Origin of the sequence: Paenarthrobacter sp. DKR-5, assembly GCF_018531425.1 — a bacterium.
GTDB lineage: Bacteria > Actinomycetota > Actinomycetes > Actinomycetales > Micrococcaceae > DKR-5.
The window spans coordinates 563,880-621,550 of record NZ_JAHBOI010000002.1 but is presented as its reverse complement, the minus strand read 5'-3'; the positions used below and the strand labels follow the sequence as shown (position 1 = coordinate 621,550).

At 69.0% G+C, this 57,671-nt stretch carries 51 protein-coding genes and 1 tRNA gene (2 of these 52 cut by a window edge); 38 read left to right on the top strand and 14 right to left on the bottom strand.

The window, feature by feature from the left end; genetic code table 11:
* A protein-coding gene (locus KIH31_RS06255) for an MmgE/PrpD family protein (protein WP_214426197.1) crosses the window boundary here: on the bottom strand, positions 1–929 show its 5' portion. Its footprint begins 589 nt before the window's first position; only the first 929 of its 1,518 coding nucleotides appear in the window; the start codon lies at positions 927–929; the stop codon falls past the left edge of the window.
* Complete coding sequence (locus tag KIH31_RS06250) at positions 926–1,576, bottom strand: GntR family transcriptional regulator (protein ID WP_214426196.1); 651 nt, start codon at positions 1,574–1,576, stop codon at positions 926–928. The genes KIH31_RS06255 and KIH31_RS06250 overlap by 4 nt, the downstream gene beginning before the upstream one ends.
* A 186-nt stretch (positions 1,577–1,762) precedes the next feature.
* Here KIH31_RS06250 and KIH31_RS06245 point away from each other — a divergent pair, with 186 nt between their 5' ends.
* Complete coding sequence (locus KIH31_RS06245; protein ID WP_374224851.1) at positions 1,763–3,700, top strand: propionyl-CoA synthetase; 1,938 nt, start codon at positions 1,763–1,765, stop codon at positions 3,698–3,700.
* Positions 3,701–3,918: 218 nt separating this feature from the next.
* Entirely contained in the window at positions 3,919–4,260 is a 342-nt protein-coding gene (locus KIH31_RS06240; RefSeq protein ID WP_214426194.1) for a hypothetical protein, read from the top strand.
* A gap of 13 nt (positions 4,261–4,273) precedes the next feature.
* Here the strand turns inward: KIH31_RS06240 and KIH31_RS06235 are convergent, their stop codons facing one another.
* Both KIH31_RS06235 and KIH31_RS06230 read right to left on the bottom strand, forming a co-directional pair.
* Entirely contained in the window at positions 4,274–4,987 is a 714-nt protein-coding gene (locus KIH31_RS06235; RefSeq protein ID WP_307857559.1) for a response regulator, read from the bottom strand.
* Complete coding sequence (locus KIH31_RS06230) at positions 4,984–6,606, bottom strand: sensor histidine kinase (protein ID WP_214426193.1); 1,623 nt, start codon at positions 6,604–6,606, stop codon at positions 4,984–4,986. The genes KIH31_RS06235 and KIH31_RS06230 overlap by 4 nt, the downstream gene beginning before the upstream one ends.
* A 162-nt stretch (positions 6,607–6,768) precedes the next feature.
* On the opposite strand from KIH31_RS06230, the gene KIH31_RS06225 reads away from it, so the two are divergent.
* The 16 genes from KIH31_RS06225 (at position 6,769) to KIH31_RS06150 (ending at position 20,537) form a co-directional block, all read left to right on the top strand.
* Complete coding sequence (locus KIH31_RS06225; protein ID WP_214426192.1) at positions 6,769–8,130, top strand: cation:dicarboxylate symporter family transporter; 1,362 nt, start codon at positions 6,769–6,771, stop codon at positions 8,128–8,130.
* 234 nt (positions 8,131–8,364) lie between these two features.
* Positions 8,365–9,264, top strand: coding sequence for a ParA family protein (locus KIH31_RS06220; protein ID WP_214426191.1), 900 nt, complete (start codon positions 8,365–8,367; stop codon positions 9,262–9,264).
* Positions 9,251–10,174 (top strand): ScpA family protein, encoded by a 924-nt coding sequence (locus KIH31_RS06215; protein WP_214426190.1) that lies wholly within the window; start codon positions 9,251–9,253, stop codon positions 10,172–10,174. The genes KIH31_RS06220 and KIH31_RS06215 overlap by 14 nt, the downstream gene beginning before the upstream one ends.
* Positions 10,158–10,796, top strand: a complete 639-nt coding sequence (scpB, locus tag KIH31_RS06210; protein WP_214426189.1) for an SMC-Scp complex subunit ScpB — start codon at positions 10,158–10,160, stop codon at positions 10,794–10,796. Before KIH31_RS06215 ends, scpB begins: the two co-directional genes overlap by 17 nt.
* A 36-nt stretch (positions 10,797–10,832) precedes the next feature.
* The gene (locus KIH31_RS06205; protein ID WP_214426188.1) at positions 10,833–11,888 is read left to right on the top strand and encodes a pseudouridine synthase; all 1,056 of its coding nucleotides are present in this window, start codon (positions 10,833–10,835) and stop codon (positions 11,886–11,888) included.
* Positions 11,889–11,891: 3 nt separating this feature from the next.
* The gene (locus KIH31_RS06200) at positions 11,892–12,983 is read left to right on the top strand and encodes a prephenate dehydrogenase (RefSeq protein ID WP_214426187.1); all 1,092 of its coding nucleotides are present in this window, start codon (positions 11,892–11,894) and stop codon (positions 12,981–12,983) included.
* Positions 12,983–13,714 carry a (d)CMP kinase gene (gene cmk / locus KIH31_RS06195; protein ID WP_214426186.1) on the top strand — a complete coding sequence of 244 codons (732 nt, stop codon included), beginning with the start codon at positions 12,983–12,985 and terminating at the stop codon, positions 13,712–13,714. Before KIH31_RS06200 ends, cmk begins: the two co-directional genes overlap by 1 nt.
* On the top strand, positions 13,707–14,417 hold the full coding sequence (locus KIH31_RS06190) for a 1-acyl-sn-glycerol-3-phosphate acyltransferase (RefSeq protein ID WP_214426185.1): 711 nt from the start codon (positions 13,707–13,709) through the stop codon (positions 14,415–14,417). Before cmk ends, KIH31_RS06190 begins: the two co-directional genes overlap by 8 nt.
* A complete protein-coding gene (der, locus tag KIH31_RS06185; RefSeq protein ID WP_214426184.1) occupies positions 14,414–15,958 on the top strand; it encodes a ribosome biogenesis GTPase Der in 1,545 nt (514 codons plus the stop codon). The genes KIH31_RS06190 and der overlap by 4 nt, the downstream gene beginning before the upstream one ends.
* 110 nt (positions 15,959–16,068) lie before the next feature.
* A tRNA-Pro gene (locus KIH31_RS06180) sits at positions 16,069–16,145 on the top strand.
* A 125-nt stretch (positions 16,146–16,270) separates the two neighbouring features.
* On the top strand, positions 16,271–17,368 hold the full coding sequence (locus KIH31_RS06175) for a sorbosone dehydrogenase family protein (RefSeq protein ID WP_250545503.1): 1,098 nt from the start codon (positions 16,271–16,273) through the stop codon (positions 17,366–17,368).
* Between the two features lie 106 nt (positions 17,369–17,474).
* A complete protein-coding gene (gene gcvH / locus KIH31_RS06170) occupies positions 17,475–17,861 on the top strand; it encodes a glycine cleavage system protein GcvH (protein WP_214426183.1) in 387 nt (128 codons plus the stop codon).
* Between the two features lie 60 nt (positions 17,862–17,921).
* A complete protein-coding gene (locus tag KIH31_RS06165) occupies positions 17,922–18,407 on the top strand; it encodes an FHA domain-containing protein (protein ID WP_214426182.1) in 486 nt (161 codons plus the stop codon).
* A gap of 137 nt (positions 18,408–18,544) precedes the next feature.
* Positions 18,545–19,180: a MerR family transcriptional regulator gene (locus KIH31_RS06160; protein WP_374224852.1), complete on the top strand. Its 636-nt coding sequence runs from the start codon at positions 18,545–18,547 to the stop codon at positions 19,178–19,180.
* 33 nt (positions 19,181–19,213) lie between these two features.
* Positions 19,214–19,714 (top strand): bifunctional nuclease family protein, encoded by a 501-nt coding sequence (locus tag KIH31_RS06155; protein ID WP_214426180.1) that lies wholly within the window; start codon positions 19,214–19,216, stop codon positions 19,712–19,714.
* Between the two features lie 241 nt (positions 19,715–19,955).
* Positions 19,956–20,537: a MerR family transcriptional regulator gene (locus KIH31_RS06150; protein ID WP_214426179.1), complete on the top strand. Its 582-nt coding sequence runs from the start codon at positions 19,956–19,958 to the stop codon at positions 20,535–20,537.
* A gap of 111 nt (positions 20,538–20,648) precedes the next feature.
* Here the strand turns inward: KIH31_RS06150 and KIH31_RS06145 are convergent, their stop codons facing one another.
* Complete coding sequence (locus KIH31_RS06145; protein WP_214426178.1) at positions 20,649–21,464, bottom strand: ParA family protein; 816 nt, start codon at positions 21,462–21,464, stop codon at positions 20,649–20,651.
* Positions 21,465–21,790: 326 nt separating this feature from the next.
* Here KIH31_RS06145 and KIH31_RS06140 point away from each other — a divergent pair, with 326 nt between their 5' ends.
* Entirely contained in the window at positions 21,791–25,189 is a 3,399-nt protein-coding gene (locus KIH31_RS06140; RefSeq protein WP_214426177.1) for a pyruvate carboxylase, read from the top strand.
* Between the two features lie 143 nt (positions 25,190–25,332).
* On the top strand, positions 25,333–26,811 hold the full coding sequence (locus KIH31_RS06135) for a hypothetical protein (protein ID WP_250545501.1): 1,479 nt from the start codon (positions 25,333–25,335) through the stop codon (positions 26,809–26,811).
* Here KIH31_RS06135 and KIH31_RS06130 read toward each other — a convergent pair.
* Entirely contained in the window at positions 26,808–28,619 is a 1,812-nt protein-coding gene (locus KIH31_RS06130) for a long-chain fatty acid--CoA ligase (protein ID WP_214426176.1), read from the bottom strand. The genes KIH31_RS06135 and KIH31_RS06130 overlap by 4 nt on opposite strands.
* A 280-nt stretch (positions 28,620–28,899) precedes the next feature.
* On the opposite strand from KIH31_RS06130, the gene KIH31_RS06125 reads away from it, so the two are divergent.
* Positions 28,900–29,880: an ROK family glucokinase gene (locus tag KIH31_RS06125; protein WP_250545625.1), complete on the top strand. Its 981-nt coding sequence runs from the start codon at positions 28,900–28,902 to the stop codon at positions 29,878–29,880.
* Between the two features lie 18 nt (positions 29,881–29,898).
* Here KIH31_RS06125 and KIH31_RS06120 read toward each other — a convergent pair whose 3' ends face one another.
* The 4 genes from KIH31_RS06120 to KIH31_RS06105 form a co-directional block, all read right to left on the bottom strand.
* On the bottom strand, positions 29,899–30,369 hold the full coding sequence (locus KIH31_RS06120) for a MarR family transcriptional regulator (RefSeq protein ID WP_214426175.1): 471 nt from the start codon (positions 30,367–30,369) through the stop codon (positions 29,899–29,901).
* Positions 30,370–30,465: 96 nt separating this feature from the next.
* Positions 30,466–31,689, bottom strand: a complete 1,224-nt coding sequence (locus tag KIH31_RS06115) for an MFS transporter (RefSeq protein WP_214426174.1) — start codon at positions 31,687–31,689, stop codon at positions 30,466–30,468.
* A gap of 182 nt (positions 31,690–31,871) precedes the next feature.
* Complete coding sequence (locus KIH31_RS06110) at positions 31,872–32,423, bottom strand: DMT family transporter (RefSeq protein ID WP_214426173.1); 552 nt, start codon at positions 32,421–32,423, stop codon at positions 31,872–31,874.
* A complete protein-coding gene (locus KIH31_RS06105) occupies positions 32,420–33,205 on the bottom strand; it encodes a carboxylesterase (protein WP_214426172.1) in 786 nt (261 codons plus the stop codon). The genes KIH31_RS06110 and KIH31_RS06105 overlap by 4 nt, the downstream gene beginning before the upstream one ends.
* Positions 33,206–33,287: 82 nt before the next feature.
* Here KIH31_RS06105 and KIH31_RS06100 point away from each other — a divergent pair, with 82 nt between their 5' ends.
* Both KIH31_RS06100 and KIH31_RS06095 read left to right on the top strand, forming a co-directional pair.
* Positions 33,288–34,235, top strand: coding sequence for a 1-acyl-sn-glycerol-3-phosphate acyltransferase (locus tag KIH31_RS06100; RefSeq protein ID WP_214426171.1), 948 nt, complete (start codon positions 33,288–33,290; stop codon positions 34,233–34,235).
* Between the two features lie 110 nt (positions 34,236–34,345).
* Positions 34,346–35,749: a class II 3-deoxy-7-phosphoheptulonate synthase gene (locus KIH31_RS06095; RefSeq protein ID WP_374224850.1), complete on the top strand. Its 1,404-nt coding sequence runs from the start codon at positions 34,346–34,348 to the stop codon at positions 35,747–35,749.
* Between the two features lie 25 nt (positions 35,750–35,774).
* Here KIH31_RS06095 and pknB read toward each other — a convergent pair whose 3' ends face one another.
* Both pknB and KIH31_RS06085 read right to left on the bottom strand, forming a co-directional pair.
* Positions 35,775–37,799: a Stk1 family PASTA domain-containing Ser/Thr kinase gene (gene pknB / locus KIH31_RS06090; RefSeq protein ID WP_214426170.1), complete on the bottom strand. Its 2,025-nt coding sequence runs from the start codon at positions 37,797–37,799 to the stop codon at positions 35,775–35,777.
* Between the two features lie 87 nt (positions 37,800–37,886).
* Positions 37,887–39,251: a lytic transglycosylase domain-containing protein gene (locus tag KIH31_RS06085; RefSeq protein WP_214426169.1), complete on the bottom strand. Its 1,365-nt coding sequence runs from the start codon at positions 39,249–39,251 to the stop codon at positions 37,887–37,889.
* 237 nt (positions 39,252–39,488) lie between these two features.
* Here KIH31_RS06085 and KIH31_RS06080 point away from each other — a divergent pair, with 237 nt between their 5' ends.
* Positions 39,489–39,842, top strand: coding sequence for an Rv2175c family DNA-binding protein (locus KIH31_RS06080; RefSeq protein ID WP_214426168.1), 354 nt, complete (start codon positions 39,489–39,491; stop codon positions 39,840–39,842).
* Positions 39,843–39,895: 53 nt separating this feature from the next.
* On the opposite strand, the gene KIH31_RS06075 is transcribed toward KIH31_RS06080, so the two are convergent.
* The gene (locus KIH31_RS06075; protein WP_214426167.1) at positions 39,896–40,984 is read right to left on the bottom strand and encodes a polyprenyl synthetase family protein; all 1,089 of its coding nucleotides are present in this window, start codon (positions 40,982–40,984) and stop codon (positions 39,896–39,898) included.
* Entirely contained in the window at positions 40,981–41,547 is a 567-nt protein-coding gene (locus KIH31_RS06070; protein ID WP_250545499.1) for a hypothetical protein, read from the bottom strand. Before KIH31_RS06070 ends, KIH31_RS06075 begins: the two co-directional genes overlap by 4 nt.
* Positions 41,548–41,650: 103 nt before the next feature.
* Here KIH31_RS06070 and dinB point away from each other — a divergent pair, with 103 nt between their 5' ends.
* From dinB to KIH31_RS06000, 14 genes are all read left to right on the top strand, one after another.
* On the top strand, positions 41,651–42,889 hold the full coding sequence (dinB, locus tag KIH31_RS06065) for a DNA polymerase IV (RefSeq protein ID WP_214426166.1): 1,239 nt from the start codon (positions 41,651–41,653) through the stop codon (positions 42,887–42,889).
* Positions 42,890–43,032: 143 nt separating this feature from the next.
* A complete protein-coding gene (locus KIH31_RS06060; RefSeq protein WP_214426165.1) occupies positions 43,033–43,398 on the top strand; it encodes a DUF3040 domain-containing protein in 366 nt (121 codons plus the stop codon).
* Positions 43,399–43,774: 376 nt separating this feature from the next.
* On the top strand, positions 43,775–44,206 hold the full coding sequence (mraZ, locus tag KIH31_RS06055) for a division/cell wall cluster transcriptional repressor MraZ (protein WP_214426164.1): 432 nt from the start codon (positions 43,775–43,777) through the stop codon (positions 44,204–44,206).
* A 179-nt stretch (positions 44,207–44,385) separates the two neighbouring features.
* Positions 44,386–45,363, top strand: a complete 978-nt coding sequence (rsmH, locus tag KIH31_RS06050) for a 16S rRNA (cytosine(1402)-N(4))-methyltransferase RsmH (RefSeq protein WP_214426163.1) — start codon at positions 44,386–44,388, stop codon at positions 45,361–45,363.
* A complete protein-coding gene (locus KIH31_RS06045; RefSeq protein WP_214426162.1) occupies positions 45,360–46,052 on the top strand; it encodes a hypothetical protein in 693 nt (230 codons plus the stop codon). The genes rsmH and KIH31_RS06045 overlap by 4 nt, the downstream gene beginning before the upstream one ends.
* Before the next feature lie 29 nt (positions 46,053–46,081).
* On the top strand, positions 46,082–47,878 hold the full coding sequence (locus KIH31_RS06040; RefSeq protein WP_214426161.1) for a penicillin-binding protein 2: 1,797 nt from the start codon (positions 46,082–46,084) through the stop codon (positions 47,876–47,878).
* A 19-nt stretch (positions 47,879–47,897) separates the two neighbouring features.
* Positions 47,898–49,529, top strand: coding sequence for a UDP-N-acetylmuramoyl-L-alanyl-D-glutamate--2,6-diaminopimelate ligase (locus tag KIH31_RS06035; RefSeq protein WP_307857557.1), 1,632 nt, complete (start codon positions 47,898–47,900; stop codon positions 49,527–49,529).
* 6 nt (positions 49,530–49,535) lie between these two features.
* Entirely contained in the window at positions 49,536–51,011 is a 1,476-nt protein-coding gene (gene murF, locus KIH31_RS06030; RefSeq protein ID WP_214426160.1) for a UDP-N-acetylmuramoyl-tripeptide--D-alanyl-D-alanine ligase, read from the top strand.
* Positions 51,008–52,114, top strand: a complete 1,107-nt coding sequence (mraY, locus tag KIH31_RS06025) for a phospho-N-acetylmuramoyl-pentapeptide-transferase (RefSeq protein WP_214426159.1) — start codon at positions 51,008–51,010, stop codon at positions 52,112–52,114. Before murF ends, mraY begins: the two co-directional genes overlap by 4 nt.
* Positions 52,096–53,661 (top strand): UDP-N-acetylmuramoyl-L-alanine--D-glutamate ligase, encoded by a 1,566-nt coding sequence (gene murD / locus KIH31_RS06020; RefSeq protein WP_214426158.1) that lies wholly within the window; start codon positions 52,096–52,098, stop codon positions 53,659–53,661. Before mraY ends, murD begins: the two co-directional genes overlap by 19 nt.
* A gap of 2 nt (positions 53,662–53,663) precedes the next feature.
* Complete coding sequence (gene ftsW / locus KIH31_RS06015) at positions 53,664–54,905, top strand: putative lipid II flippase FtsW (protein ID WP_214426157.1); 1,242 nt, start codon at positions 53,664–53,666, stop codon at positions 54,903–54,905.
* A complete protein-coding gene (gene murG, locus KIH31_RS06010) occupies positions 54,902–56,002 on the top strand; it encodes an undecaprenyldiphospho-muramoylpentapeptide beta-N-acetylglucosaminyltransferase (RefSeq protein WP_214426156.1) in 1,101 nt (366 codons plus the stop codon). Before ftsW ends, murG begins: the two co-directional genes overlap by 4 nt.
* Positions 55,999–57,390, top strand: coding sequence for a UDP-N-acetylmuramate--L-alanine ligase (gene murC / locus KIH31_RS06005; protein WP_214426155.1), 1,392 nt, complete (start codon positions 55,999–56,001; stop codon positions 57,388–57,390). Before murG ends, murC begins: the two co-directional genes overlap by 4 nt.
* Positions 57,332–57,671: the 5' end (the start) of a cell division protein FtsQ/DivIB gene (locus KIH31_RS06000; protein ID WP_214426154.1), read on the top strand. The gene runs 803 nt beyond the window's last position; only the first 340 of its 1,143 coding nucleotides appear in the window; its start codon is at positions 57,332–57,334; the stop codon falls past the right edge of the window. Before murC ends, KIH31_RS06000 begins: the two co-directional genes overlap by 59 nt.

Below are 57,671 nucleotides of genomic sequence, written 5' to 3'. Positions count from 1 at the left end.
AGTTCGGGGTGCTCCCCGTGCAGCTTGCGGGCCAGGTCGATCCACGCCTGGGCCTGGTATTCGGCCGAGTGCTCCTTGGTGTAGGTGTCCAGGATCGCGCGCTTGGCCTCGCCGTCCTCAGGCAGCGGAACCTCGTAGGAGGCCTCCGGGCCGTCCAGCAGCCAGGCGATCACGCCGTCTTCGCCCTCGTAGATCGGCGTGGGGGAGGTCTGGCCGCGCATCGCCCGGTCCACGGCCTCGACGGCCATCTTGCCGGCGAACGCCGGGGCGTGCGCCTTCCAGGTGGAGATCTCGCCCTTGCGGGACTGCCGGGTCGCGGTGGTGGTGTGCAGGGCCTGGCCCACGGCCTGGAAGATCGTTTCCACGTCCAGCCCGAGGAGCGTGCCGATGCCGGCGGCGGCCGACGGGCCGAGGTGGGCCACGTGGTCGATCTTGTGCTTGTGCAGGCAGATGGCCTTGGCCAGGTCCACCTGGATCTCGTAGCCGGTGGCGATGCCGCGCACGAGGTCCGCCCCGGTGGCGCCGGCATGCTGGGCGACCGCGAGGATCGGCGGGATGTTGTCACCCGGGTGGGAGTACTCGGCGGCCAGGAAGGTGTCGTGGTAATCCAGCTCGCGCACGGCCACGCCGTTGGCCCAGGCGGCCCACTCCGGGGAGGTCTTGTCCTCGACGCCGAAGACCGTTGCCCCGCGGCCGCCGGTGGAGACCGGGTGGCTGAGCGCCTGGGCCCGGGCGGCGACGATCGGAGCGCGGTTGAGCGAGGCGACCGCAACCGAGGCGTTGTCGATGATGCGGTTGATCACCATCGCGGTGACTTCCTCGGTGACCGGGACGGCGTCTGCGGCGACGCGGGCGATCTTGTACGCAAGCTGCTCCTCGCGGGGCAGGTTTTCCTCGCTCTTGTAGACACGGACGTGGTTCAGCTTCACAGGGCTTTTTCCTCTCGCTGGGTGGCCTGCAGGTGGCGCAGGCTTTGATGCAGATGGACAGTGGTGGCGGCCACGGCCAGCGCCGGGTTGCGTTCGGCAATGGCGGCGGCGATGGTCGCGTGTTCGGTAGCCGCGGCGAGCAGCCGGGCCGGGTCATCGAGGGAGAGCCTGCGGACGCGGACCAGATGCACTCTCAGGTTCTTCAGCGCCTGGACCAGGTAGGCGTTGGCGGCGGCGTCGTCGACGGCCGCATCCAGACGGGACACCAGGTCGTAGTAGGCGTGGCGGCCCGGATCCGTGTCGGTGAGCAGCCGGGAGGCGTCCTCGAACTCGGCCCGCAGTGCAGCGAAGACGGCGCTCTCGCCCCGCTCCGCCGCGAGGGCCGCGGCCTTGCCTTCAAGGGCTTCGCGCAGCTCGAACAGCTCGGCCAGATGGTCCAAGGAGATGTCGGTGACGACGACGCCGCGCCCGGCGTGGGCCGCCGTCAGGCCGTCCGCGCCCAGACGGGCGAGTGCCTCGCGCAGCGGGGTCCGGGAGACGCCGAGGCGTTCGGATTGCTCAACCTCGGCCAGAACTGTTCCGGGAGGCAACTTCCACTCGATGATTTCGTCCCGAAGGGCGGCGTAGGCGCGGTCGCTGGCTCGCATCGGCCCTCCCTTGGTGCAGTGAAATGTGCGGCTGCCGGCACTGCGGTCGGATCCGAGGTGAGAGCCGGCAGCACCAATGTATACAAAACCCCGATACAAATGCAATCACCGGCGGTCGGGAGGTGGAATGTGGAGGTTTCTGTATACAAAGCCCTTGCCTGCGCGTGCCCCCGGTCGGTACGATCAGTGGCATCACGACGAGGTGAACGGAGAGCCGACATGGCCGCAGGGCAGTACCGATCCGCTTACGAACAGAGCCTGCAGGACCCGGAGGGGTTCTGGCTGGAAGCAGCGCGCGCAGTGCACTGGACGAAGCCGCCCGGCAGTGCCCTCGACGACGGGGACGCCCCGCTCTTCCGCTGGTTCCCGGACGGTGAACTGAACACCTGCTTCAACGCGCTGGACCGGCACGTGGAGGCCGGCAGGGGGGAGCAGGCAGCACTGGAGTACGACTCGGCCATGCTGGGCGTCCGGAAGACCTACACCTATTCCCGGCTGCTTGACGAAGTGGCCCGTTTTGCCGGTGTCCTGCGCTCGCAGGGCGTGGGCAAGGGGGACCGGGTCGTGATCTATATGCCGATGATTCCCGAGGCGGTCATTGCCATGCTCGCCACCGCCCGGCTGGGCGCCGTGCATTCGGTGGTGTTCGGTGGGTTCGCGCCCGCGGAGCTGGCCGCCAGGATCGAGGACGCGACCCCGGCCGTCGTCGTGGCGGCGTCCGGCGGGATCGAACCTTCCCGCCGGGTCGAATACCTGCCGGCGGTGGCCGAGGCGCTGGGGCTCAGCGACCACGAAGTGACCAGCGTGATCGTCAAGTCAAGGGACGGTTTCGCAGCCGCCGCCGCTGACTACGGCGGCCAGTGGCTGGACTGGGACGAGCAGATGGCCGGCGCGGAACCTGCAGCACCGGTGCCGGTCGCCGCGACGGACCCGCTCTACATCCTTTACACCTCCGGGACCACCGGCTCGCCCAAGGGCGTCGTGCGGGACAACGGCGGCTACGCCGTCGCGCTGACGTGGTCCATGAAGAACATTTACGACGTCGGTCCCGGCGAGGTGATGTGGACGGCCTCGGACGTCGGCTGGGTCGTCGGGCACTCCTACATCGTGTACGCGCCCCTGCTGGCCGGGGCCACCACCGTGCTCTACGAGGGCAAGCCGGTGGGTACGCCCGACGCCGGAGCATTCTGGCGGGTCATCCAGGACCACAGGGTAAAAGCCCTGTTCACGGCCCCTACCGCGCTGCGGGCCATCCGGAAGACCGACCCCGAAGCAGCGGAGCTGGCCAAGTACGACATCTCCTCCCTGCGCACCCTCTTCTCGGCCGGCGAGCGGCTGGATGTGGACACCTACGAATGGGCCGGCCGGATCCTTGGCGTACCTGTCGTGGACAACTGGTGGCAGACCGAAACGGGCTGGCCGATCTGCGCCAACCCGCGCGGCCTGGAGCCGCTGCCGCCCAAGGCAGGCTCGCCCACCTTCCCGGTCCCCGGGTATGACCTGCAGATCCTCGACGGGCTGGGCGAGCCGGTGCCGGCGGGCACCGAGGGCAACATCGTGCTCAAGCTGCCACTGCCGCCGGGAACCCTTCAGACCCTCTGGAACAACGACGCCCGCTACATCAGTTCCTACCTCAGCGCCTTTGACGGCTACTACGCCACAGGGGACTCCGGCTACCGGGACGAGGATGGCTACATCTTCGTCATGGGCCGGACCGACGACATCATCAATGTCGCCGGCCACCGGCTTTCCACCGGGGCCATCGAGCAGGTGCTGGCCCAGCATCCCGCCGTCGCCGAGTGCGCCGTCATCGGCCTGGCCGACGCCCTGAAGGGGCAGCGCGCGGCCGGGTTCGTCGTGCTCAAGGCCGGCGCCCAGGTGCAGGAGAACGAACTGGTGAAGGAACTCGTCGCCCTGGTGCGGCGCCGGATCGGGCCCGTGGCCGACTTCAAGCAGGCCACCGTGGTGGAGGCGCTGCCCAAGACGCGGTCCGGGAAGATCCTGCGCAAGACGATGCGCCAGATCGCCGACGGCGAGGAGTACGTGGTGCCGTCGACGATCGAGGACGCCTCCGTGGTGGACGAGCTGGTGCCGGTGCTGCGCCAGGCCGGACAGCGGGGCTAGGTCTTCCTGCCGGGATACCTGGTGACCTCCGGCCCTACGCCGGACCACGACGTTGCGGGGACGCTGAGTGGATGGACGAAAACACTGCGGATTCAGGTCCGACAACCCCGAGCCCGGCGCCGGAACCACCTGCACCGCGGCCTGGAGCCGGCCCGGATGAGGGGACGCCGGCGCGGCGCCGCTGGCCCGCGCCGGAGCTGCCGCCGAAGCAGGCGGCCATGGCCTTTGCCGCCGGAGCGCTCGGTGCCATGGCGGTAGGGGCGTTGGCGATGGGGGCCGTCGCCATCGGCAGGCTTGTCATTGGCAGGGCAGTGTTCGGGAAACTGCGGATCGGCCGGCTGGAAATCGACCAGCTCGTGCTTCACCGCCACCCGGCCGCCTATGCGGGCATGCACCCCCGTCATCACCCCGGCCATCACCCGGGCAAGCACCACCGGGGCCACCCCGCAGCCATGCATCACGGACCGTGCCCGGGAGGCGCGCACCACGGGGGCCGGCGCGGCATGCCCGGCCAGTGCCGCCGCGGCCCGGTGGCGGGAACGAAGCAGGGTACCCCTTAGCGGGGCGGCCGCCTTAGCGCAGCCAGCTGTATTCGTTCTCCGGCCTGCCGGGCGTGCCGTAGCGCGGGGCCCTGCGTGCCCGGCCCGCGTCGGCGAGGTACTCCAGGTACCGCCGGGCGGTCACACGCGACATCCCCAGGTCCAGGACCACTTCACTGGCTGAGACCGGGCCTCCGCGTGCCTTCAGCAGCTCGATCACGGACTGCAGGGTGTCCTCGGCCAGCCCCTTCGGCAGCACCGGCTCACCAGGGGTGCGCAGCTGCGCGAGGGCCAGATCCACATCGCTCTGCGAGGTCACGTTCGGCTGGCTCTCCAGCGCCCGCCGGAACTCCAGATAGTTCCCCAGCTTCTCCGCGAACGTGGCGAACGTGAACGGCTTGATCAGGTACTGCACGATCCCGGTGGAAATGGCGCTGCGCACCACCTGCAGTTCGCGCACGGCCGTGATGGCAATGATGTCGGTGCCAAGCCCGGCGGAACGGATCCTGCGGCTGACGTCCAGGCCATGCAGGTCCGGCAGGTTCATGTCCAGCAGCACCAGGTCCACGGGCGAGCCGGCCGCGGACGCATCCCCGAGCTGTCGCAGCGCGTCCTGCCCGGTGCGCGCCACCCCTGCCAGGTCGAAGCCGTCGACGCGGCGCACATATTCGGAATGGGCGGCCGCAGCGATCTCCTCGTCCTCGACGACGAGGACACGGATCCCCGGCGTCTGTGCCTGTGGATTCACTGCCTCCCGCTTTCCTTGGTCTCCGGCCCCAACGGTACCGTCACGGTGAACACGGCGCCCTTGCGCTTTCCGATCTGCAGCGTACCGCCGAGCCTGTCCACGGCCTGGCGCACCAGGGCCAGGCCGATGCCGCGGCCGAATTCGCCCGGCTCCTTGGTGGAATAGCCGCGCTCGATCACGCGCCGGGCCTCCTCCTCGTCGATGCCGGGCCCGCTGTCCGCGACCTCGATGACAGCGTGGCTGGCGCTGACGCGGAGGGTGACGTCGACCTGCCGCGGTGCGTCCGCGCCCGCTGCGGCGTCGAGGGCGTTGTCCACGAGGTTGCCCACAATGGTCACCAGGTCATGCGGGTCCAGCTGCGGGCCCTCCAGCTCGCCCTCAGTGCTGATGGCCAGGGCGATCCCGCGCTCGTTGGCCTGCGCCGCCTTGCCCATCAGCAGGGCGGCGAGCACCGGTTCGTGGACCGAGCCGACCACCTCGTCGGCAAGCTGCTGGCTGTGGTGCAGGTCCTCGGCGGCGAAATCGAGGGCCTCGGCGCTGCGGCCCAGTTCGAGCAGCGACACGATGGTATGCATCCTGTTGGAGTGCTCGTGGGTCTGCGAGCGCAGCGCGTCCGAAAGCGTGCGCATGGACTGCAGTTCGCCGCTGAGCGCCTCCAGTTCGGTGTGGTCGCGCAGGGTGGTCACCGTGCCCAACGGCTGCGCGCGCCGGCCTTGCGGTTCCCCGGGCGGACGGGCGGGTTCCTGGTTCACGACGAGCACGCGGGAGTCCGTCAGATGGATTTCGTCCCGGGCTGAACGGCCGCTCGCGAGCAGGTCTGCCAGGGACGCCGGCAGCTGCAGGTCCTTCAGACTGGGGGTACCGGTGGTCCGCGGCGGGATGGCCAGCAGCGCCGCGGCCTGGTCGTTGTAGAGGACCACCTCGCCCTTGCGGTCCACCAGCAGCAGCCCCTCGCGCACCGAATGCAGCACCGAATCGTAGAACGCGAACAGCTGGCCGAGCTGCTCCGGACCCCAGCCCAGCGTGACCCGTCGCAGGTACCGGCCCAGCAGCCAGGACACCAGGGAGCCGCCGGCCAGCAGGGCCAGTGCGACGCCGAAGATGGCCGGCAGCCGGGCGTTCAGGGCTACCGACACGTTGGTGACGGTGACCCCGGCGGCCACCATTGCCCGCACCTTGCCGGTGCCGTCCGCGACGGGGACGATTGCGCGCACGGACGGGCCAAGGGTGCCCGCGTAGATTTCGGTGAACGGCCGGCCCTGCAGCGCCTGGTCGACCGAGCCGATGTAGGGCTTGCCGATCTCGTCCGGATTCGGGTGCGTCCAACGGGTGCGGTCCGGTGCCATGATCGTGATGAAGTCGATCCCGGCGTCCTGCATGACCTTCCGCGCATAGGGCTGCAGCCTGCTGCTTGGGTCCGGCCCGGTCGCCGCCGTGAGCACCAGCGGATTGTCCGCGATGGATGTCGCGACGGCGAGCATTCTGTCCTGGGCCTGATGGTAGGTCTTGTCCCGCACATCCAGGTAGACCGCCGTCGCCACCAGTCCGGTCATCACGAACAGGAAGAGCAGCTGGCCGACGAACAGCCGGCGGGCGAGGCTCCAGTGACGTCCTGGCATGCGCAGCCTTTCGGCGGTCGGGCCCGCGGAGAGCGGACGGGGGACTGTGAACAATATGAACGCAAGGGTGACCACAGTCACATTGGGGGGAAGTGTAGTGGGCAGAGGAGCAGGCGCTGACGCCGGCATCCCCGCACCCAAGCCTAGTCAAAGGAGAACGCCGTGGCATCGACGCCAACGGAGACCGCCGTCGCACCCCGCCGGAAACGGGACACCACCCATCTGCTGTACATAGCCGTGATCGTCGCCGTCGTGGCCGGCGCCCTCGTGGGCCTGCTGGCCCCGGATTTCGCCAAGGGGCTCAAGCCGCTCGGTGACGGGTTCGTGGCCCTGATCAAAATGATGATCGCCCCGGTGATCTTCTGCACCATCGTCCTCGGCATCGGCTCCATCGCGAAGGCGGCGACCGTTGGCCGCGTGGGCGGCCTGGCGCTGGGCTACTTCATCGTGATGTCCACCTTCGCGCTCGCCATCGGCCTCGTGGTCGGCAACATCGTCCACCCCGGTGAAGGCCTGAACCTCAAGAACGCCACCTACGCCGCGCCCGCCGAATCGGCCAGCACCCAGGAGTTCCTGCTCGGCATCATCCCCACCACGCTGGTGTCCTCGCTGACCTCCGGCAACATCCTGCAGACCCTGCTGGTGGCCCTGGTCGCCGGCTTCGCGCTGCAGAAGATGGGCAAGGCGGGCGTGCCGATCCTGCGCGGCATCGGCCACATCCAGGCGCTGGTCTTCCGCATCCTGATCATGGTCATGTGGCTCGCCCCGATCGGCGCCTTCGGTGCCATCGCCGCCGTCGTCGGCGCCACCGGCTTCAAAGCGATCGTGAGCATGTTCACGCTGATGGCTGCGTTCTACATCGCCTGCATCATTTTCATCGTGGTGATCCTCGGAGGCCTGCTGAAGGCCGTGACCGGCGTGAACATCTTCAAGCTGATGAAGTACCTGGCCCGCGAATACCTGCTCATCTTCTCCACCTCGTCCTCCGAAGCAGCGCTGCCCCGCCTGATCGCGAAGATGGAGCACCTCGGTGTGTCCAAGCCCGTCGTCGGCGTCACCGTGCCCACCGGCTACTCCTTCAACCTGGACGGCACCGCCATCTACCTGACGATGGCCGCCCTGTTCGTGGCCAGCGCCATGGGCAAGCCGCTGGACTTCGGCGAGCAGATCTCCCTGTTGGTGTTCATGGTCATCGCCTCCAAGGGCGCTGCCGGGGTCAGCGGCGCCGGGCTGGCCACCTTGGCCGGCGGCCTGCAGGCGCACCGGCCGGACCTGGTCGGCGGCGTGGCGTTCATCGTCGGCATCGACCGTTTCATGTCCGAGGCGCGCGCCCTGACCAACTTCACCGGCAACGCCGTCGCCACGGTCCTGGTCGGCACCTGGGTCAAGGAGATCGACCGCGCCCAGGTGGACCGGGTGCTTGACGGGCACGCCCCGTTCGACGAAGCGACGATGACCACGCATGCGGAGCTGTCCGAGGCGGCGGAAGCCCGCGTGGAGGCGCCGGTGGCGGCCCGGGTCTGACCTTCTCCGGACACGCCCCGGGACACGCCCCGGGACAGGATCCGGGACGGAGGCCGCGGTGGACCAGTACGGTTCGCCGCGGCCTCCGCCGTCTTCCGGAACAAGCCCAACCTTCCACTTCAACTAGAAGCTCAAGGCTCAGTTCGAGGATTTGTCAAGGTCCGGCAAATCACGAGTTGGCCACTGTAGCCTTGGAAACAAGAACGTCGGCGGACCGAAAGTGTGGATAGATACGTGACTAGCGATCAGAGTTCAGCAACTCTGGAAGGTACGTCCCTGGATGTGGACGACGCCGTCCTGGGCCCCACGGGCCGTCCCGTGACCGAATTTCCGGAACCTGCACCGCTGGCGTCGCACGGTCCTGCCCGCGTCATCGCCATGGTCAACCAGAAGGGCGGCGTCGGAAAGACGACGTCGACCATCAACCTTGGCGCCGCGCTCGCCGAAGCGGGCCGCCGGGTGCTGCTGGTGGACTTCGACCCGCAGGGCGCGCTCTCCGCGGGACTGGGCACGAACCCGCACGAGCTGGACGTGACCGTCTACAACGTGCTGATGGACCGCCGGGTGGACGTGCGCGACGCCATCCGTTCCACCGAGATCGAAAACATCGACATCCTGCCCGCCAACATCGACCTCTCCGCCGCCGAGGTCCAGCTGGTCAACGAGGTCGCCCGCGAACAGGTCCTGGACCGGGCGCTGCGGAAGGTCGAGGACGACTACGACGTCATCCTCATTGACTGCCAGCCCTCGCTTGGCCTGCTCACCGTGAATGCCCTGACCGCGGCGCACGGCGTCATCATTCCGCTCATCTGCGAATTTTTCGCCCTCCGCGCGGTTGCCCTGCTGGTCGAGACCATCGAGAAGGTCCAGGACCGGCTCAACCCGCGCCTCCAGGTCGACGGCGTGCTCGCCACCATGTACGACGCGCGGACCCTGCACAGCCGCGAGGTCATCGGCCGGCTGGTGGAAGCCTTCGGCGACAAGGTCTTCGAGACCGTGATCAAGCGAACCATCAAGTTCGCTGACGCCACCGTCGCCGCGGAGCCCATCACCACGTACGCCGGCAACCATGCAGGCGCCGAGGCCTACCGCCGGCTGGCCAAAGAGCTGATCGCCCGCGGTGGCGCTCCCTGACGCCCTTCCCGCTGCGGTCACTGCGGACTCCGACGCGGCAGCGGCGCCGGAAGCGGCTCCGGCGCGGGCCGGCTTCGAAGTGCGGCTGGAGAATTTCACCGGCCCGTTCGATTTGCTGCTGGGACTGATCTCCAAGCACGAACTCGACATCACCGAAGTTTCACTTGCGCAGGTGAGCGGGGAGTTCATCTCCTACATCCGCGGCCTGCAGCAGCTGGGCCAGGAATGGGCCCTCGACGAGGCGAGCGAATTCCTCGTCATCGCCGCCACCTTGCTGGACCTGAAGGCCGCGCGCCTGCTCCCGAGCGGCGAGGTTGAGAACGATGAGGACATCGCGCTGCTGGAGGCGCGGGACCTGCTCTTCGCCCGGCTGCTGCAGTACCGGGCGTTCAAAGAGGTGTCGGGCATCATGGCCCGGCGGCTGGAGCAGGAAGCCACGCGGTTCCCGCGCCTGGTCAGCCTCGAGGGCCATTTCGCGGCGCTGCTGCCCGAACTCGTGTGGCGGCACACACCGGAGCAGTTTGCCGAACTGGCCGCCAAGGCGCTGCAGCCGCGGGAACCTGCGCCTACGGAGGTCGGGCTGGCCCATCTGCACGCCCCGCCGGTCAGCGTGAAGGAACAGGCCGAAATCATCGGCAACCGGCTCCAGCAGGGCAGGCCGCTCTCCTTCCGGGCGCTGATCAGCGACGCCGACGGCACGCTTGTGGTGGTGGCGCGCTTCCTGGCCCTGCTGGAGATGTTCCGCGACGGCGTCATCGCCTTCGACCAACTGGCCCCGCTGGCCGAACTGACCGTGCACTGGACCGGCCCGGACGCGGACTGGAGCAGCGAGAGCCTCAGCGAAGAGTATGACGACGGACCGGCCGCGGCGCCGGCAGGGGAGGACACACAGCATGAGCGCGCAGACTGAGCCGGAGGGCCCTCCGGAGGAACCTTCGGCGGATACCGGAGTGGAAGGGCTGCCGGGCGGGGCCGCCGCGGCCTTGGAAGCGGTGCTGATGGTGGTGGACGAACCTGTCACCGCAATCCAGCTCGCCACGACGCTGATGCTCCCGGTGGGTCGGGTGGAGGAACTGCTGCTGGAGCTCGCCCGGGAGTACGACGGGTATACTAATTGGGGCCCGGTGCGGCCCCGGGGCTTTGAGCTGCGCAGTGTCGCCGGGGGCTGGCGGTTCTATTCGCGCACCGACTTCGCCCCCGTCGTCTCCAGTTTCGTGCTGGAAGGCCAGACGGCGAGGCTGACCCAGGCGGCCATGGAGACGCTGGCCGTGATCGCCTACCGGCAGCCGGTGTCGCGGGCGAGGGTCTCGGCGATCCGGGGAGTCAATGTCGACTCGGTGGTCCGTACGCTCACGCAGCGGGCCCTGATCGAGGAGGCCGGCCACGATCCGGAGTCGGGAGCCATCCTGTACCGGACGACGTCGTATTTCCTCGAGCGGCTGGGCATCGGCACCGTCGAGGAACTGCCGAAACTTGCCCCGCACCTGCCGGGGCTGGAAAACCTCGGAGATTTTGAAGAGGCTAGTTACTAGGCGCAGACAGATGCGCAACAACCGAAGGACGGGGCAATGACACAGGCGGGACGCCAGGGTTCACCACGCAACAACGGAGGCAGGAAGCCGGCGGGCGCCGGCAAGGGCGGCTTCGGCAAGGCGTCCGGGGGCAAGCCCGGCTCGGCCAAGCCGGCCGCAGCGAACGCCGGCAAGGGCGGCTTCGGCAAGTCGGGCACCGGAAAACCGGCCGGCAAGTCCGGTGCCGGCAAGGGCGCCAAGGCGGCCAGGGCCAAGGGTCCTGCTCCCTTCGGCCGCGAACGTTTCGGCCAGAACCTCGGGCCGGTCAAGAAGGCGGCTCCGCCGCGCCGCGGCCAGCGCCCGGCCGCCCAGTCGCCGCTGCACGACGCAGAAGGGGTGCGGCTCCAGAAGGTGCTGGCCTCGGCCGGCGTCGCCTCCCGCCGTGTCTGCGAGGACATGATCAGGGAAGGCCGCGTCGAGGTGGACGGCCAGGTCGTCACCGAGCTTGGCCTGCGGGTGGATCCGAAGAGCGCCGTGATCCACGTGGACGGCATCCGGATCCAGCTCGACGAGACCCTCGTCTACTACGTCTTCAACAAGCCCAAGGGCGTGGTCTCCACCATGGAGGACCCCGAAGGCCGCCCGTGCATCCGGGATTACCTCAAGAACAAGGGCGAGCGGCTCTTCCACGTGGGCCGGCTGGACGTCGCAACCGAAGGGCTGCTGCTGCTGACCAACGACGGCGAACTCGCAAACCGCCTGACCCACCCCTCGTACGAGGTTCCCAAGACGTATCTTGTCCAGGTCCGAGGCCCGATGGCGTACGGTGTCGGAGCCCAGATGAAGGCGGGCATCGAACTCGAGGACGGCATCGCCGCGGTGGATTCCTTCCGGCTGGTCGATTCGACGCCGGGCCACGTGCTCGCCGAGGTCGTGCTGCATTCGGGCAAGAACCGGATCGTGCGCCGCCTCTTCGACGCCGTCGGCCACCCTGTGGAGCGGCTGGTCCGGGTGAAGGTCGGCCCCATCGCCCTCGGCGACCAGCGCCAGGGGAGCGTGCGCGCGCTCGGCCGGCAGGAGATCGGCCATCTGCTCGCCTCGGTCGGGATGTAACCGATGAACCCGTCCCACCTCGCCGGGCCCGTGCTGGTCCTGGGCACCGGACTGCTCGGCGCCAGCATCGGCCTCGGCCTGCGCTCCCGCGGGCTTGATGTCGTCCTCTCGGATCCGTCACCCTCCGCGCAGGCGGTCGCGGCGGACATCGGCGCAGGGCGACTGCTCGACGAGGCCGAAGCACTGCAGCCGGAGCTCGTGGTCGTCGCCGCGCCGCCGGATGTCGCCGCCCGTGTCGTGGCCGGCGCCCTGCGGGATTACCCGTCCGCCGTCGTCGTCGACGTTGCCAGCGTGAAAGTGGCGGTGCTCGAGGAGCTGCGCGGCGCCGGCGCCGACCTGAGCCGCTACGTCGGCACCCATCCGATGGCGGGCCGTGAACGCTCCGGCCCGGTGGCCGCCCGCGGCGAGCTCTTCCTCTCCATGCCCTGGGTCATCTGCCCGTCGGAGGAGAGCGGGCCGGCCGCGGTCAAGGCCGCCCAGGCGCTGGCGATCGATCTGGGGGCGGTCGTGACGCGCTTCAGCCCCGAGGAGCATGACACCGCCGTGGCCCTGGTGTCCCACCTGCCGCAGGTGATGTCCTCACTGCTGGCCAGCCGCCTGCAGGACACCCCGCTGCACGCCCTCTCGCTCGCCGGGAACGGCCTGCGCGACGTCACCCGGATCGCGGCCAGCGACCCGGGGTTGTGGGTGCAGATCCTCAGCGCGAACGCCTCGCGGCTGGTGGAGCTGCTGTACGGCGTGCGCGAGGACCTGAACCGCCTGATCCGCACCCTGGAGCATCCGGACGCAAAGGGCGCCCGGCTGGACATGGCCCAGCTGATCAGCGAAGGCAATGCCGGGCAGGCCCGCATCCCGGGCAAGCACGGCGGTCCGCCGCAGGCCTACGCGTGGCTGACCGTTTTGGTCGAGGACAAGCCTGGCCAGATCGCCAGGCTGCTGACGGAGATCGGAGAAATCGGAGTGAACCTTGAGGACCTGCGGCTGGACCATTCCGCCGGCCGGGAAGTCGGCATGGTGGAACTGTCCGTGGTGCCGAGCAAGAAAGCCGGTCTGATCGAGGCCCTGGCCGACCGCGGCTGGCAGGTGCTGCTCTGATGACCATCGTTTTCCGACAGGGCAGAAGCCTCGTGCTGGCCATCGACGGACCGTCCGGCTCAGGCAAGTCCAGCGTGAGCCGCGAGGTGGCCCGCCGGACGGGCCTGGCCTACCTCGACACCGGCGCCATGTACCGGGCCTTGACCTGGTACTGCCTTGACCGCGGAATCGACCTGGCCGATGCGTCCGCGGTCGAATTGGCGGCCGAGACGCTGCCGCTGGAGATTTCCACCAGCCCTGACTCCGAGCGCGTCGCGGTCGACGGCACCGACGTCACCGCGCAGATCCGCGAGCCGGGGATCTCCGCCGCCGTCAGCGCCATCGCCACCACCCTCGGGGCGCGGGCCGAGCTGGTGCGCCGGCAGAAGCAGCTGATCAACGACCTGCACCGCCGGATCGTCGTCGAGGGCCGCGACATCACCACCGTCGTTGCCCCCGACGCCGAGGTTCGCCTGCTGCTCACCGCCAGCGAAGAGGCCCGGATGCGCCGCCGCGGCGACCAGCTGGGCGGGACCCAGACCCGTGAACAGCTCGCCGAGCAGGTGCTGGCCCGCGACGCCAAGGACGCTACCGTGGTGGACTTCCACCGGGCCGCCGACGGCGTCATCACGATCGATTCGTCCGAGCTCGACTTCGAGCAGACCGTCGGGGGAGTGCTGGACGCCGTCGAATCCGTCGTCGGCGCCGGCGTGCGCGACCCCGAACCCGCCGGCGGGGCCACCCATGGCTGAGCTCCCCTCGGTTCTGGGACCGCTGTGGGGGCGGCCGGTCGGCCGGGTGCTGGACCACGTCCTCTACAACACCCGTGTCTCGGGTGCAGCCAATGTGCCCGCCACCGGACCGGTGATCTTCGCGGCGAACCACCTGAGCTACCTCGACGGCCCGGTGATGGTCGGCGCTGCGCCGCGGCACATGCACGTGCTTGTGAAGCAGGAGATGTTCAAGGGTGTCCTCGGCGCCGTCCTGCGCGCCTCAGGGCAGCTGCCCGTGGACCGGTCCGGTGACCGCCGTGCCCTGCAGCAGGCCAAGGGCCTGCTCGACGCCGGCCGCTGCATCGGCATCCTCCCGGAAGGAACCCGGGGCAGCGGCGCCGCATCCTCGGTGAACGGCGGGGTGGCGTGGCTGGCGCTGCAGTCCGGGGCCCCCGTGGTCCCGGTCGCCGTGCTCGGCACCCGGATCACCGGGGAGCACCTGGACAGCATCCCGCCGCTGCGCCGCCGGCTGCAGGTGGTCTTCGGCACACCGCTGACGATCCAGCGGGAGGCCGCCGAATCCGGCCGTGCTTCAATGGACCGGGCCGTCGAGCTGATCCGGACCACCCTCGCGGACCACGTCCGCACCGCCGTCGACACCACCGGGCAGGCGCTGCCCGGCGACGGCCCCCACGAACCTGCCGCCGCCGCGGCACCCCACAACGAAGGAAACCAACGATGAGCGAGACCCACGACGCCGGCAGCGCCGGGCACGAGGACGAGTACACGCCCGCCGAACCCGACAATGTGGACGAGGTGCTCTCCGGCATCGACGACGAGGAGGCCGAGCGCCGCGCCGCGTCGCTGCGCGCCGGCCTGGCCGAGTACGACCTCGACGAGGACGACGCCGCGCTGCTCGCCGGCATGGGCGAGGGCTTCGAGGCTGAAGGTGAAGCAAAGCTCGACCCGGTGCTGGCCATCATCGGCCGCCCGAATGTCGGCAAGTCCACCCTCGTCAACCGCATCCTCGGCCGCCGCGAAGCCGTCGTGGAGGACACGCCGGGGGTGACCCGGGACCGCGTCTCCTACGCAGCGCACTGGAACGGGCGCAACTTCACCCTGGTGGACACCGGCGGCTGGGAGCACGACGCCAAGGGCATCCACGCCCGGGTCGCGGACCAGGCCGAGATCGCCGTCGAAATGGCCGACGCCGTGCTGCTGGTCGTCGATGCGACCGTCGGAGCCACCGCCACCGACGAGGCCGTGGTGAAGATGCTCCGGCGCGCCAGGATCCCCGTGATCCTGGTCGCCAACAAGGTGGACGACATCCAGCAGGAAGCCGATGCCGCCGTGCTGTGGGGCCTGGGCTTCGGCGAGCCGTACCCGGTCTCGGCACTGCACGGCCGCGGCGTCGCGGACCTGCTCGACAAGATCATGAGCGTGCTGCCCGAGCACTCCGCCGTCGCCGGCGTGGAGCGGACCGGCGGCCCCCGCCGCGTGGCGCTGATCGGCCGGCCGAACGTGGGCAAGTCCTCGCTGCTGAACAAGCTCGCAGGCTCCGAGCGCGTCGTCGTTGACCCGCTGGCCGGCACCACCCGCGACCCGGTCGACGAATACATCGAACTCGGCGGCCGCACCTGGCGCTTCGTGGACACCGCCGGCATCCGCCGCCGCGTCCACATGCAGCAGGGCGCTGACTTCTACGCCTCGCTTCGCACGCAGGCGGCGCTGGAAAAGGCCGAGGTCGCCGTCGTGCTGCTCGCCGTGGACGAGGTGCTGAGCGAGCAGGACGTGCGCATCCTGCAGATGGCCATCGAATCCGGCCGGGCGCTGGTACTCGCCTTCAACAAGTGGGACCTGCTCGACGACGAACGCCGCCGCTACCTCGAGCGCGAGATCGAGCAGGACCTGGCGCACGTGGACTGGGCCCCGCGCGTGAACATTTCCGCCAAGACCGGCTGGCACAAGGACCGCCTCGTGCCCGCGCTGGACAAGGCCCTCGAGTCCTGGGACAAGCGCATCCCCACCGGCCGCCTCAACGCCTTCCTCGGCGAGCTGGTGGCGGCGCACCCGCACCCGGTGCGCGGCGGCAAGCAGCCCCGCATCCTGTTCGGCACCCAGGCCTCGAGCCGGCCGCCGAAGTTCGTGCTGTTCACCACCGGGTTCCTGGACCCGGGCTACCGCCGGTTCATCACCCGCCGGCTCCGGGAGACCTTCGGCTTCGAAGGCACACCGATCGAGGTCAGCATGCGTGTGCGCGAGAAGCGTTCGCGGAAGCGGTAATCCTCGGCGGCCTGGTCCGGCGAGCCGGTCCGGCGGCATGGTCCGGTGCCTGCCGATTATGCTGTAAACTCGTTGAGGTGGTTCGGCCGGGAGGAATTCCGGCTGAACATCGGGCTGTAGCGCAGCTTGGTAGCGCACTTGACTGGGGGTCAAGGGGTCGCAGGTTCAAATCCTGTCAGCCCGACCAGCAAACACCCTCGCCTTCGGGCGGGGGTGTTTTGTTTTGCCCGGGCAGGAGACCCGTTGCCGCGAGCGGCCAGCCGGGGCTAGGTTGGGGCCGTGGACCGCAGGAGGGGTCGCAGCGGTGGCCGTTTGGCGCAGGCAGCTGCCGTCGTCATGCTTGCCAGCGCCTGTACCGCCCCCGCCGTGCCCGCGCCGAGTGCGGCCTCCGCGCACGCAGGCACCGCCCCGGCCGCAACCACCGCCCCGGCGAGGGACGTCGCCACGAATCTGCAGTCCCCGTGGTCCATGGCGACCACGCCGGACGGTGCGGTGCTCGTCAGCGAACGGGACACCGGCCTGGTCAAGGAACTCACCCCCGCCGGCGGTAGCCGCGACGTCGGCCGGATCGACGGCGTCGTGCACGAGGGGGAGGGCGGCCTGCTTGGGATCGCCGTCCGGCCGCCGGAGAGCGGCACGCCGGCGCTGCTGTACGCGTTCTACACCGCCGCGGCGGACAACCGCCTGGTGAGAATGCGGCTGCGCGGATCCCCTGGCTCCTACGCCCTGGGGCCGCCGGAAACACTGCTGACCGGCATCGCGAAGGGCAGCGTCCACAACGGCGGCAGGATCGCCTTCGGCCCCGACGGCAAGCTGTACGTGACGACAGGGGAGGCAGGGCTGCGGTCTCCGGCCCAGGACCTGGCCTCGCTCAACGGCAAAATCCTCCGGCTCGACCCGGACGGGACGGTGCCAAGGGACAATCCGTTTCCGGGCAGCCCGGTGTACTCGCTGGGCCACCGCAATCCGCAGGGCATCGGCTGGGACACCCAGGGCCGGATGTGGGCCTCCGAGTTCGGGCAGAACCGGTGGGACGAGTTGAACCTGATCCGGCCCGGCGGCAACTACGGCTGGCCGGAGGTGGAAGGTATCGACACAGGCCAGTCCCGGTTCATCAACCCGGTGGCGCAGTGGCCGACGTCGGAGGCGAGCCCGAGCGGCCTCGCCATCAGCGGCACCACCGTGTTCATGGCCGCCCTGCGGGGCCAGCGGCTGTGGGTGATCCAACCCTCGGCGGACGGGAGGACCGCCAGCGTCACCGCCCGGTACACCGGCACTTTCGGCCGGCTCCGCGATGTGCGGGTGGCGCGCGGCGGCAGGCTGTGGCTGCTGACGAACAACACGGACGGCCGGGGAACACCGCGGCCGGGGGATGACAGGATCGTCGAGGTGCCGGCGGCCGGCGGCTGAGCGGGTATGCCTATACTTTCTTCCGTTGGCTGATTTGCCTGTCCGGATCCTCCGGAGGGTCTGACGCCGGCCATCACCGCTGTTCCAGATCCCGAAAGGCATCCCGATGAGCAACATTCCGGCAGAACTCTCCTACACCGCGGAGCACGAGTGGGTCAGCGCGCCGAACAGCGACGGCGTGGTCCGCGTCGGCATCACTGATTTCGCCCAGGATGCGCTCGGCGACGTCGTCTATGCCCAGCTTCCCGAAGCAGGCACCAAGGTGTCCGGCGCAGACGTGCTCGGCGAAGTCGAATCCACCAAGAGCGTGAGCGACATCTACGCCCCGCTCAGCGGCGAGGTCGTCAGCCGCAACGAGGCCCTCGACGCAGACCCGTCGCTGATCAACTCGGACCCCTACGGTGAGGGCTGGCTGCTCGAGCTGCGGCTCGAGGACGCTGCCGCCGTCAGCTCCCTGCTCAGTGCTGCCGAATACGAGCAGCAGGTAGGCTAGAGTTAGCAATTCCGCATCAGGCCCGAACGCCTGAACCGCGCTAATCGAGGAGGGGTATCCATGTCCGGGGAAGAGAACGGCGTCGTACAGCCGAATACGGCGTCTGAGCACCGGCAGGAAGCCTCGGAAACCACCTCGATCCATCTGGTGGCGATCCCGGAGATGCCCGCGTCCGCTCCGAAGCTCGGCGCCGAAGAGCGCTCCGCGGTCGAGGCCCTGCCTGCCGGTTCCGCGCTGCTGATCGCGCACTCCGGACCGAACGCGGGCGCGCGCTTCCTGCTCGACGCCGACGTGACGACGGCGGGCCGACACCCGGATGCTGACATTTTCCTCGACGACGTCACCGTCTCCCGGCGCCATGTCGAGTTCCGCCGCGCAACCGGCGGCTTCGAGGTCGTGGACACCGGCAGTCTGAACGGCACCTACGTGAACCAGGACCGGGTGGACCACCTGCTGCTGAAGTCCGGCAATGAAGTGCAGATCGGCAAGTTCCGCCTGACGTACTACCTGAGCCCGGCCCGCTCCGCGACAGCTCCGGCTTCCTAGGGGCGAAGGCTGTGTCCCTGCAGAACAACGCGCGACGCACCCTCCACGACGCTTCGACTGCCGCGGCGCGGCCGGCTGCTTCGGCCGTGCTCAATATCGGTGAAGTGCTGGCTCGGCTGACCGACGACTTCCCCTCGATGAAGGCGTCGAAAATCCGCTTCCTGGAGGAGAAGGGGCTCATCACGCCCCGGCGCACGGCGGCCGGCTACCGGCAGTATGCCGAGAGCGACGTGGAACGCCTGCGCTTCGTCCTCGCCCTCCAGCGGGACCACTACATGCCGCTGAAGGTGATCAAGGACTACCTCGACACGATCGACCGCGGAGAGCGCCCGGAAAACCTGCCCCCCGGCGTGGTGCCGGGTCCGCGCATGGTGTCGGAGGAAGTCGCGGCGAAGCTGCAGCGCCGGGGCCGGATGCTCACCGCCGAGCAGCTGCGCGCGGAGTCGGGTGCCAGCGCCGAGCTGCTGGAGTCGCTGCTGAGCTTCGGGTTGGTATCCGCCGACGAGGGACGGTTCGACGAGCATGCCCTCCGCGTGGCCAGGGCGTGCGTGCAGCTGGAAGGGCACGGCCTCGAGCCCCGGCACCTGCGGCCTTTCCAGGCGGCAGCCGAGCGCGAATTCGGCTTGGTGGAGCGGGCGGTTGCCCCCCTGGCCTCCCGCCGGGACGGTTCGTCGCAGGCACGTGCCGCGGAAGCAGCCCGTGAGATCAGTGAGCTTTGCCTGGGTCTGCACAGTGCTCTGGTGCAGGGCCGGATCGCGCGGATGGAAAGCTGAGGCTTCCGTCCTGAACTCCGAAGGGAGGCAACTGTGATTGAGCTCCAGATTGTCGGCGTGCGCATAGAGCTGCCGTCCAACCAGCCGCTGGTGCTGCTGAAGGAGGTCCACGGGGAACGGCACCTGCCCATCTGGATCGGCACCCCCGAGGCCAGCGCGATCGCGCTCGCCCAGCAAGGGATCGTTCCGCCGCGGCCGCTGACGCACGACCTGCTCTGTGATGTGGTCACCAGCCTGGGCCGCGAAATCGTGGGCGTGAACATCGTCGCGGTGACGGACAACGTCTTCTACGCCGAGCTTGTGTTCGACAACGGCGTGCGGGTCAGCTCCCGCGCGTCGGACGCCCTCGCGGTGGCACTGCGGGCCAAGTGCCCGATCCGCTGTGCGGACGAGGTGATGGACGAGGCCGGGGTGAAGATCGCCGAGCACGACGAAGGCGGGGAAGCCGCCGAACCGGCGGTCGACGAGGAGAAGGAGATGCGCCGCTTCCGCGAGTTCCTCGACGACGTCGAGCCGGAGGATTTCGAGCGCTGAACGGCCCGGTTGATAACGTTCAGGTTAAAGTTGAGGTTCAAACTTCCGACACGCCGCCCCTAAGAGGGCCGCATCTTTGACCGGGGGCCCGGGCGGCTCTACCGTTTTTGATAGAGAGTCCCATTGCATGGGTAGCCTGTTGCGGGCAGACTGAGAGTGACTTACATTGGTGGGTTTCACGTCATGTCGGTCAAAGCCGCCTCAGGGACTTCTCTGAGGAGCTACGACAAGGAGGGTTCACGTGAGTCCGAAAGGCGACGCCGGCGAGCTTAAGCACGCTGCCGCACCCCTACCGGCCAGCGCCCAGGGACTGCTGTTCACCGAGGACCTGCCGGTCCTCGATGAGGACGCAGGGTACCGGGGCCCGACGGCATGCAAGGCGGCAGGAATCACGTACCGCCAGCTGGACTACTGGGCCCGCACCGGCCTGGTCGAGCCCGCAGTGCGCGGAGCCTCCGGTTCCGGCTCCCAGCGCCTCTACAGTTTCCGTGACATCCTCGTCCTCAAGGTGGTCAAGCGCCTGCTGGACACCGGCGTCTCGCTGCAGCAGATCCGCACCGCCGTGGACCACCTGCGCGAGCGGGGGGTCGAGGACCTGGCCCAGATTACGCTCATGAGCGACGGCGCCAGCGTCTACGAGTGCACCTCGGCCGACGAGGTCATCGACCTGGTCCAGGGCGGCCAGGGCGTCTTCGGCATCGCTGTCGGACGGGTGTGGCGCGAAGTCGAAGGCAGCCTTGCCGCGTTGCCCAGCGAGCATGTGGAGGAGCAGTCCTTCCCGGACGACGAACTCAGCAAGCGCCGGGCACGAAAGATCTCCTGACGAAAGCCGGTTCCACGCCGGACCCGCGAAAAAGGCGCCGCACCCGTTGGGTGGCGGCGCCTTCGTGGTTAAGCGGCCCGGGTCAGGCGAAGGGGCCCGCGGTCCCGGGACTCACCGCTTGACGCGGTTGCGTGTCCGGCCCTTCTGCACCAGGTTGGCGAGCAGGTCGTCGAACAGTTCCGAAGCGTTCTTCGCCGCGTCGCCGGGCCACTGGTGCACCGCGTGCGCTGCGCCCTGGATCTGCTGCCAGTTGGCCTGCTCCGGAATGTGCGGCGAGAGCAGCAGGGGCCCGAACATGGACCGCATTTCAGCCAAACGGTAGGTGTGCTCGTTTGAGCCCGGCCGCACCCGGTTGGCCACAATGCCCGCCGGCACCAGGTTCGGCGCGAATTCCTGCTTGAACAGTTCGATGGCGCGCAGGGTGCGTTCCGTGCCGGCCACGGAGAACAGGCCCGGCTCGGCGACAAGCAGCACCCGGTTGCTGGCCGTCCAGGCCATCCGGGTGAGGCCGTTCAGGGAGGGAGGGCAGTCGATGAGGACAAGATCGTAGCCAGTCGCCCCGGCCAGGACCGTGCTGAGCCGCCGCAAGTCCCTGCGGCCGAGATCGGGGCGGTCGTAGATGCCCGCATAGGCCGAGCCCGCGGCGACGTCGAGGGTCTTCGTGCCGTCGCTGTCGGGGGCAGCCGCCACCCATCCGGACGGCACCACGTTTTCGGAGAGCCGGGCGCGGCGGGCGACCTTGAGCATGCGGCCAATGTCCAGCTGGCTGCCCGCGCGGACGCCGAGACCGGTGGTGGCGTCCGCATGCGGATCGAGGTCCACCACGAGTGTTCGGATACCCGCCGCGAGAGCAGCGGAGGCGAGTCCCAGAGTGACCGACGTCTTGCCGACGCCGCCTTTGAGGCTGCTGATGCTCACTACTTGCACTTGATGAACCAATACCTAACGTTGCTCGTCTTCACCACGGTGAAGCTCCCGGGACCGGGCCCCCGGTACGGACGGCCGTGGCCCGCACCTCCCCGGTGGCGCTTCGCCGGCCCGCTTCAGCGACCGACATAGCGGGCTCATCGCTGAGCACCACCTTCATCATAGGTGGAAGCAGCCGCCGGAGTTGATTCCGAAGCCTCCTCAGCGAGCCCTGGCGGCCGCACGCATCCTGCTAGTGTGAGCTGGGGCACGATGTGTTGCCGGGGCACACGGGGATCGCCCAGAATGGCACCACGTCCCCCGACCCGCAACGACGCAGGAGAGTCATGTTCTCGAAGATTTTGGTGGCCAACCGAGGAGAAATCGCCATCCGCGCCTTCCGTGCCGGATACGAGCTCGGGGCCCGGACAGTCGCGGTGTTCCCCTACGAGGACAGGAACTCGATCCACCGGCAAAAAGCCGACGAGGCGTACCCGATCGGGGAGGAAGGCCATCCCGTCCGGGCCTACCTCAACGTCGCAGAAATCATCCGCGTAGCCAAGGAAGCAGGGGCCGACGCGATCTACCCCGGCTACGGCTTCCTCTCGGAGAACCCCGACCTGGCCCGCGCGGCGAAGGAAGCGGGCATCACCTTCGTCGGCCCGGACGCGGACGTACTCGAACTGGCCGGACACAAGGTGCGCGCGCTCGAAGCCGCGCGGAAGGCCGGCATCCCTGTGCTGAAGTCCAGCCCGCCCAGCTCGGACCCCGAGGTGCTGCTGGCCGAGGCGGACGGGATCGGCTTCCCGATCTTCGTCAAGGCAGTGGCCGGCGGCGGCGGCCGCGGCATGCGCCGGGTCGACACCCGGGAGGCGCTGCCCGAGGCCCTCAGCGCCGCGATGCGCGAAGCGGACACCGCGTTCGGCGACCCGACGGTCTTCCTGGAGCAGGCAGTCCTGCGCCCGCGGCACATCGAAGTCCAGATCCTCGCCGACAGCCAGGGCAACGTCATGCATCTGTTCGAACGGGATTGTTCGCTGCAGCGCCGGCACCAGAAGGTCATCGAGATCGCCCCCGCGCCGAACCTGGACGAGAACATCCGCCAGGCGCTCTACCGTGACGCGGTGGCGTTCGCGAAGGCACTGAACTACGTCAACGCGGGAACAGTCGAATTCCTTGTCGACACGGTAGGCGAGCGTGCCGGGCAGCATGTGTTCATCGAGATGAACCCCCGCATCCAGGTCGAACACACCGTCACCGAGGAAGTGACCGACGTCGACCTCGTGCAGGCACAGATGCGCATCGCGGCGGGGGAGACGCTGGCGGACCTGGGCCTGAGCCAGGAAACCGTCGCGCTGCGCGGTGCCGCCCTGCAGTGCCGGATCACCACCGAGGACCCGGCCAACGGCTTCCGGCCGGACGTCGGGCGCATCACGGGCTACCGCTCGGCCGGCGGCGCCGGCGTGCGCCTGGACGGCGGCACGGTGTACTCCGGTGCGGAGATCAGCCCGCACTTCGATTCGATGCTGGTCAAGCTCACCTGCCGAGGCCGGGACTACCCGACCGCGGTGGCCCGTGCCCGGCGCGCCCTGGCCGAGTTCCGGATCCGTGGCGTGTCCACCAACATCTCCTTCCTGCAGGCAGTCCTGGACGACCCCGACTTCGTGGCCGGAAATGTCGCCACGTCCTTCATTGACGAGCGGCCGGAGCTGGTCAAGGCCCGCGTCTCCGCCGACCGCGGAACCAAGCTGCTGAGCTGGCTCGCTGACGTGACTGTCAACAAGCCGAACGGGGAGCTGCAGGTCCATAGCGACCCGGCAGCGAAGCTGCCTGCCGTGGAGGGCGAGGCGCCGGCCGGCTCGCGTCAGCGGCTGCTGGAGCTCGGGCCCGAGGGCTTCGCCAAGGCGCTGCGCGAGCAGACGCCCGTGGCTGTCACCGACACCACCTTCCGCGACGCGCACCAGTCGTTGCTCGCCACCCGGGTGCGCACCCGGGACCTGCTCGCTGCGGCCCCGGCCGTTGCGCGGCTCACCCCGCAGCTGCTCTCGGTGGAGGCGTGGGGCGGCGCCACCTACGACGTCGCGCTGCGGTTCCTCGGGGAGGACCCCTGGGAGCGGCTGGCCGCGCTGCGCGAGGCGCTGCCGAACATCTGCATCCAGATGTTGCTGCGCGGGCGGAACACTGTCGGCTACACGCCCTACCCGGTGCAGGTCACCGAGGCCTTCGTCAAGGAGGCCGCGGCGTCGGGCGTGGACATCTTCCGCATCTTCGATGCCCTGAACGACGTGGATCAGATGGAGCCGGCCATCATGGCAGTCCGGGCAACCGGCACGGCTGTCGCCGAGGTCGCACTCTGCTACACCTCCGACATGCTGGACCCGGAGGAGAAGCTCTACACCCTCGATTACTACCTGGAGCTCGCGCAGCGGATGGTCGACGCGGGCGCCCATATTCTGGCGATCAAGGATATGGCCGGCCTGCTCCGGCCCGCCGCCGCGGCCCGCCTGGTGCGGGCCCTCCGCGAACGGTTCAGCCTGCCGGTGCACCTGCACACCCATGACACCGCCGGCGGCCAGCTTGCCACGCTGATGGCGGCCATCGACGCGGGCGTGGACGCGGTCGACGTCGCCTCCGCGTCCCTGGCCGGGACGACGAGCCAGGTGTCCGCATCCGCTTTGGTCGCTGCCCTGGCGCACACGGAACGTGACGCCGGCATCAGCCTCGACGCGGTCAGTTCGCTCGAGCCGTACTGGGAAGCTGTGCGACGCGTGTACGCGCCGTTCGAATCCGGGCTGCCCGGGCCCACCGGGCGCGTCTACCGGCACGAAATTCCCGGCGGCCAGCTCTCCAATCTGCGCCAGCAGGCGATCGCGCTTGGCCTGGGCGAGCGCTTCGAAGCCATCGAGGACATGTACACGCACGCCGACCGGATCCTGGGGCATTTGGTGAAGGTCACGCCGTCCTCGAAGGTGGTCGGCGACCTGGCGCTGCACTTGGTGGGCTTGAACGCGGACCCGGCGGACTTCGAAGCGAACCCGCAGAATTACGACATCCCGGACTCCGTCATCGGGTTCCTCTCCGGCGAGCTGGGGGACCCGCCCGGCGGCTGGCCCGAGCCCTTCCGCAGCAAGGCGCTGCAGGGCCGCCAGGTGAAGGTGCGCGACGCCGCGCTGTCTGCGGAGGACGCCGCGGCGCTGGGCGCAGACTCCAAGTCCCGCCGCGCCACGCTCAACCGGCTGCTGTTCGCCGGCCCCACCAAGGACTTCGAGCGCAGCCGGGAGACGTACGGCGACGTGTCGGTGCTGGACACCCGCGACTACCTCTACGGGCTGCAGCGGGACCGCGAGCACGAGATCGTGCTCGAGAAGGGTGTGCGCCTGATCGCCTCGCTGGAGGCCATCTCCGAGGTCGACAACAAGGGCATGCGCACGGTGATGTGCAAACTCAACGGCCAGTCCCGGCCCGTCCTTGTGCGTGACCGCAGCGTGGCCAGCGAGGTCAAGGCGGCGGAACGGGCCGACCCGAAGGTCCCTGGCCAGGTTGCCGCTCCCTTCGCCGGAGCCGTCACCCCGGCCGTCGCCGTCGGCGACACGGTCAAGGCAGGGGACACGGTGGCCACCATCGAGGCAATGAAGATGGAGGCCTCCATCACGACGCCGGTGGCCGGCACGGTGTCCCGGCTGGCCGTGACCGGCGTCGGCCAGGTGCAGGGCGGTGACCTCCTGCTCGTCGTCGACGAGGCCTGACCTCCACCTTCCGGGGCCCGCCCCGGTCCTGCCGCTGCGGCCGCAGGACCGGGGCGCGCCTGTTTCCGTGCGTTATGGTGAGTGCTGAGCACAAGCACCCGGCTGCCGCGGCGGCCGGGTTCCCCGCGCCCGAGGTTGGAGCTATGACCGAAGACAAGAACCCGTCCGCGCCGCAGCAAGACAAGGCCCGGGCAGCACGAGAGGCACGGAGCGCCGGCACGGCCCAAGCTGCTCCCAAGCAGCCCGCTCCCAAGCAGCCCGCTCCCAAGCAGCCCGCGAAGCCGGCCGCGGGGCGGACAGCCCCGGCGTCCCGGCCGCAGCCGGAGCCTGCGCCGCAGGTTCCGCCGCTGCCGGACTCCGAACCGGCGGCGACAACTGCGTCAGCCCCGGCGGCGCCGAAGCCCGAAGCCGCCGCAACAGTGTCCGCACCCGAGGTGCCGGACTCCGCGGATCCGGCCAGCCTGGCTGGCGTGCCGGTGGCCGTCTCCGCGGCGGCTGCTGTTCCGGCCCCGGCGGAGGATGAATACCCGGTGGCTGCCGGGCTGGTGACGGTCCCCGCGGTTCCGGCCGCCCAGCAGGGCTCGGCGCTCCCCGAAGCTCCGGCGTGGGAACCCGGCATCGGCGCGGTGACGCGGGAATTGCCGGCGGAGGCGAAGGAACCGCACCGCAGCGCCCGGCGTGACCGCGAAGAGGGCCCTGAACCGGCCTCCTCGCTCACCGCCGACCGCCTCCTGAGCATCAGCTCCGCCCCGCCGGTGGGCGGCTGGCGTCTTTGGCTGTACAAGGCAACCTTCGGCTACGTGAACCTCGGCGACTCCGACAAGGTGCGGATCCGGCGCGCCTTGGAGCATCGCATCGCTGCCAGACTGGGGCAGCGCACACGCTACGTCCCGGTGCTCTCGCGCAAGGGCGGCGTCGGCAAGACGACCGTGACCAGCCTGCTGGGCCTCACGCTGGCAGAGTTGCGCGAGGACCGGGTCATCGCTGTCGACGCGAATCCTGACCGCGGAACGCTCTCCGACCGCTCGCCTGGCCGGGCCGACGCCACCGCCCGGCAGCTGGTCCGCGACCGGTTCCGCGTGCAGTCCTTCTCCGAGCTCGCCAACTATGTCTCCCGGGACGGGTCCCGGCTGGACATCCTGGCCTCCGATACCGACCCGGCGGTTGCGCACGCGTTCGACGACTCGGACTACCGGGCTGTCACCGAGATCCTGGACCGGTACTACTCGATCGTGCTCACGGACTCGGGCACCGGCATGGTGCACTCGGTCATGAAGGGAACGCTCGAAAAGGCCGACGGCGTGGTCCTGGTCTCCGGCGGCAGCGTGGACGAGGCGCGGCTGGCCTCGGAGACGCTGTCGTGGCTGGAGGCCCACGGGCGCCACGACCTGGTGGCCAAGGCCGTCGTGGTGATCAACATGTCGGCGGGCGAGGGAACCCTCGTGAACGTCGACGAGATCGAGGAGCATTTCAAGTCGCGGGTGCGCACGGTTGTGCGGATTCCCTACGACCGCCATCTCGCCGAGGGGTCGCGGATCGAGCTCGCCAAGCTGCGCCCCGCCACCCGCGCCGCCGCCGTCGAACTCGCGGCGCTGGTGGTGGATGAACTGCAGGGGAACTAGGCGGGTTTCTTCGCCGAGTACATCTCCTCGACGTAGTCCCCGAAGTCCTTCAGGACCTGGTCCCGCTTGACCTTCATGCTCGGGGTCAGGTGCCCGGAGGCTTCGGTGAAGTCGCCCGGCACGATGCGGAAGGCCTTGATCGCTTCGGCCTGCGACACTGACGTGTTCGCCGCGTCGATCACCGCCTGCACGGTCTCCCGGACCTTGGCGTTGTCCCGGGCCTGCTCCGCCGTGGTGGAGGCCGGCAGCCCGTGCCGTTCCAGCCAGCCCGGCAGCACCTCCTCGTCGAGGGTGACCAGCGCGGCGATGAACGGGCGGTTGTCGCCGATCACCAGGCACTGCGAGACCAGGGCGTCGGAGCGGATCTGGTCCTCCAGCAGCGCGGGCACCACGTTCTTGCCCCCGGCGGTGACGATGATCTCCTTCTTCCGGCCGGTGATCCGCAGGTAGCCCTGGGCGTCGAGCTCGCCCATGTCGCCGGTGTGGAACCAGCCGTCCGTGAACGCCTCCCGGGTCAGGTCCTCGCGCTCGTAGTAGCCGCGCATCACGCAGACGCCCTTGGCGAGGATCTCGCCGTCGTCGGCGATGCGCACCGCGTTGCCCGGAAGCGGGGCACCCACGGTTCCGATGCGGATCAGCGACGGGGTGTTCACCGTGACCGGTGCGGTGGTCTCGGTGAGGCCGTACCCCTCGAGGATCTGCAGGCCGATGCCCTGGAAGAAGTGGCCGAGCCGTTCGCCCAGCGGGCCGCCGCCGGAGACAGCGTGGGTGATGCGTCCGCCCATCGCAACGCGCAGCTTGCCGTAGACGAGCTTGTCGAAAAGCGTGTGCCGGGCCCTCAGCAGGAGCGGGACGGACCCGGACTGCCGGGCCTTCGAGTAGGCGATGGCGGTTTCGGCAGCGCGGTGGAAGATCTTGCCCTTGCCCCCGTCCTCGGCCTTCATTGCGGAGGCGTTGTACACCTTTTCGAACACGCGCGGAACCGCGAGGATGAACGTCGGTTTGAAGCCCTGCAGGTCAGGCAGCAGGTTCTTGATGTCAGGGGTGTGCGCCACGGTGACGCCCGCCGCCACGGCCAGGACGGAGATGAAGCGGGCGAAGACGTGCGCCAGCGGCAGGAACATGATCGTCTGGGCACCCTCATACGCGACCTCCGGAAGCGAGGCGAGGGCGTTCTCGGCGAGGTCGACGAAATTGCCGTGCGTGAGCTCGCACCCCTTGGGCCTGCCGGTAGTGCCCGAGGTGTAGATAATGGTGGCGAGGTCGTCCAGGCCTGCGGTGGCGCGGCGCTGCTCGGCAGCCTCGTCACTGACGCCGCTCCCGGCCTCGCGCAGCACGTCGAGCGCGCTGCCCTCAAGCTGCCAGACGTGGCGCAAACCGGTGAGGCCGCCCGAGTCAACCGCCGACCGCACGGCGTTCTCATGCCGCGCGTGCTCCACGAACACGGCGGCGGCCCCGGAATCGGAGAGGTTCCAAGCTACCTGCGACGGCGAGGACGTCTCGTACACGGGGACCGATACGGCCCCGGCGAACCAGATCGCGAAATCGACCAGCGCCCATTCATAGCGGGTGCGGGCCATGATGCCGACCCGGTCCCCGGCTTGGATGCCGGAGGCCATCATGCCCTTGGCCAGTGCCACGGCGTCGTCACGGAAGCTCCGGGCGGAGACGGTGTTCCAGGTTCCCTCGCCGTCGCGGCGGGAGAACAGCGCAGGGTTCGAGGCCTTGGCTGCCTGCCGCAGCACCAGATCAGTGATGTTGGTGTCGCGGGGGACCTCCACCAGGGGTGGAACGGTGAACTCTCGCACGATAGCTCCTTCGATATCCGTTCTGCGCAGGTGTGCTAACTCTATCGGGACCGCGGGGACAGCGGACCGAATTACCTACTGGTGAGTAACATTGGCCGTCGCGCGCCGTTTCCGCCCGTTCTGCGGACCGGATTGCCCGTGCCGGGGCGCCCGCTCCCTAGAATGGGCAGTGATGCCTGAGAACATGTATGACGCCCATTCCCGCCCGGCCGCGACGGCGGTTCCGTCCCCGTGGCGCCACCGGAACGCTGCCGGCTTCGGTTTCCGTCCCCGAGGACGCATGCCGTCCAGGCTCGGCCGGCGCGGCCTCGCCATCGGCATCGACATCGGCGGCACCAAGGTCGCCGCGGGTGTGGTGGACGCTGACGGCCGCGTTCTGCACGAACAGCGGCGCCAGACGCCGGGCCGCGACCCGCGCGCGGTTGAGCAGACCATCGTGGAGCTGGTGAAGGAACTCAGCGCCGACTTCCGCATCTGGTCCGTCGGGATCGGGGCCGCCGGCTGGATGGACCTCAGCGGCAGCACCGTGCTGTTCAGTCCGCATCTGGCGTGGCGGAACGAGCCGCTGCGCGCCAACCTGGAGCGGCTGTTGCGCCGCCGGGTCCTGCTGGCCAACGACGCGGACGCCGCAGCCTGGGCGGAGTGGCGCTTCGGCGCCGGCCGCGGCCAGAGCCGGCTGGTGTGCGTGACGCTGGGGACGGGTATCGGCGGGGCGATGGTGATGGACGGCCGGCTGGAGCGCGGCCAGTACGGCGTTGCCGGGGAGTTCGGGCACATGATCATCATGCCCAACGGCCAGCGCTGCGAGTGCGGCAACCGGGGCTGCTGGGAACAGTACGCGTCAGGCAACGCGCTGGGCCGTGAGGCCCGCGAGCTGGCCCGGGCCGATTCGCCCGTCGCCCAGGAGATTCTCAAGGCCGTCGGGGCCGACGTCGATGCGATCACCGGCGCCATCGTCACCGATCTTGGCCTCAACGGGGACCCAACGTCGCGGGAACTGATCGGCGACGTCGGGGAGTGGCTCGGCCTGGGCCTGGCGAACCTGGCGGCAGCCCTGGACCCGGGGCAATTTGTGGTGGGGGGAGGGCTGTGCGAGGCAGGGGACCTGCTGCTGGAGCCTGCGCGCCGTGCCTTCGCCCGCAACCTCACCGGCCGGGGCTTCCGCCCGGCCGCACCGATCGTCCGGGCGGCACTGGGGCCGCGGGCGGGCATGATCGGCGCCGCCGACCTCTCCCGGGTCTCGGCCCGGGTGCGCGACTGAACGAAACCTGAGCGGGCCCTACGCGGACAGCCGGCCGCCCGCCGAACCCCGTGAGACGTCATCGAGCGCGCGCACGAGGGGCTCGAGTTCCGCAACCTCCGCCGCGCCCGCCAACGCTTTCTGCAGGGCGGCATCGTGGGTGGGTCGGGCCTGCTCGAGCACGGCAACCCCCTGCCGGGTGAGCTCGGTGTAGATCCCCCGGCGGTCGTCGTCGCACATGATGCGGGTGAGCAGGCCGCGGTCTTCGAGCCGGGTGACCAGCCGGGTGGTGGCGCTGCTGCTGAGCGCCGCTGCGCGGGCGAGCTGCTGCATCCGCATGTGCCAGCCGTCCTGGCGGGAAAGCGCGTCGAGCACGGTGAACTCGACCACTGAGAGCTGGTGCTCCGACTGCAGCGCCTTTTCCAGGGCCGCGTCGATCGTGCCGTGCAGCGCGGCCAGCGTGCGCCAGCCCTGCGCCCGGATCTGCACCGCGTCGTCTGAAATTGCCACTGTTGTCCTTCCCTGGGCCTGTACCGATCGTAGCAATCAGCGGAACCCGCGCGCCGCTCAGCCTGCCCGCTCAGCCTGCCCGCTCAGCCTGCCCGCTCAGCCTGCCCGTGCAGCCTCGCGGTCCGCTGCCTCCGCCGGGAGGGCTTCGGGTTCCGGCAGCGCGGCGGAGCGCAGGCTCCGGCGCTCGGCTGCCGTCGCGCCCAGCAGCACCAGCAGCCCTGCAACCGTCACGGCGGCGCCGGCCCAGAGCGGGGAGGTGAAGCCGAGCCCGGCGGCGATGCCCAGGCCGCCGACCCACGCCCCGAGGGCGTTCCCCACGTTGAAGGCCGCGATGTTGGCGCCCGAGGCCAGGGTGGGGGCTTCCGAGGCGTAGTGCAGAATCCTCATCTGCAGTCCCGGCACGGTGGCGAAGCCGAAGGAACCCATCAGGAACAGGCAGGCAATGACGGCGGCCTGGTTGCCGGCTGTGATGGCGAACACCACGAGGACGGCGGCGAGCCCGACGAGCAGGACCGTCAGCGTCAGCGGCAGATTGCGGTCGGCCGCCCGGCCGCCGGCGAAATTGCCGACGAAGAGCCCCGCGCCGAACACCACCAGCAGCCATGGGACGGTCGAGGCGGCGAATCCGCTGACTTCGGTGAGCGTGAAGGCGATGTAGGTGAAGCCGCCGAACATGCCGCCGTAGCCGAGCACGGTCACGGCGATCGAGAGCCAGACCTGCGGCCGGCGGAACGCACGCACTTCCGAGCGCAGGCTCCCGGCGGCCGAGGAACCCGGCGTTGAGGGCACGAGCAGTGCGATGCCGGCGAAGGCGACCACCCCGATGGCAGTGATGGCCCAGAAGGTCGAGCGCCAGCCCAGGTTCTGGCCCAGCAGCGTGCCGATCGGGACGCCGAGCACGTTGGCGCTGGTGAGGCCTGCGAACATCAAGGCGATCGCCCCTGCGCGCCGGGTCGGCGCGACGAGGTCCGCGGCCACCACCGCGCCAATGCCGAAGAACGCGCCATGGCACAGTGCGGCGATGATTCGTCCGGCCAGCATGAGGGGGTAGGTGGCGGCGACGGCGGAGACAAGGTTGCCCGCGATGAAGAGCACCATCAGTCCCAGCAGGACCTTCTTCCGGTTCAACCGCGTGACGGCAGCGGTGATCAGGACAGCGCCGACGGCGACACTGAGGGCATAACCGGAGATGAGGTATCCGGCGGTGGCCTCGCTGACGCCGAAATCGCGGGCGACTTCGGGCAGAAGGCCCATGATGACGAATTCGGTCAGTCCGATGCCGAATCCGCCGAGGGCAAGGGCGAACAGTGCGATGGGCATGCCCATGGCTCCTTTTGGATTGGGGATGTTGGTGCGGCGCGTCCCCGGTGCAGGGGCGGGGGTGCGCCCCTGCGCCGGGAAAGGTGCCCGGCGTGCGAAATAGTTGCACGCGCTCCATAAATAGTTGCACGCGCGTGCTACTTGTGCAAGCGCAGAAGGGGAGCAGGTGCTGTGAAGAGCGGCTAGAGGACCGCGCCGTCGTCGTCGCTGTCGCGGTCCGTCGGAAGCCTGAAGACGAGGAAGACGACGGAAGCGATGAAGGCGGCGATGATCCCGAGAATGGCGAGCAGGGGAGCCGAACGCCAGAAAATGGCTGCCAGCAGCAGCGATACCGGTCCGCCGACGGCCCCGGTCCAGGCGAGTACTGTCAGCGGGTCCGCGTCCGCCAGCGACGGTGGTTCCTCGGGAACGAAACCCTCGTCGCCGTCGTCGCCTTCGTCGCCGGTTTCCGCGTGGTCGCTGACGGCGTCTCCGTCCGGCGAGCCGGACGTGAACTGCCGGGCCGGTCCATCCGGCGTCCCGCCGGCCTCCGGCCGGGCCGGTCCTGCTCCGGCGAGGCCGAGGGGGTCGAATTCGTCAAAGACGACCGCCTCCCCGTCAAGGTCCCACGGCCTGTTGCCCGGTTCGAGGTCGTCGCTGGAGGTCTGCTCCAGCCGGGCAACGAGGTCCAGCCAGACCGCCTCGTCGTCGTTGTTCGCGCCCTGGTCGTGGGGGCCATGCTCCGGGCGGTTCATGAGGCACGGGTCCTGCCGGTTCCGGTGGACCGCTCGGCGGTCTCGAGGAAGAAGCGGGCGGAGCGTTCGAAAATGAGTTCGGCGTCATTGTCCAAGGTGGCCACATGACGGCTGTTCGGCAGCGGCACCACCTCGAACTCGCGGCTGCCGATGCGCTCGCGGATCAGGTCCACGCTGCTCTCCGGCACGACATTGTCCACCGTGGAGCGGAACAGCATGGTGGGCGCCGCGATCCGGGAAAGGTTGCGCCCGGTGTCCAGGAACAGCCGGCGCAGCTGGTGCACTCCGGCCACGGGGGTGAAGGGGTACGCCCCTTCGGTGACGCCCTCCTTGAGGATGTCATCCCCGATGGCCGGGGTGGACTTCAGGAAGTACTTCAGCAGCCCGGCCAGCGGAGCCCGGCGGTCGCTGAAGGTCAGTGCCGGGTTGACCAGGGCAAGGCCGGCGGTGGGGTGGTGTTCGGCGAGCCGCAGTGCCAGCGTGCCGCCCATGGAAAGTCCGGCAGCGAACACCACCTCGGTCCGGCCGGCGAGCTCGAGATATTCGGTTTCGAAAGCGTCGTACCACTGCTCCCAGCGGGTCTTGGCCAAGTCCTCCCAGCGGGTGCCGTGGCCGGGCAGCAGGGGCAGCCGCACCGCGAATCCGCGTTCGGCCAGATAGTGGGCCCAGGGAAGCATGCTCACCGTGGAGCCGGTGAATCCGTGGCTGAGGGCCACACCGATCCGGGCGTTGCTGCCGTGTCCGTCACTGGAAAAAGGCACCGGCCCCGCCGACTCTGTCATGTCCCTATCGTGTCACTATTCCCCTGAATTCTCACTAGAGTAGGGTTGCAGTGAAGCGCCGGACGGGGACGAGGTAGAGAGCGTGTTCTATTGGGTGATGAAGCGGATCTTCCTGGGTCCGCTTATCAAACTGCTGTTCCGTCCCTGGGTGAAGGGGCTGGACAACGTGCCTGTCGACGGGCCCGCGGTGCTTGCCAGCAATCATTTGTCCTTTTCCGATTCCATCTTCATGCCGCTGATGGTTTCGCGCCCCGTGGTGTTTCTTGCCAAGTCTGAATACTTCACCGGCAAGGGCCTCAAGGGCCGGCTGACGGCCGCATTCTTCCGCCTCACCAACCAGCTGCCGATGGACCGCTCCGGGGGAGCCGCATCCGCCACGTCGCTCGGTCTGGGACTGGAAGTGCTCAAGAACGGCGGCTTGCTGGGGATTTACCCGGAGGGGACCCGCAGTCCTGACGGACGCCTTTACCGCGGCAAGACCGGCGTCGCCAAACTCGTGCTCAGCAGCGGTGTGCCGGTGATTCCGGTTGCCATGATCGGCACGGACAAGGTGCAGCCAATCGGAAAGCGGATGCCCAACATCCGGCGGATCGGCATCATTTTCGGCGAGCCGATCGACTTCTCCCGGTACAAGGGCCTGGAGGAGGACCGCTTCGTCCAGCGCTCGGTCACTGACGAGATCATGTACGAACTCATGCGCCTGTCCGGGCAGGAATACGTGGACCTCTACGCCAGCACCATCAAGGAACGGCTGGCGGCCCGCAAGAGTGCGAAGGCAGCCGAAGACGGCCGCAAGTCAGCGGTCCGGCTGGGCGACGGCGCGGGGGACCGCGCTGCGCAGGACAAGAGGCCCGGAAGCGCGGACAAGAGGCCCGGGTCCGTGGACAAGAAGCCCGGGACCGTGACCGTGATCAACGCCCGGAAGCACGAGCCTGGCCACACGCGCAGCCAACCCCCGGCGTCCGCGGCTGCCGGCGACGGCGAACAGGCCGCCGGCAGCGACAGCGGCAGCGGCAGCGCCGCCGTCTAGCCAGGCCAGGGGCGGCGCGTCCGGTGCGGCAACGCCCTGTGTGACAAAGAGCCTGCGCCTGATGACGGGCGCAGGAAACGGGAAGCTGCCGGACCATTTAGGCTTATTAGGTGACTGAGCCCTACATCGCCCATGCGTCCACGTCCGGCACCGGCTTCGCCGGCTCGATCCAGCACGGCGCCGCCGACTATCCCGGCCTGGATGCCTGGCGCGAGCTGCCGATTTCGCAGCAGCCCACCTGGCAGGACGCCGGCGCGCACCGCGCCGCCGTCAAGGAGCTTTCCTCGCTTCCCCCGCTCGTCTTCGCCGGCGAGGTCGACGTGCTGCGCGAACGCCTCGCCGCCGCCGCCGAAGGCAGGGCCTTCCTGCTGCAGGGCGGTGACTGCGCCGAAACGTTCGACGGCGCCACCGCGGACAAGATCAGTGCCCGCGTCCGCACCATCCTGCAGATGGCCGTGGTCCTGACCTACGGAGCGTCGCTGCCGGTGATCAAGATGGGCCGCATGGCGGGCCAGTTCGCCAAGCCGCGCTCTTCCAACGACGAAACCCGCAACGGCGTGACCCTTCCCGCCTACCGCGGCGACATGGTCAACGGCTACGACTTCACCCCCGAATCCCGGGCGCACGACGCGTCGCGGCTGGTCCGGGCCTACCATACGTCGGCGTCGACGCTGAACCTGATCCGCGCCTTCACGCAGGGCGGTTTCGCCGACCTGCGGCTGGTGCACATGTGGAACAAGGGGTTCACCGAGAACCCGGCGCACGCGCGCTACGAGTCCCTGGCCCGGGAGATCGACCGGGCCATCAAGTTCATGGACGCGTGCGGTTCCGATTTCGAAGCGCTCAAGCGGGTGGAGTTCTTCGCCAGCCATGAGGCGTTGCTGCTCGACTACGAGCGTGCCCTGACCCGCATCGACTCGCGCACCGGGCTGCCCTACGACACGTCGGCGCATTTCCTCTGGATCGGCGAGCGGACGCGCGACCTCGACGGCGCACACGTGGACTATCTCTCCCGGGTGCGCAATCCGATCGGTGTGAAGCTGGGTCCGACGACCACCGGCGATGATGCGCTGCGGCTGATCGAGAAGCTGGACCCCAACCGGGAGCCCGGCCGCCTGACGTTCATCACCCGCATGGGTGCGGGAAACATCAGGGAGAAGCTGCCGGCGCTCGTGGAGAAGGTGACGGAATCCGGCGCCCGCGTGCTGTGGGTCACCGACCCGATGCACGGAAACACCGTGACCTCGCCCAACGGCTACAAGACGCGCAATTTCGACGACGTCATGGACGAGGTCCGCGGCTTCTTCGAGGTGCACCATGCGCTCGGGACGGTACCCGGCGGCATGCACGTGGAAATGACCGGGGACGACGTCGCTGAATGCCTGGGCGGCGCGGACCCGATCGACCAGGATGCCTTCCTCACCGGCTATGAGTCGGTGTGTGACCCGCGGCTGAACCACATGCAGTCCCTCGAAATGGCCTTCCTGGTGGCCGGAGCGCTGTCCAAGCGCTGACGCCGCCCGACGCGAGGAGGGTCCGCTACGTCACCGTGATGGTGACAGTGGATCCTTCCGGCGCGTTGCCGGTCTTGTCCTGGCCGGCAACGATGCCGAGCACCGAGGTGCCGAAGGCGTAGCTGACCTTGACGTCGAAGCCGGCGTCCCGCAGGATGGCCGTCGCCTCCTTTTCGGACCTGCGGAACACGTCCGGCACGTGGACCATCCGCGGACCCTTGGAGATCGTCAGCATAACCGTCCCGCCGCGCGTCAGGTTCCCGCCGTCGGGGCTTTGCGCGGCCACCGACCCTTCCGGAACCTTCCGGTCGAAGACCCTCTCCGGGGCGACCGAAACCTTCAGCCCCAGACCGGTCAGTGCGTTGGCGGCGGAGTCCTGGTCCTGGCCGACGACGGACGGCACCGGGATGGGCCTGGGCCCCTTCGAAACGGTCATCGACACCGGTGTCCCGGCGCGCACCTGGGTCTGCGGTGCCGGTGACTGCGCCGTCACCGTGCCGGCGGCGACGTCCTCGTTGAACTGCTCGGTCACCTTGCCCAGGGCCATTGCGCCCTTGTTCAAGGCCGTCTTCGCCTGGTCGAGGGTGCCACCGGTGAGCGAGGGGACGCCGAACAGCTGGGGTCCTTTGGACACGAGCAGTGTCACGGGCTCGAACTTGCGGATGCGGGTCCGGGCAGCCGGGTCACTGCCGACAACCCTTCCCTGGCCGATGGAGTCGTCGAACACGTCCCTGGTCACTGCGGTGAACCCGAGCCCTGAGAGCGTCGCCTGGGCCTCCGCCACGGTCTTGTTCTGCAGGTTCGGGACGGCGGCGACAGCCCCGGGACCGAGCCCGAAGAACCATCCCGCCACCGCCGCGAGAAGGGCCAGCACGAGCACCGCGACAGCCCAAATGACGAACCGGCGGCGCGGCTTACCCTCCCGCAGATTGTGCACGGGAGTTGCTGCGGCCCGCGCTGCCGCCTTCTCCGTCTCACGGAGGGCTCGCTTGCGGTCCCGGTTCGAGGCCGCGGCCGGAGCCGGCTGCGGTTCTGCCGGCAGCTCAAGCCCGGGCCGGGCCGGGATCACCGAGGTGGGATGTGCCGGCCGCCGGATGAACTCCGTGCTGCGCGGAACCGCCTCGGTGGGCGCGGCAGAAACGACCTCGGTCGCGGAGTGCGCGGTCCGGCCGGCGGTGGCAGGAGCCGCGTTGAAATCGAGGTCCTCGTCGCTGAGCGAGGTCCGGATGTGGCGCAGCTCGCCCAGCAGGGCAGCGGCGTCGACCGGCCGCGCCTCCGGGTCCGCCGCCGTGCACCACTGCACGAGCTCGTCAAGGTCTGCCGCCAGGCCCGGCACGCGCACCGAGGGCGCGGGTACTACGGAGTGCACATGCTGGTAGGCCACCTGGACGGGAACGTCGCCTTCAAACGGCTGGTGGCCCGTGAGCAGCTCGTAGAGCACGATTCCCGCGGAATAGATGTCGCTGCGCGCGTCGGCAGTCTTTCCGAGCACCAGCTCCGGGGCGATATAGGCGACGGTGCCGATCAAGGTGCCGGTACTGGTGCTGGTGGTCACGGCGCGGGCAAGACCGAAGTCGCTGATCTTGATGCGGCCGTCGTCGGCCATCAGAACGTTCTCCGGTTTGATGTCCCGGTGGACCAGCCCGGCGGCGTGGGCGGCTGCGAGCCCCTCGATGACCGGGTCGATCAGGGCCAGTGCGAGGCGGGGGGTGAGCGGTGCCCGGTTGCGGATGACGTCCCGCAAGGTGTGGCCGGGAATGTACTCCATCACCAGGTAGGCAAGGGAGCCGTCGTTGCCCTGATCCAGCACGCCGACGACGTGCGGATGCGACAGCCGGGCCGCAGTCTTTGCCTCGCGGCCCAGGCGGCCGACGAAGGTTTCGTCGGAGGCGAGGTGCGGGTGCAGCACTTTCAGCGCCACCTCGCGGTCCAGCCGCTGGTCCATCGCGAGGTACACGGTGGACATGCCGCCGGCGGCCAGCCGCGACAGAACACGGTACCGGTGGTCCACGACGGTACCAACGAGCTGGTCTAAGGGCTGTTCCTGCACCCTACGATCCTAAATGTTGCAAACGAAAGGGCCCGAATCAACATGCGGCAGGCATGCGACCCGGGCCCTTCCGAAGGTCCTGAAGTGTCAGCTGAAGAGCTTCTTGTTCGCCAGGATGGCGGCTACGTACGCCTTGGTGTCCGCGTACATGCCGTGCTTGCTCACCGAGTACTGGCCCTGGTAGTACCCGGCGATGGCGTTCTTCTCGCTGCTGCTGGTGTCCAGCAGGGCGCGGATGATGGCGATGCCGGCGGTGACGTTGTCCTGCGGGTTGAGCAGATTCAGGTGCCGGCCGACGAGCTGCGATGCCCATTCCCCGGAGGAGGGAATGACCTGCATGGTTCCGATGGCATTGGCAGGGGAGACGGCCCGCTGGTTGAAGCCGGATTCCTGCAGGGCGAAGGCCTGCGCCAGGGCGGGGCTCACGCCCATGCGCCGGGCGGTGTCGGCGACGATCTGGCGCATCTGGGCCTGCGTCGGCACCGGTGCGGCCATCAGGGCGGCCTTGTTGGCGTTCGCCTTGGCAACGACCGCCTCCGGGTAGGTGTAGTTCAGGAAGGTGCTGGGCACCCTGTCCTTGCCCGACAGCGGAGTGATGCTCGTGGCCTGGGCGGACGTCGTCGCCTTGCCGGGGATGACCAGCTTGTGGCCGGGATAGATCACGGTGGTGAGGCTGAGCCGGTTGGCGCTGAGCAACGAGGAGAGCGAAACGCCGTGGCGTGCGGCAATACCGGAGAGCGTGTCGCCGGAAACGATGGTGTAGCTGCCCGAGGCCCGCACGGCGGGCGCAGCCGCCCTGGCCGGTGCCGCTTTCACAGCCGGTGCTGCAGCGGCAGCACCAAGCTTGATGCTCTGGCCGGGGTAGATCACCGACCGCATGGAGAGCCCGTTCAGCGAGAGCAGGGTGCTCAGGCCGACGCCGTGTTTCGCCGCAATGGCGCTCAGCGTGTCGCCGGACTTGACCACGTAGCGGGCAACCGCGGCTGCGCCGGCCGTCCGCCGGACCGCCGGCGCAGCCTTCGGGGCCGCAGCGGCGCCGGCGTGCAGCTTGATCTTCTGGCCGGGGTAGATCGGAGTCATCGGGCCGAGCTTGTTCAGCGACAGCACGGAGGAAGTGCTCAGGCCGTACCGGGCCGCGATCGCACTGATCGTGTCGCCGCGCACCACCGTGTACGTGGCAGGAGCCGTCTTCATCGCTGCATGCAGGCCGGCCGGAACAGCGGCGGCCACTTCGGAGGCCGGAATCAGGCCGGCCAGCTTCGTGGAGGCCACGGCCGAGGTGACGGCCGTCGGCAGGGATCCGTTGAGCTTCTTCACGGGTGCGGGCGCAGCGGCCGCCGGCTGGGCGAGTGCGAGGGACGAAACGATTACCGCAGGCAAAGCGGCCGACGTGACCGCCAGCAGCGACATGCTGGGCTTCGGTGCTGGCTTTGACCGGCGAAGGGAAGTCATGAACGGGATCCTCGTCTAACGTCAGCGGGTGATGAAGCCTGCAGCTCGTGCAGGCCGATGGCGGGGCGGGTGATGCAAATGTGGTTGTTGATACAAATGTGACTTCTGTGAATCTACACGAATTCTGAGCTAGCACAAGTGGCACGGAAACGCCGCTTAGCGCGGGCGGGCGGTGTGTCGCGTGTGCGGGTGCCAGCAGGCTGGCTGAGAGGGCATCCGGCGTGCGAATCTAAGGGGGTGAGTAACGTAGAAACCCTTGTCGGGGACTGGCTGGCGCTGCCGGACGTCGCCGAACTCCTCGGAGTCCCGATCACCCGCGTCCATTCCCTGCTTGCGGACCGCAGCCTGGTGGGACTGCGCATCGGCGAACGCAAGATCAGGTCCGTCCCGGCGGACTTCTTCGTCGACGGCAAAATCCTCGACAGCCTCAAGGGCACCCTATCCGTGCTGGCCGACTCCGGCTTCACTGACGAGGAGACTCTCAACTGGCTCTTCACCCCGGACGAGTCCCTGCCCGGGCGGCCGGTGGATGCGCTGCGTGAAGGACGCAAAACCGAGATCCGCCGTCGCGCGGCTGCCCTCGCCTGGTAGCCCCGCGCGGCCTCAGCGCCGCAGCCGGTGCTGCGAAGTGGCGCTGGGTGTGGTTATGCGGAGCGTTTGACGGCCGAGGTCGCCAACGCTTCAAGCGCTGCGCGCGTGACCGCATCGACCTGGAGCTGCCCCAGGCCGTCGAAAGCGGCGGTGGAAAGCTCGTCGATCAGCTCCTCGGTGGCCTTCAGCGCTCCGGTGCCCACAATCAGCCGCCGGAGTTCATCGATGTCGGCCGGACCAAGCTCCGGGTCGCCCAGGGAGTTGCCGATGAAGGCCGCCTCCCCGGGAGCCGCTCGTTCCAGCGCAAAGCCGATCAGCACCGTCCGCTTGCCCTCGCGCAGATCGTCACCGGCAGGCTTGCCCGTCGCCGCCGGGTCTCCGAAAACCCCCAGGACATCGTCGCGCAGCTGGAACGCTTCCCCCAGCGGGAGGGCGAAGGCTGAGTAGGCGTCGAGCAGCTCCTCGGCTCCGCCGGCCAAGGCCCCGCCCAGAACCAGTGGATGTTCGGTCGAATACTTGGCGGACTTGAAGCGGATGATCGAGCGAGCCCGCTCCACGGCATGCGAGCGTGCCCGGCTGGGCCCGGCAACCTCCTCAAGGATGTCCAGATACTGGCCTGCCATCACTTCGGTCCGCATCCGGTTGAAAACCCCGCGGGCCCGGGTGCCGGCCGCCGCCGCCGGACCGATGTCGGTAAATGCTTCCTCACTGAAGGACAGGCAGAGATCGCCGGCCAGGATGGCCGCCGCATGGCCAAAACGCTCCTGGTCCAGCGACCAGCTGTTCTGCGCATGGAGCGCACCGAATGCCGTGTGGACGCTGGGGCGCCCGCGGCGGGTGTCCGAGCGGTCGATGATGTCGTCATGGATCAGCGCGGCTGCCTGGAACAATTCGAGGGCGGCGCCGGCCGTCACGATTTCGGCCGCCTCCGCGGCGCCGCCTGCGCCGCGCCAGCCCCAGTAGCAGAGCAGGGCGCGCATGCGCTTTCCGCCGGAGACCAGGTCCGACACCGAATTCAACAAGGCCAGCGCGTCCGGGGAAATCTGCCGGAGCAGCTCGTGGCGGCCGGCGACGAAGGTCCCGAGTTCCTCCGCCACGGCGGCGACGTAGGCGGACTGCTGCTCCTGCGCGCCGGCCGTCACTTCAGCGACTCGGGGGCCACATTGGCTCCGATGGTGAAGGTGGAGGTGGATCCGACCCGGACCACCGAGAGGTTCACGGTCTCCTTGCCGTCATTGCGGACGAAGTCCTTCGACGGCGTCGAGCCCACCTCATTGCCGGCGAGTGCCTTGAAGCCCTGGTCGGTGAGGGCCTTCGTATAGAACGAAATGATTGACTCAGGAGTGGCCGGGGTGCTGGCCACGAGCGAGGCGGTGGCCGGCGTCCCGGTCCTGTCCACGCTGGTCGCCAGGACCTTGGCGCCGGTGAAAACCGGTAGCAGGGTCTTCGGGAACCCTGTCACCATGTTGCCGACGACGGCGCTGGCGGACGGGTTGTCGCTCGGCGTCGGCAGCGGCGACGGCGCAAAGGACGCAGACGAAGACTGCGTGCCCGACGGTCCGGCGGCCTGGGAAGAGGACGCCGATGCCGAGGGGGAGGCCTGCGGGCTGCTGCAGGCGGCGAGCAGAAGGGCAGCGCCGACCGCGGAGAGCAGGGCCGGTACCGCCCGGGACCTCGGGACACCTCGACGCATGTGGGCTTCCATCTGCCGCCTTTCCTCATACTCCTGCGGCGCAGCCGCACGGTGACCGGCGGCGCCTTGACCTTGAACCAGTCTAGTCAGTCGCCCGTCGGAGCAGCCGCCTAGGATGGATACCGTGGAACCCAGCAAGGATTCCGAGCACCGGAACTGCAACATCCTCCACGTGGACATGGACGCTTTCTATGTCTCCGTGGAGCTGCTTTCGGCACCCCGGCTGCGCGGGAAGCCGGTGATTGTCGGGTTCCCGTCCGGGCGTTCAGTCGTGCTCTCCGCGTCCTATGAGGCGAGGGCTTTCGGGGTGCGGTCGGCCATGCCGATGGCGGCCGCCATGCGCCTGTGCCCGACGGCCGTTGTCGTCGAGCCACGGCACAGCCGGTACTCGGAAGTGTCCCGGCAGCTGATGGCAATCTTTTCCTCCATCACCGACCTGGTTGAACCGCTCAGCGTCGACGAGGCTTTCCTGGACGTTGCCGGGGCCATGCGCCGGCTGGGGCCGCCGCGGACGATCGGCGAGCACATCCGGACCCGGGTGCACGACGAACTTGGTATCACCGCCTCCGTCGGGATCGCGGCGACCAAATTCGTGGCCAAGATCGCCTCCACCCGCTCGAAGCCGGACGGTCTGCTCCTGATCCCCAAGGAAGAGACGGTGGCCTACCTGCACACCCTGCCGGTCAACGCCCTGTGGGGGGTCGGCGCCAAGACGGTCGAGGCACTCGCCAGGCTCGGCATCCATACGGTGGCCGACGTCGCCGCCACCCCGGTGCAGGCACTGCAGCGCGTGCTGGGCAAGTCGGGGGAGCAGGTGCACCGGTTGGCGTGGGGGACCGACCCCCGCAAGGTCACGCCCGTGCGGGTCGAGAAAAGCATAGGGGCGGAGGAGACGTTCGCCGAGGATACGGGTGACGACGCACAGCTGAAACGGGAGCTGCTGCGCCTTGCGCACCGCACTGCCGCACGCCTCCGGGAGGCCGGGCTGCTGAGCCGGACGGTCGCCCTGAAGCTGCGCTACGCGGATTTCTCCACGATCAGTCGCTCCCGCACCCTTTCGTCTCCCGTCGACAGCGCACAGCTGCTCTACGCCACCGCGGTCGGCCTGCTGGACGGACTGGGCCCCCGGCCGATGAGTGTGCGCCTGATCGGCTTGCGGGCGGAGCAGCTCGAGAACGCCGGACAGACCGCGATGCAGTTGAGCCTGGACCGGCGGGATGACAACTGGAGGGCGGCCGAGCAGGCACTGGACAAGGTGAGTGCCAAATTCGGCCGCCAGTCGCTGCTTCCGGCGAGCCTGATCCGGCCGGGAAGGCCCGATGACGCGGGCGGCAAGCCCCCGACTGGGACCTAAGGCATCTTTTGGTAATGCGGGCTTGGAACTATCCTTATTACACACGGATTAATGGACGAAAGGCGATGAAGGGAACTTCGTCGGCGGCCTGTTCGTTTTTCGGTCGGACGCACTAGGCACTGGCCCATTTATAGGAGGTCGCGATGCCCCTTTCGGAGCATGAACAGAAGTTGCTCGAGCAGCTGGAGCAGCAATTGCATGCGGACGATCCGAAGTTTGCCAACTCGATGGGCTCGGATTCCATCCGCTCCCTCTCCACCCGCCACATCGTCATCGGCGTGCTGACCACCATTGCGGGCATCCTGGTGCTGCTGGTCGGAGTCAGCATGCAGCAGATCCTGCTTGGCGTGCTGGGTTTCCTGATGATGGGCGGAGGAGTCTACTTTGCGACGACACGGCGGGCCGTCGCAGGCGTGTCGAAGCGCGGGCGCAAAACAGCCAAGCCCCGCAGTTCGTTCATGAGCAATCTCGAAGACCGCTGGGATAAGAGGCGTCGCGACCAGGAATAGACGAGGGGGCAGCCCCCCACTTTGCACCACCTTTGCGAAAAGGCCCGCTTCGGCGGGCCTTTTCGCGTTAACGGGTTGCGGGTGCAGGGCCGCTGCCGTCGTCGGGACGGTGCCGTGTCCTGCGGGCGAAGGCCACTTTGGCCATCGCCGACGGCGTGAACGGGGGGCCACCGGCGCTGGAACGGGCGCCCGGTTTCCCTCCACTTTCCACCACGGGCACTCCTGGCGCGGGCTGGCGCGGAATTTTTGTACCAACACGCCGCCCAAAACCTCCCTTTTGGATTGACGGTGGATGGATGTGGAGTAAAGTGGAGCCTGTAAGAGGGTAGTGGTGGCACAGGGGATGTCAGCTCCTCTGACTCAAAGGGTGGTGGCGATGTTTCTCGGAACACATTCGCCGCGTCTCGATGAGAAGGGGCGAATCATCCTCCCGGCGAAGTTCCGCGACGAACTGGCCGATGGCCTGGTCCTGACGAGGGGCCAGGAGCGCTGCATCTACGTCTTCAGCCAGAAGGAATTCGAACGGGTTCACGAGCAAATGCGGGAGGCTCCCATCTCCTCCCGCCAGGCCCGGGACTACATTCGAGTCTTTCTGTCCGGAGCCTCGGACGAGGTACCCGACAAGCAGGGGCGCGTGACCATTCCGGCGGCGCTCCGGACGTACGCGGGTCTTGGCAGGGAACTGGCGGTCATTGGCGCCGGCACCCGCGCGGAGATCTGGGACGCCCAGGCTTGGGCCGAGTACCTGGAAGAGAAGGAGAACGCGTTCTCCGACACCGACGACGACGCAATACCCGGAATCTTCTGATCCCCCGATCGGAAGGCCGGCTGGTTCTTGGATGAGATCTCCAGCCGCCCAGCTTCCGGCTTCCTGGCTCACTTCCCCGGAGCCAGGCAGTCCGAAAGCCAGGCGCGGATGGGGATCTGATCCAAGTACCTCGCAGTGATGATGACCTGGGCAGCACACACCACGATTGAGGAGACGGGATGACCGAGCAGCGGCCCACGTCCGAACGCCACGTCCCCGTCCTCAAGGACCGCTGCATCAACCTTCTCGCCCCGGCCATCGAAGCCGTCACGCACCCCGTGGTGGTCGATGCCACTCTTGGGATGGGCGGCCACAGCGAGGCGATGCTGCAGCGCTTCCCGCAGCTGCACCTGATCGGCATTGACCGCGACGAGGAAGCGCTCGCGCTGGCGGGGGAGCGGCTGGCCCCTTTCAGCTCCCGCACGGACCTGGTGCACGCGGTGTATGACGAAATCGCCGAGGTCGTCGCAGACCTGGGCTTCCCGCAGGTCCACGGCGTGCTGATGGACCTGGGCGTCTCGTCGCTGCAGCTGGACGAACGCAACCGCGGCTTCGCCTACTCCTACGACGCCCCGCTCGACATGCGCATGGACACCAGCCGGGGGCAGACCGCCGCCGACGTCGTCAACACCTATCCCGAGGACCGGCTCTTCCGCGTTATCCGCGCCTGGGGAGAGGAAAAGTTTGCCGGCCGCATTGCGGCACGGATCGTGCAGGCGCGGGAAGTCAAGCCGTTCGAGACGACCGGTGAACTGGTCGAAGCGATCCGGCAGGTGGTTCCGGCCGCCGCCGCCCGGACCGGAGGCCATCCGGCCAAGCGCACGTTCCAGGCCCTGCGCATCGAAGTCAATGAGGAACTCGACGTGCTTGAGCGGGCGGTGCCGGCAGCCGTCGGCGTGCTGGCCCTGCACGGACGCATGGTGGTGATGTCCTACCACTCGCTGGAGGACAAGATCGTCAAGAAGGTGTTTGCTGCGGCCTCGAAATCCTCGGCGCCTCCGGGATTCCCGGTGGAGCTGGAGGAACACAAGCCAGAGCTGAAGACCCTCACCCGCGGCACTGAAGTGCCGACCGAACTGGAAATTGCCGAGAACCCGCGGGCGGCCTCCGCCCGGCTCCGGGCAGTGGAACGCATTAGAAACAGGAGAGCAGCATGAGCGCGGCGCCCAACAACGTCCAGTCCGTGATCGGCAACACTGCGCGGGCATTGTCCGGGATCGCGGCCCCGTCGCGTCCGGCCCCGAAGCGCAGCCGCACGCCTCTCTCCGTCGTACAGTCCGCCCCGCGGCGCCGCCGGACCCCCTTCGTGCTGTTCTGCTTCGCCGTGCTGGCAGCGGCTCTCATGACGGTTCTGGTGCTGAACATTTCCGTTTCCTCCGGCCAGTACGAGCTGGTCCAGCTGCGCAGCGAGCAGGCGGGCCTGCTGCGGCACAACCAGGAACTGACACAGAAGGTCCAGAACTTCGAAGCTCCCCAGAATCTGGCCGCCAAGGCTGCAGAATTGGGCATGGTCGCAGCAACCACGAAGGGACAGATCGACCTGAAGTCGATGAAGGTCAGCGGAACGCCGAAACCGGCGGAGAAGGCGGACAAGCCGGGGGCAGCCATCGCCGCCCCGTCCGTTTCCGGCGCCGCACCCGCGCAGGCAGCCTCATCCGACCAGCAGGAAGCAACGCCTCTTCCGCAGCCTGTTACGGCCAAGCCCAAGGCTGCTGCGGCCTCGCCGTCGACGCCGGAGCTTCCGTCCCAGGCTGCCGTTCCGTCCCAGGCTGCGGCGCCGTCGCTGCCTGCGGCAGGGGTGCGCAGCGGGACCATTCCGGCCCCGGGGCAGAAGCCGGAGCAGTAGACGCAGGTCAGTAGCAGCGAGGACTTCAGGTGGCACGAAACTCAAGCAAAAGCACGGCAGGCAGCCAAGCGGCTGGGGCGACCCGAAGACTCCGGGCAGGCATCGGAATCGTCCTCGTCCTGCTGCTGGTGATCGGCGGCCGGCTGTTCCTCGTCCAGGGACTGGACTTCGGCGGGATGGCCGAAGCCGCGGTCAAGCAGCGCACCCAGGTCCAGACCCTGGCCGCTGCCCGCGGCGAGATCATTGACTCCAAAGGCAATGTGCTCGCACGCAGTGTCATCCGCTACGACATCGTGGTGGACCAGACCCAGAACGCCATCGGGGAATTTGACCGCAAGAACGCCGCGACCGGGAAGCTGGACACGATCAGCCGTGACCAGGGCATCGCTGAACTCGCGGCGGCGCTCGGCAAGAGCGACGAGGACGTGCGGACCGCCGTGACCGGCAGCAGGACGTTCAACTACGTCGCCCGGACGGTCACCCCGGATGTGAACGACGCCGTCACCAAGCTGGCGATCCCGGGCATCTACAGCAGGCCGACCACTCAGCGCGTCTATCCGTTCGGCGCCGTCGCCGGCGGGGTCGTCGGCTTCCTAGGCGCGGACGGCACCCCGCTGGCCGGGCTGGAGCAGACAATGGACAGCAAGCTCCAGGGCAAGGACGGCCAACGCAGCTTCCAGATCGGCGCCGACGGCGCGCGCATCCCGTACGCGCCGGCCCAGGAAACCCCGGCCCAGGACGGCCAGAGTGTCAAGCTCAGCATCGACAGCGACATCCAGTGGTACGCCCAGCAGGCGATCCAGAGCCAGGTCGACAAGGTCCACGCCGAGTGGGGCAACGTCGTCGTCGTGGAAGTCAAAACCGGGCGCATCATCGCGATGGCCGACAGCAACGCGCCGGACCCGAACAAGCCCGGTGCGACCGCCGCCAAGGACCGCGGGGTCCGCTCGGTCACAGCAGCCTACGAGCCGGGCTCCACCGAGAAGATGATCACCGCCGCGTCGCTGATCCAGACGGGCAAGGCCACCGCCCTCGAACACGTCGTGGTGCCGCCGACCTACACCATCAACGGGCAGACCTTCACGGACGCTTTCGACCACGGCTACGAGAACCGGACCCTGGCTGGCATCGTGGGTTTCTCGATGAACACCGGCACCGTGATGCTCGGCTCCCGGCTGACCAAGCAGCAGCGCTACGACTGGCTGCGCAGGTTCGGCATCGGCCAGCGCACCGGCATTGAACTGCCGGGCGAGGGCTCGGGCATCCTAGCCACTCCGGACAAATGGGACGGCCGCCAGGAGTACACCGTGCTCTTCGGCCAGGGCGTTGCCCAGACCACCCTGCAGACGGCGATGGCCTACCAGGCGATCGCGAACAACGGTGTGCGGCTCAAGCCGCGGCTGGTGGACGCCTACGTGGACCCGGACGGGACCGAGCATCCCGTGCCGACGGCACCGGGAACCGAAGTCGTCTCTCCGAAAACGGCGCAGTCGGTAAAGGATATTCTGGAAAGCACTGTGACCGACGGCGAGGTGAAGGAAGCAAAGATCGATGGGTACCGTGTCGGTGCCAAGACAGGTACCGCTGAGTCGCCGGCGGACAACGGCGGCGGTTTTGACGGCTACACGGCGTCGCTGGTCGGCATGGCGCCGATGGACAACCCCAAGTACGTCGTGGTGGCCGTGGTGCAGCGGCCGCAGGGTTCGATCTACGGTATTACCAACGGCCCGGTTTTCACTTCGGTGATGAGCCAGGTCCTGCGGGCCAACAACGTCGCGCCGTCCACCGGCAAGCCGCCTCACCTCCCGCAGTTTTTCGACAAGTAACCACCCGGAGCACCCCACCGTGACAGAACCCATAACCCCCGTGCCGGACAGCGAACAGCCGTCCGGCTTCCAACCGTCGCGGCTGCGCCCTGCGCGCGTCGAACCTCTGGGACTGGCGGCCGTCACCGAGTTCCTGGGCCTTTCCGGCTCGGTCGACGTCGGCGTCCGGGTGTGCGGGCTCAGCCTGAACTCGCGCACCGTGCTCCCGGGCGATCTCTATGTCGCGCTGCCCGGCGCCGCCCGCCACGGGGCGGACTTCGTGCCGCAGGCCGTGGCCGCCGGGGCGGTTGCCGTGCTCACCGATCCCGCCGGCGCCGCCCGCCTCTCCGACGCCGGTGTGCCCGTCCTTGCGGCCCACGACCCCCGCGCGCTGGTGGGCGGCCTCTCGGGGTTCATCTACCGCAGCCAGCCCGCCGAGGGCCCCCGGCCGGCGCTCTTCGGGGTCACCGGCACCAACGGCAAGACGACCACCACGTACTTCATCAACTCCCTCCAACGGGCCCTCGGCCGCACCACGGGCCTGATCGGAACGATCGAAATCCTCGCGGGCTCCGAGCCCATCCCCAGCCTGCTGACGACGCCGGAGTCCACGGAGGTGCACGGGCTGCTGGCCCTGATGCGCGAGCGCCGGATCGACGGCGCCGCCATGGAGGTGTCCTCGCACGCGCTGGCCTACCACCGCGTGGACGGCGTTCGCTTCGACGTCGTCGGCTTCACCAACCTGACCCAGGACCACCTGGACCTGCACGGCACCATGGACGACTATTTCGCCACGAAGGCGCAACTGTTCACCGCGGAACGCGCGGCCGCGGCCGTGGTGACTGTCGACGACGAGTGGGGCCGGCGCCTGGCCGGACTCAGCGGGGCGCCCGCGACCACCTTGGCGACGACTGCCGATGCCGGCGCGGACGCCGACTGGCGGGTCACCGAACGGGAGCATGAAGGGCTCGGCACCCGCTTCGTGCTGGCCCACCGCGACGGAACCAGACTGCGCCTTCGCACCGGCCTTCCCGGAGAGTTCAACGTGGCCAACGCCGCGCTGGCGGCGCTCATGGTGCTCACCTCGGGCGTGCCGCTGGAGCAGCTCCAGGCAGCCGTGGACGGGCAGGACCCCTTCACCGTCCAGGTGCCCGGCCGCATGCAGCTCGTCGGGACAGCCCCGGCGGCGATCGTCGACTTCGCGCACAACCCGGACGCCCTGGCGCGTGCACTGCGCGCGGTCCGCTCGCCCGAACAAGGCGCGAAGGTGATCGTCGTGTTTGGCGCCACCGGCCAGCGCGACCAGACCAAGCGGCCCACCATGGGCGCGATCGCGGCGGAACTGGCCGACGTCGTCATCATCACCGACGACGACCCGCACGACGAGGACGCGGCGGCCATCCGGGCGGACGTGCTCGCCGGGGCGCGGCGCGCTGACGCCGAGGGGTCCCTGGGCCGGCAGATCCTGGAGGTGTACCCCCGCGCTGACGCCATCGAGCGCGCCGTGTCCCTCGCCTCGGCCGCGGACACCATCCTGGTCGCGGGCCGCGGCCACGAGGTATGGCAGGAGGTCAAGGGGGTCAACCTGGCCCTCGACGACCGGGTGGAGCTGCGGAGCGCCTTGACAGCACACGGATTCTCGGCTCTCCCGGCCGAGCGGATAGAGTCCTAAACCGAGATGATTGAACTTAATGCTGCGCAGATCGCCGGCGTGACCGGCGGTCGACTGACCGGCAGTGCGCGTGACGCAAACCCCGTTCCGACTTCCGTCGCCACCGATTCCCGGGAGGTGCTGCCGGGCGCCATGTACGTGGCGAAGCCCGGCGAACACGCCGACGGCCACGAGTTCATGCAGGCCGCCTTCGAGCGCGGCGCGGTTCTCGCCCTCGCCGAGCGCGAAGTCCTGGACTCCTCCGGCCAGCCGTATCCCGCTGTCATCGTCGACGACGCCGTGCTCGCCATGGGCGCACTTGCCGCCGAGACAGTCCGGCGGATCCGGGCCCGCGGGCCGCTGACCGTCGTCGGCATCACCGGCTCTGCCGGCAAGACCACCACCAAGGACCTGCTCGCCGGCATCCTGCGCCAGCAGGGTCCCACCGTCGCCCCGCAGGGTTCCTACAACGGCGAGGTCGGCGTGCCGCTGACGGTCTTCCGCGCGGACTACGACACGCGCTACCTGGTGATCGAAATGGGTGCCACCGGCATCGGCCACATCAAGTACCTGGCAGACATGGTCCGGCCCGATCTCGGTGTCGTCCTCGTCGTCGGATCCGCCCACGCGGGCGAATTCGGCGGGGTGGAGAACATCGCGATCGCCAAGGGCGAGATGGTCGAAGCGCTGGCGCCCGAAGGTACCGCCGTCATCAACCTCGACGACCCGCGGGTCGCGGCCATGCGCTCCCGGACGAAGGCCACCGTGCTGGGCTTCAGCCAGGATGCGGCCGCGGCCGCCGACGTGGTGCGGGCGGAAGACCCGGGCACCAACTCCGCCGGCAACCCGGTGTTCACGCTGCACCTGCCCGGCGCGCCGGAAGGCTTCCCTGTCCAGTCCCGGCTGATCGGCGCGCACCACATCACGAACCTGCTGGCCGCCGCCGCCGCCGCCCACGCGATCGGCATCCCGGGGGCGGACATCGCCGCCTCGCTCAACTCCCAGGCCGCCGCCAGCCGCTGGCGGATGGAGCGCACCGAACGGGCCGACGGAGTGACCGTCATCAACGACGCCTACAACGCCAACCCGGAATCCATGCGGGCTGCGCTGCGGACCCTGGCCGACGTCGGCCGCGGACGCCGCACCTGGGCGGTCCTCGGGCCGATGCTCGAACTTGGCGCCGACTCGGTGCACGAACACGACGCGATCGGCCGGATCGTGGTGCGGTTGAACATTTCCCGCCTGATCGTCGTCGGCGCGGAAGCGAAGGCCATGCACAACGCCGCCGTCATGGAGGGCTCGTGGGGAGACGAATCAATGTTCGTCCCCGACGCCGATGCCGCCTACGAGGTGCTCTCCAACGAACTGGAACCGGGGGACCTGGTCCTGTTCAAGTCCTCCAACTCGGCCGGACTGCGGTTCCTGGGTGACCGGATAGCATTACCTCCACAATCGGAAACGGCCGGCACCGCGCCCGCTGGGGAAGGGAGGGAGCCGGCATGATTCCCTTGTTGATCGGGTCCGCCCTGGCCCTTCTTTTCGCCCTCGTCGGGACGCCGCTGTTCATTCGGCTGCTGGTGAACCGCGGCTACGGTCAGTTCATCCGCGACGACGGACCGACCTCGCACCACACCAAGCGGGGCACACCCACGATGGGCGGCACCGTCGTCGTCGCTTCGGTGGTCCTGGCGTACTTCGCCACCCACCTCGTCGCCTCGATGCTCAACCCGTCGTCCGCACCGCCGTCGGCCTCCGGGCTGCTGCTCCTGCTGCTGATGGTGGGACTGGGGCTTGTCGGCTTCCTGGACGACTACATCAAGATTTCCAAGCAGCGCAGCCTCGGGCTGAACGCGAAGGCCAAGATCATCCTGCAGACCGGCGTCGGCGTGCTCTTCGCTGTCCTGGCCCTGAACTTCCCGAACGCCCGGAACCTGACGCCCGCCTCGACGAAGGTCTCCTTCGTCCGCGACACCTGGTTCGACCTCGCTTTCGGGGGCACGCTGCTGGGCGTAATCCTGTTCATCATCTGGTCCAACCTCGTGGTGACCGCGGCGAGCAACGGCGTGAACCTCGCGGACGGACTGGACGGGCTCGCCGCGGGCGCCTCCATCATGGTCTTCGGCGCATACCTGCTGATCGGGCTGTGGCAGTACCGGCAGAGCTGCGGGTCCCCGACGGCAACAGGGGCAGCCTGTTACGAGGTGCGCGACCCGCTGGACCTGACCATGCTGGCCGGCGCCCTGTGCGGGGCGTTGATCGGCTTCCTGTGGTGGAACACGTCACCGGCGAAGATCTTCATGGGTGACACCGGATCACTGGCCATCGGCGGAGCGATCGCCGCATTCGCGATCCTCACCCGCACCGAAATGCTGCTGGTGCTCATCGGCGGCCTCTTCGTGCTGATCACCCTCTCGGTGATCATCCAGGTGGGCTTCTTCAAACTCAGCGGCGGCAAACGCGTGTTCAAGATGGCGCCGCTGCAGCACCACTTCGAACTCAAGGGCTGGGCAGAAGTCACTGTCGTGGTCCGCTTCTGGATCCTGGGCGGCCTGTTCGTCGCCGCCGGTCTGGGGGTCTTCTATGCCGAATGGGTGACCGGACTGTGAGCGGCCGGCTCGACGGGCTGACCAGCTGGGATGCCGACTGGTCCGGCCTGCGCGTGGTGGTGACAGGCATCGGGGTTTCCGGGTTCGCCGCGGCAGACACCCTGATCGAACTCGGCGCCCGCGTCGTCGTCGTCGATTCCTCCACGTCCGAGACCGCGCGGTCCAAAGCGGACACGCTGCGCATCGTCGGCGCGGCGGACGTGCTGCTGGGGGAGGAGGCCGTCGCCACCATCCCGCTGGTCGACGGCGGGAAGCCGGACCTGATCGTCACCTCGCCGGGGTGGCGGCCGGACCAGGCGCTGCTGGCGGCAGCCGCCCGCGCCCACCTGCCCGTGTGGGGCGACATCGAACTCGCCTGGCGCGTGCGCGAACGCGCGGGCCGCAAAACCGCCGAGTGGCTGGCGATCACCGGCACGAACGGCAAGACCACCACCGTGGGCATGACGGCTTCGATGCTGCAGGCGGCCGGCCTGAAGGCGATCGCCGTCGGCAACGTGGGCACCCCGGTGCTCGACGCGCTGCGCGACCCGGTCGAATACGACGTCCTGGCGGTGGAACTCTCCAGCTTCCAGCTGCACTGGGCCTCCAGCCTCTCGCCCCTGGCGAGCGTGTGCCTGAACGTCGCCGAAGACCACGTCGACTGGCACGGCTCCTACGAGTCGTACCTGTGGGACAAGGCGAAGGTTTACGCGAACACCAAGGTTGCCTGCGTGTACAACGCCGAGCAGATCGAAACCGAGCGGATGGTCGAGGAAGCCGACGTCCTCGAAGGCTGCCGGGCGATCGGCTTCACCACCGGCACTCCGGCGGTGAGCATGCTCGGCGTCGTGGAAAACCTCCTGGTGGACCGGGCGTTCATCGAACAGCGCAAGGACTCCGCCGCCGAACTCGGCAGCCTGGAGGACGTCGGCCCGATCGCCCCGCGGCATCTGGTGGCAAACGCCCTCGCGGCTGCTGCCCTGGTGCGCGCCTACGGGTTGGAGCCCGCCGCCGTCCGCGACGGGCTGCGCGCCTACGAGCCGGGGGACCACCGCATCCAGCCCGTCGCACGTCTCAACGGAGTGCTCTGGGTCAACGATTCGAAGGCCACGAATCCGCACGCCGCGGACGCCTCGCTGGCCGCGTTCGGCAGCGTCGTCTGGATCGCCGGCGGCCTCGCCAAGGGTGTCAGCTACGACGACCTCATCCGGCGCCACGCGGCACGCTTGAAGGCCGTGGTGCTCATCGGCGCCGACAGTTCGGCGCTGCGCGAGTCTTTGCGGCGACACGCACCCGATGTTCCGGTGATCGAGCAGGGCCCGGGCGAGACTGGAACCATGCAGGAAGGCTCCGCCGCCGGGACCGCTGACGCGCCGCTGGGTGGGGACGCCGTCATGGCGCGGGCCGTACAGGCGGCCGCTGGCCTCGCCGCCGAGGGCGACACCGTGCTCATGGCCCCTGCTGCAGCATCAATGGATCAGTTCTCTTCCTACGCTCATCGCGGCGACGCCTTCGTCGAGGCGGTCCGTGAGTTGGTGGAAGGGCAGGCGACGACCAGCAAGGAGTAGCAATGGTCACCACGCCCACCCGCCCCAAGGCCACGGGCAGCACCCAGGTGCGCACAGTGAGCAGCCCTGCAGCGCTGGCCCGGGCGCGCACCCTGCTCCGCGGGTTCTGGCCGCGGCTGGAGGGCAACGGCGGCGCCGGCGGTTCCAGCTACTACCTGATCCTTGGAGCCACGCTGGCGCTGACCGTCATCGGCCTGATGATGGTGCTCTCGTCCTCCTCGGTGGAGGCGATCACCACCGGTGAATCCTCCTACCAGCTGTTCCTGCGGCAGGGGATCTACGCCGTCGTCGGCATCGCGGCCATGCTGTTCCTGTCCCGGCGGAAGGTCCGCTTCATCCGCGGCCTCGCCTGGCCCGCACTCTTCCTGGCGCTGCTGCTGCTGGTGCTGGTGCTCGCCATCGGCACCGAAGTCAACGGCAACAAGAACTGGATCGTGATCGGCCCGTTCAGCGCGCAGCCTTCCGAATTCGCCAAGCTCGCACTGGCACTGTGGATGGGCGCGGTGCTGTACCGCAAGGTCTCGTTGCTGCGGCGCCCGATGCACGTTGTCGTGCCGGTGATTCCTGCCGCCGTGATCATCGTGTCGCTGGTGGCGCTCGGGCACGACCTGGGCACCTCGGTGCTCATCGCCATCATCGTGGGTGCGGGCCTGTTCTTCGCCGGAACCCCGATGAAGATGTTCGGGGTGGCGGGGGCGGCCGGTGTTGTCTTTGCGCTCGTCCTGGCCGTCACCAGCGCGAACCGGATGGGGCGCATCACTGCCTGGCTGGGGCACGGCTGCGACAACGGCCAGGACGTCTGCTATCAGTCCACCAACGGCATCTACGCCCTCGCCTCCGGGGGCTGGCTTGGCGTGGGGCTTGGACAAAGCCGGCAGAAGTGGAACTGGATCCCCGAGGCCCACAACGACTTCATCTTCGCGATCATCGGCGAGGAGCTCGGACTGGTGGGCACCCTGGTGGTGCTGGTGCTCTTCGGCATCCTCGCCGTCGCCATCTTCCGCGTGGTGAACCGCCACCAGAACGAGCCCTTCGTGCGCATCGTGGCCGGGTCACTGATGATCTGGATCCTTGGGCAGGCAGTGGTGAACATCGCCATGGTGACCGGCATGCTGCCGGTCATCGGCGTCCCGCTGCCCTTCATCTCGTACGGCGGCTCGGCGCTGGTCTGTAACCTGGCCGCCATCGGCGTCATTCTTTCGTTCGCCCGAACCAAGCAGGAAAGCGACTTATCCACTTCATGAGCACCCGCGCCCTTTCAGTCGTACTCGCGGGCGGAGGGACGGCAGGACATGTCAGCCCGCTGCTCGCCATCGCCCACGCCCTGCGCGAGCAGAACCCCGAGACCCGGATCCTTGCCGTCGGCACCGAGAACGGCATGGAGAGCCGGCTCGTGCCCGCTGCAGGATTCGAGCTGGCCACCATCGACAGGGTCCCGATGCCGCGCAAGCCGTCCGGGGACCTGCTGCGGTTGCCCGCACGGCTCGCCCGCGCCGTCGGACAGGCCGGGCGCATCCTCGAGCAAGCCGGCGCGGACGTGCTGGTCGGCGTCGGCGGTTATGTCTGCACCCCCATGTACCTGGCCGCGCGGAGCCGCGGCATCCCCGTTGTCGTGCACGAGGCAAACGCCCGGCCCGGTCTGGCCAACCGCGTGGGGGCACGCTTCGCGCGGCGTGTGGCCGTGGCGTTCACTGCGGCCAAACTGCCGCACGCGCGCCTGGTGGGCATGCCGATGCGCCGGGAAATTTCCGGTCTCGACCGCGAGGCAGCCCGCCCTGCCGCCCGCGCGGCACTGGGCCTGAGCGAGGACCAGCCGGTGCTTGTCGTCACCGGCGGCTCGTCGGGGGCCGCGAGCATCAATGGCACGATCGCCCGGTCCATCCCCGCTCTCTCCGATGCCGGCATCCAGGTCCTGCACATCACCGGCCGCGGCAAGCAGGTGCTTGCCGACGACGGCGCGGTCCTTGAGGCCCCGGGCTACCGGCAGGTCGAATACGTGGACGGGATGGAGAGCGTCTACGCGGCCGCCGACCTGCTGCTCGCCCGGGCCGGGGCCGCAACGGTCAGCGAGGTGTCAGCTGTCGGCCTGCCATCCGTGCTGGTGCCGCTGCCGCACGGCAACGGCGAACAAGCTTTGAACGCAGCGGAGCTGGCGGCGGCCGGGGGAGCGGTCCTGGTCAGCGACGACGCGTTCACGCCCGACTGGGTGTACGCGAACCTCGTCCCGCTGCTGACCGACCCGGCCCGGTTGCAGACCATGTCCGCGGCAGCGGCCGCGCTGGGCATCCGCGACGCCGACCGCCGGATGGCCGCGCTGGTCGCCGAGGCGGTGTCCGAATGAGCCCGGCCGTGCTGGCGGACCTGGGCCGCGTCCACTTCGTGGGGATCGGGGGCGCCGGCATGTCCGCCGTCGCCCGAATCATGCTGGCCCAGGGCGTGCCGGTCAGCGGATCGGACGCCAACGAATCGGCCGGCCTGCGCGCGCTGGCAGCACTGGGCGCCCGGGTGGTCGCCGGGCACAGCGCCGAGGCCGTGGCGGACGTCGACACCGTCGTGATTTCTTCCGCGATCCGCGAGAGCAATCCGGAACTGGCCGTCGCAAGGTCACGCGGGCTCACGGTGCTGCACCGGTCCGAGGCGCTGGCAGCTGCGATGGCTGCCGACCGCGTGGTGGCCGTGGCCGGCACGCACGGCAAGACCACCACGACGTCCATGATCACCGTGCTGCTGCGCGGCGCCGGGCTGGACCCGTCCTTCGCCATCGGCGCCACCGTCCCGGCGCTCGGGGTCAACGCCGCACACGGACGGTCCGACATCTTCGTCGCGGAGGCGGATGAATCGGACGGTTCGTTCCTGAACTACCGGCCGGGCATCGCCGTCGTGACGAACGTCGAGCCGGACCATCTGGACCATTACGGCACCGCCGAAGCGGTGTACGAGTCGTTCCGCCGGTTCGCCGCGCTGCTGCCGGCCGGGGGCCTGCTGGTGGCCTGCGCCGACGACGCCGGGTCCCGGGAACTGGGGCTGGGCGTCCGGGAACTCGGCGCCTGCCGCGTGGTGCTCTACGGGCAGGACGAAAACGCGGACGTGAGGCTGCTCAACCCGGCCGCGCCCGGCGCCGCGCTGTCGCTGCAGCGCGACGGTCTGGCTGAAACCTTCCCGCTCCGGCTCCAGGTCCCCGGTGTGCACAACGCGCTGAACGCGGCCGCCGCCTTCGCGGTGGCGGTGGAACTTGGCGTGGAGCCCGCCCAGGCAGCCGCCGCGCTGGCAGCTTTCGCCGGGGCCGCCCGCCGTTTCGAATTCAAGGGCGCCGGCCGGGGGGTGCGCGTGTTTGACGACTATGCCCACCACCCCACCGAGGTGCACGCCGCGCTGACCGCCGCCAGGACGGTCGCCGAGGGCCACCGGGTGCATGTCATCTTCCAGCCGCACCTGTTCTCGCGCACGCGGGAATTCGCAGCGGAGTTCGCCGCTGCCCTCGATCTTGCCGATACGGTGGCCGTGCTCGACATCTATCCGGCCCGGGAGGATCCGATCCCCGGGGTGACCAGTGAGCTGATCACCGCCAGGATGCAGCACGGCAGCTACCAGCCCGACAAGGCCGCGGCGGTTGCCGCGGCCGGAGCGGACGCCAGGCCCGGAGACATCATCCTCACAGTCGGCGCGGGCGATGTCACTGCCCTCGGTGCCGACGTCGTTGCAGCGCTCGGGGGCGGCCATGCCGGGTAACCGCAAACCGCCCGTCATCAGCTCGCGCGGCAACGGGGCCGCCACCGCCGGGCCGCCGCCGGCGCCGGAACAAGGCGCGGCTCCGGAGCAAGGCACGGCGGACGGGACCGGGCTCCGGCGTCCGGGGCGGGTTTTCTCCGCGACCAAGGACGTCGACCCGGCGCCCGCACAGGAGAACGCGGCAAAGAATTCCGCAAAGAGTTCCGCAAAGAATGCGCGCGCGGCGCGGCAGGCGGACGGGGGACCGGCCGGCGAGGACGCGCAGTCCGACGCGGTGACGA

Bases quoted from the DNA above. Each gene is read 5' to 3' on its own strand.
- KIH31_RS06250 (WP_214426196.1), bottom strand. From the start codon at position 1,576: ATGCGAGCCAGCGACCGCGCCTACGCCGCCCTTCGGGACGAAATCATC.
- KIH31_RS06240 (WP_214426194.1), top strand. From the start codon at position 3,919: ATGGCCTTTGCCGCCGGAGCGCTCGGTGCCATGGCGGTAGGGGCGTTG.
- KIH31_RS06230 (WP_214426193.1), bottom strand. From the start codon at position 6,606: ATGCCAGGACGTCACTGGAGCCTCGCCCGCCGGCTGTTCGTCGGCCAG.
- scpB (WP_214426189.1), top strand. From the start codon at position 10,158: ATGAGCGCGCAGACTGAGCCGGAGGGCCCTCCGGAGGAACCTTCGGCG.
- KIH31_RS06205 (WP_214426188.1), top strand. From the start codon at position 10,833: ATGACACAGGCGGGACGCCAGGGTTCACCACGCAACAACGGAGGCAGG.
- KIH31_RS06200 (WP_214426187.1), top strand. From the start codon at position 11,892: ATGAACCCGTCCCACCTCGCCGGGCCCGTGCTGGTCCTGGGCACCGGA.
- cmk (WP_214426186.1), top strand. From the start codon at position 12,983: ATGACCATCGTTTTCCGACAGGGCAGAAGCCTCGTGCTGGCCATCGAC.
- KIH31_RS06190 (WP_214426185.1), top strand. From the start codon at position 13,707: ATGGCTGAGCTCCCCTCGGTTCTGGGACCGCTGTGGGGGCGGCCGGTC.
- der (WP_214426184.1), top strand. From the start codon at position 14,414: ATGAGCGAGACCCACGACGCCGGCAGCGCCGGGCACGAGGACGAGTAC.
- gcvH (WP_214426183.1), top strand. From the start codon at position 17,475: ATGAGCAACATTCCGGCAGAACTCTCCTACACCGCGGAGCACGAGTGG.
- KIH31_RS06165 (WP_214426182.1), top strand. From the start codon at position 17,922: ATGTCCGGGGAAGAGAACGGCGTCGTACAGCCGAATACGGCGTCTGAG.
- KIH31_RS06160 (WP_374224852.1), top strand. From the start codon at position 18,545: ATGAAGGCGTCGAAAATCCGCTTCCTGGAGGAGAAGGGGCTCATCACG.
- KIH31_RS06140 (WP_214426177.1), top strand. From the start codon at position 21,791: ATGTTCTCGAAGATTTTGGTGGCCAACCGAGGAGAAATCGCCATCCGC.
- KIH31_RS06135 (WP_250545501.1), top strand. From the start codon at position 25,333: ATGACCGAAGACAAGAACCCGTCCGCGCCGCAGCAAGACAAGGCCCGG.
- KIH31_RS06125 (WP_250545625.1), top strand. From the start codon at position 28,900: ATGCCGTCCAGGCTCGGCCGGCGCGGCCTCGCCATCGGCATCGACATC.
- KIH31_RS06115 (WP_214426174.1), bottom strand. From the start codon at position 31,689: ATGCCCATCGCACTGTTCGCCCTTGCCCTCGGCGGATTCGGCATCGGA.
- KIH31_RS06110 (WP_214426173.1), bottom strand. From the start codon at position 32,423: ATGAACCGCCCGGAGCATGGCCCCCACGACCAGGGCGCGAACAACGAC.
- KIH31_RS06105 (WP_214426172.1), bottom strand. From the start codon at position 33,205: ATGACAGAGTCGGCGGGGCCGGTGCCTTTTTCCAGTGACGGACACGGC.
- KIH31_RS06085 (WP_214426169.1), bottom strand. From the start codon at position 39,251: ATGACTTCCCTTCGCCGGTCAAAGCCAGCACCGAAGCCCAGCATGTCG.
- KIH31_RS06070 (WP_250545499.1), bottom strand. From the start codon at position 41,547: ATGGAAGCCCACATGCGTCGAGGTGTCCCGAGGTCCCGGGCGGTACCG.
- dinB (WP_214426166.1), top strand. From the start codon at position 41,651: ATGGATACCGTGGAACCCAGCAAGGATTCCGAGCACCGGAACTGCAAC.
- KIH31_RS06060 (WP_214426165.1), top strand. From the start codon at position 43,033: ATGCCCCTTTCGGAGCATGAACAGAAGTTGCTCGAGCAGCTGGAGCAG.
- mraZ (WP_214426164.1), top strand. From the start codon at position 43,775: ATGTTTCTCGGAACACATTCGCCGCGTCTCGATGAGAAGGGGCGAATC.
- rsmH (WP_214426163.1), top strand. From the start codon at position 44,386: ATGACCGAGCAGCGGCCCACGTCCGAACGCCACGTCCCCGTCCTCAAG.
- KIH31_RS06045 (WP_214426162.1), top strand. From the start codon at position 45,360: ATGAGCGCGGCGCCCAACAACGTCCAGTCCGTGATCGGCAACACTGCG.
- murF (WP_214426160.1), top strand. From the start codon at position 49,536: ATGATTGAACTTAATGCTGCGCAGATCGCCGGCGTGACCGGCGGTCGA.
- mraY (WP_214426159.1), top strand. From the start codon at position 51,008: ATGATTCCCTTGTTGATCGGGTCCGCCCTGGCCCTTCTTTTCGCCCTC.
- murD (WP_214426158.1), top strand. From the start codon at position 52,096: ATGGGTGACCGGACTGTGAGCGGCCGGCTCGACGGGCTGACCAGCTGG.
- ftsW (WP_214426157.1), top strand. From the start codon at position 53,664: ATGGTCACCACGCCCACCCGCCCCAAGGCCACGGGCAGCACCCAGGTG.
- murG (WP_214426156.1), top strand. From the start codon at position 54,902: ATGAGCACCCGCGCCCTTTCAGTCGTACTCGCGGGCGGAGGGACGGCA.
- murC (WP_214426155.1), top strand. From the start codon at position 55,999: ATGAGCCCGGCCGTGCTGGCGGACCTGGGCCGCGTCCACTTCGTGGGG.